The following is a 55,397-nucleotide window of genomic DNA, read 5'->3' on the forward strand; positions in this document are numbered from 1 at the left end:
GTCGATTTCGCGACCTCGCGCGCGACGCTCGCGGCGGTGCGCGCCCACGCCGCCTCCGGCGCCGCGCTCCCGTCGAGCGTCGCGCTCGACGCGGCGGGTCTGCCGACGACCGATCCCGGCGCCGTATCCGCGCTGCTCGCGGAGGGGCGGATCGCCTCGCTCGCCGGGCTCCTGGTCGAGGTCCTCGCCGGAGCAGCCGCAGGCGGCCGGGGGACCGGTGCGCACCCGGTCGACGGCCGTGGAGCGCTGCTGCTCGCGCTGGACCCGGCGTCCGCCGGCGGGCTGCACGCCTCCGATGTCGGAGCCGAGCTCTCGGCGGAGTGGATCGCCTCGGGCGGCCACCTGCCCGCCCGTTTCGACGCGCTGCCGCTCGATCCCGCCGACGAGACCGGCGCGGTCCGGGTGAGCGCCGCGGGCCTGCGCGAACTGGAGTCCGCTTCCGCGGGCGGAGCCGTCGCGTGAGCGCTCCGTTCGAGATCCGCGTCGAGCCCGCGCGAGCACTGCTCTCGGAGCGCCGCCGCATCGAGGTGCTCGGAGCCGCTCCGGGCGCGCTCGTCACCCTGCGCGCCGAGACGCTCCGCGGCGACGAGCTCTGGGCCGCCCAGGCGACCTTCCTCGCGGGCGCGGACGGCGGGATCGACCTCGATCACGATGCACCGGTCTCGGGCGACTACCGCGTCGCCGATGCGATGGGGCTCTTCTGGGCGCAGCATCGCGAGACCGCTCGGGGCGGGGGAGTCGAGCCCGTCGACCCCCGTGTTCCCGTGGTCACCCGGATCATCGCGACGCAGGAGGCGGGGACGGGCTTCCTCGATCTTCCCGGCGACGGCGCCCGTGCGGTCAGCGTGGAGACGGAGGTCCGGCAGGACCTGCTCGCCGACGGGGTGCGTCGGGAGGAGATCCGGCACGACGGCCTGGTGGGCACGCTCTTCACCCCGCCCGGCACGGGACCGTTCCCGACCCTCATCGTCATGAACGGCTCCGGCGGCGGCATCAACGAGGCGCGCGCCGCCCTGTACGCCGCGTACGGCATCCGCGCGTTCGCGCTCGGCTACTTCCGAGCACCCGGCCTGTCCCACTACATCTCGCGGACTCCGCTCGAGTACTTCGAGCGGGCGCTCGACTACGCGGCCTCGGAGCTGGATCCGCTGGGCGGGCTCCCGCTCGTCAGCGGGCAGTCGCGCGGCGGCGAGCTCACGCTGCTGCTCGCGGCGCGATTCCCCGAGCGGGTCGCGGGAGCGGTCGCGTTCGTCCCCGGCGCATTCGCGTTCGGGGCGCAGGGAGCGGCGGACCCGGCCGAGGGCTGGGACGGGCCCACGTGGACCTGGCGCGGCGAGCCCGTCGAGCACCTGTGGCACGGGAACCGGGGCGTGGACTGGCAGCCCTGGAACGATGCGCCGCCGCCCACCCGGCACGCCGACGTCTACGTGGACGGACTGCGCGACCGGGACCTCGCCGCCGCGTCCCGGATCCCCATCGAGCGCTTCGCGGGGCCCGTGCTCTGCGTATCCGGTCTCGACGATCGGGCCTGGCCCTCGAGCTTCGCCTCCCGACTGGCACTGGGAGCCCTCGAGCGGCACGGCCATCGCGCCGAGCGGCTGCACCTCGACTACGAGGAGGCGGGCCACGGCATCTCGGTGCCGCACCTGCCGAGCACCGAGATCGCGCGCGTGCATCCGGTGTCCGGGGTCCACTACTCGAACGGCGGCACGCCGTTGGGCAATGCGCGGGCGAGCGAGGATTCGTTCCGCGCCGTCCGGGCGTTCGTGCATCGCACCGCGGCTGCGCGTGCGGAGCGGGCCTCCGGTGCCGCCCCTGACTCTCAGAACGACTGAATCGAACCGAAGGAGATCCGATGCCGGTACCCGAGCATCTCGCAGGACAGTGGCGCGAGTGGCGCCACCGCCATGTCGCGGAACTGACCCGTCCGTACGGCTGGACAGCGCTCGTCGCGCAGTACTGGCTGCACGAGGGCAGCTCGGGCGTGGAACTCGACCTGCTTCCGGGCACCTGGGGGGTTCAGGACGGACGGGTGATCTTCACTCCGCCCGCTGACGGGCCGACCCTGTCGGTGAACGGGGAGCACCCCGCGCGCCCCGTGGAGATCGTCACCGGACGCAACCAGACCTACGGCCACGGCGCGAGCGTGCCCGTCTACTTCGGCGTGCGCGAGGTGGAGACGGTCCCGCGCACCAACGACGCCGGCGACCGGATCTTCGGGGTGCGCGTGCGCGATCCGCGACTGGCGGCGAGCGCCGCCGACATCGGGCTCACCGCGTTCGACTACGATCCGGCCTGGAGGATTCCCGCGGTGTTCTCTCCCGCCGAGCGCGACGACGTCGAGCAGGAGACGGTCGAGCGCGGCGTGCGCGAGACGACGACGCGGATCGGTACCCTGCGCTTCGAGCACGAGGGCCGCCCGTACGAGCTGGCGCTGATCGGGAAGGACGCCGGCGACCGGGTGCAGCCCGTCGCGCACATCCGCGATCGCAGCAGCGGGCCGGTCACCTACGGTGCGGGGCGTGTGATCGAGCTCCGGTTCTCAGAGGACGGCGCGGGGCGGATCGATTGGATCGACTTCAACTACGCGACGGCCCTGCCCTGCGCGGTGACGAACTTCGTCACCTGCCCGCTGCCGCCCGCGCAGAACCATCTCGACTTCGAGGTCCTGGCCGGTGAGAAGAAGCCCGCGAACGACGTCGCTCGTGTGCTGACCTACGAGCCGCCGGCGGACTGAGCCGGTCGGCGGATCCCGATCCATGAGACCAGCGCACCGATGGCGAACAGCGCCGCGGTCACGACCGCGGCGCTGTGGAACCCGGCGAGGTCGAGTCGGCCCCCGACGATGGTCGAGAGCAGGGCGATGACGAGGAGGCCGGCGACGCGGGAGACCGCGTTGTTGACGGCCGAGGCGATGCCGCTGCGCTCGGCGCCGATGGATCCCAGCACCGCCGAGGTGAGCGGGGCCACGGTCAGCGAGAGTCCGAGTCCGAGCACGAGCATCGACGGCAGCACCTGCCACCAGTAGTCGAAGTCCGAACCGACGGTGAGCAGCAGCAGCGCACCGACCGCCATGAGCGCGGGACCGAGCGTCATGAAGATCCGCGGGCCGTGCTTTCCCGCCCAGGATCCTGCCCGGGAGCTCAGCAGGACCATGAGGATCGTGATGGGCAGGCTGGCGAGTCCGGCCTGGGTGGCGCCGAGGCCCGCGCCCTGCTGCAGGTAGACGCCGATGACCATGCCGTTGAGCGAGAGCGCGGCGTAGACGAAGAGCGTCGAGAGGTTGCCCCAGGCGAAGTTGCGGACCCGGAACAGCTGGAGCGGCATCATCGGTTCGGCGATGCGCCGCTGCCGCGCCACGAATCCGAACAGCAGTGCGATGCCCGCGAGTCCAGACAGCCAGATGGCGGGAGCGGTCCAGCCGAGCCGGGGCTGCTCGATGAGCGCGAAGACGAGCGCGGCGAGGCCGATGGCGCAGAGCGCGCCGCCCCACCAGTCGACCTTCGCGCCGCGCTGGTGCTCGGGCAGCTGCACCCGGCGGAGCAGCAGCAGCGTGACCGCGATGGGGAGCACGTTGATGAGGAACACGAGGCGCCAGGAGAGGAAGTCGACGAAGAGCCCGCCGAGCAGCGGCCCGACGAGCTGGGCGGCGGTGGTGCACGCGGTCCAGACGCCGATGGCGCGGGCCTGCACCTCGTCGCGCATCGTCGCGGTGATGAGGGCGAGCGAACTCGGGACGAGCAGCGCGCCCGCCGCTCCCTGGAGTGCGCGCGCGACGACGAGGAACAGCGGATCGGGCGCGGCGGCGACCGCGACGGAGGCGATGCCGAAGGCGATGAGTCCGACCCGCATGATCGTGACGCGTCCGAAGGCGTCCGAGAGCGAGCCCGCGAGCAGGATCAGTGAGCTCAACGTCACTAGGTAGGCGTCGACGGCCCACTGCTGCGTGGTCAGCCCGCCGCCGAGCTCGCGGCTGATCGCGGGCAGCGCGACCGTGACGACCGTGCCGTCGAGGAACGCCACGAAGGAGGCGAGGACCGCGACGGCGACGATCAGCCGTTGCGCCGGAGTGAGTCGCTGCACACGGCCGATCGTACCCCCGGAACGGTCAGGAGAGGCGGAAGCCCTGCCCCTCGATGATCAGGGTGAGCACTGCGCGGTCCTCCCGGTGCATGACGCCCTCGACGAAGCGCCGCAGCGCGTGCTCGAGCGTGACGGTGCCGGCGCTGCCCGCGACCTTCTCGAGGATCGCGACCAGCGTGCGCGGTGCGAGCACCGACTCCTCGAGCCCGGGGCGCCCGTCGACCTCCCGCTCCGTGCTCACGTAGCGCTCGAAGCCGCCGTCGGTGCGGCCCGAGAAGACCTGCTGGCTGATGAACGCGGCGCGCGCGACCGCTTCGAGCTGCGCGAGCGGCAGCGCATCGGGCAGGCGGCCGTCCTCGTCGCACACCGCGGCCGCGGCGAGCAGCAGGTTCTCGCGCGGCGTCGTCGCGTGCTCGGATCCGGCCGCGGCCGCGGAGTCCGGGTAGTGCACCCGGTACGCGTTCGCGCCGAAGCGGTTGACGAGCTCGGCGCTGAGCCGGTCGATCCCGCGGTACCGGTGCCCGCTCTGCTCGTTGGCCGTGGCGATGATCGCGAAGCCCGGGCTGATCTCGATCGTGTCGCCCGCGTGCTCCTGCACGGCGTAGCGGGCGCCGGGGCGCAGCTGGAGGATCCGGTTGAGGCGCTTGAGGAACTCGGGCGGCATGGCGTTCACCTCGTCGAGGATCAGCACCCGACCCTCGGTCATCGCGCGCAGCAGGGGACCCGGCACGAACACGCTGACCGTGGCTCCGCCCTCGGCACGGAGCTCGTGGGCGCCGATGAGCTGGGCGCTCGAGATGTCGCCGTAGCCGGAAACGAGCTCGGGCTCGCGTCCGAGCTCGTCCCGGGCGATCGCCTCGGCGAGCGCGGTCTTGGCGCCGCCGGTCTCGCCGATCAGCAGCATCGGTGCGCCGCGGCGGAGCGCGGGCAGGGCCTCTTCGATGATCGAGCGCATCTGCTCCGTGCGGAGCAGACCGCCGCGCAGCTGGGCCCGCGCGGTGCGCAGCCGCAGCCGGCCGAGTTCGGCGAGCACGGCGTCGCGCATCGCGGGGCTCCCGAGGCGCTGCTCCCATGATCGGTCGGGGGCGGCGGCGTCCAGCTCCGCGACGCGTTCGCGCTCGTGCGGTGCGAGCTCGCGCCCGCTCGAGACGGCCCGCGCGATGATCGCAGCCCGCTCGTCGGAGCGTCGCGCATCGAGCCGCTCGGCGCGCCCGGCATGGACCACCGTGCGCAGGACCGCGGCACGACGGTCGAGCGCCTCGTCGGCGAGGGGGCGGATCGCCGGATCCGCGAGCAGGGCGTCCCGTGCAGCCCGCAGGGCATCGCAGGCGGCCGCGGCCGAACGGAGTTCGTCGGGGAGGGCTGTCGACCGGTCGGCACCGGGCGTCGTGGCGCCGAGCCGGCGCAGATCCGCGCGCAGCGCACGTCGGGTGCGCACCAGATCGTCGTGCGCGGCAGCGAGCTCAAGAAGTGCGGGATCAGCATCAAGAGGCAACATTCAGCCACGATATCAGTCGAGTTCTGGGCTTCGCTACGACAAGGTCGATAGTCTGTGCGCATGAGCTCCGTCCCCGCACTGACGCCGTCGCTGGCCGCGAGGCTGCAGGCCGTCGCGCGCGTGCTCGGCGTCGAGATCCTGCTCGGCGAGGGGACCGACTGGCGGTTCGAGTACGGAGCGCTGCAGGTGAGCCCGTCCTTCTTCGCCGAGCGCGGGCACCCCGAGGACGAAGCGATCGCGCTGACCATGCTCGAGCTCTGGGGCCCGGCGCGCTGGGCGACCCTCGCTCCAGCCCGGCAGCGCCGGAGGCGCTCGCTCGCGAACGCCTCCGGCGCGCTCGAACCCCTGCTCGCCGCGGTCGATCGTCTCCAGGCCTCGGGAGAGCTGCTCGGGTCCTTCCCGGCGTTCCGCGAGCAGCTCGCCGCCGCGACGCTCCGGAGCCTGCCGACGGGTGCGGGCGGGGTGGACCTGATCGGTATGCCGAGGCATCTCCAGTGGATCGCCGCAATACTGTGCCTCTCGCTGGCGCCCGGGGCCGCGATCCACGCGGAGGCCGAGGTCGCCGTCGAGCTGGAGCACCTCGAGACGCTCGGAGCGGGTGGCGCGCACCCGCTCCGCCGGGTCTCGGCACCGGATCCCGCGCGCCCGGCGCTCCGCCGGTTCGAGCGCGCGCTCGCACTGCTGCAACCGCCGTACGAGCGGCTGCTCGCGACCGATCGCGCGCAACGCGGGCTCGCGAGCGCGGGGGAGGACCCGGGAGCCGACGACGGGCCGGGCGTCGACGGCTTCGACTCCGGCGCGGGCGGTGAGGACGCGTCCGGCACCGCGGAGGGAGCGGACGCCGCCGACGGGGACACGGTCGCGGCACCGCCCGAGGACGACCGGCGCGCCCGGGCCGGCGAACGGCGCGCCGAATCGGAGGGCGCGGACCTGTTCGCGGCGGAGCAGGCGGGGTTCCTCACTCAGGTGCTCGCCACGCCGCTCCCCGCAACCGGAGCGATCGTGGACGAGCTGCTGGAGCTCCCGAGCGAGCTCGAAGCGACCTCGTCCGCGAACGACGATCCCGCCGCGTCCGGCGCCGCGGGACGGTCGGCCGCCGTGCCGGCCGACCTCGCCGACTACCGGGACCGCGCGGAGCGGCTGAGCGGAACGATCGAGCGGATGCGCGAGACCTGGCACCGGGTGATCGCGGACCGCCTCGCCGAGCGCCGCGCCTTCGCGCGGCGGGCCTCGGCAGACGGCGAACTGCTCGACGAGAACCGGCTGGTCGCGACCGTGACCGCGGTGCGCGCGGGAATCCGCAGGCCCGAGGCGTTCCTGCCCCGCGAGTCCCGTCGGCGCCCGGACCGCGAGACCGGGAGCACCGACTACGTCCTGCTCATCGACCGATCCGGCTCGATGCGCGGCCGCCCTGCGTCGTTCGCGGCCGACGCCGCCCTCGTGCTGCTCGAGGGCCTGGCCGGGGTCGAACGGGATCTCGCCGCCGCCGAACGGGCGAGCGGCACGGAGCTGGACCTCGCGATCCGCACCTCCCTGATCCTGTACGACGCCGAGGCCGTGGTCGTCAAACCGCTCGCTGGATCGCTGGACGATCGTTCGCGCAGACGGTTGCGGGCCGAAGTCCGCACGCTCGGCGGCGCGACCAACGACGCCGCCGCGCTCCGTGCGGCGGGCGAGGAGCTCGGCGTGCTCGATGGGTCCGCGTCGCGGGAGCGCGGCGCCGACGGCACACCCCGGCGACGCATCGTCCTGCTGATCAGCGACGGCGGCAGCAACGATCCGGCGGAGGCCCGTTCGGAGCTGCTGCGGCTACGAGCGCGCGGCGTCGAGGTGCTCGGGATCGGGATCGGCGACGACGAGCTGGTCCGCAGGTATGCGCCCGACGGCAGCCGGGTGGACGACCCGAGGCAGCTCCCCGAGCGGGTGCTCGCGCTCGTCGAGGCTTCGGTACCCGATGCCTGACTCGAAGATCGCGGTGCCGCGCATCGCGGATGCATGGAAGGATCTCAGCATGGACGCAGATGCCCGGACGAGCGGCGACGAGCTCAGGCTCGCACGACTGCTGCTGCCCGAACTCGCCGAGCGGCTCGATACGGTTGTCGGTGCGAGCGATGCCGCCCGTGCGGAACGGGATTTCGATGCCTGGCTCGATGCCGAGAGCGATCGGCTCGGCGGGCGTTTCTCGGCCGCGGCGTTCGCCGGGCTGGATGCGGAGGCGGGCGCGCAGTTCTCGGCCGCGTTCCGGCGGGCCCGAGCACTCGCGGAGCACGTCGGGATCGAGGCTCCGGAGCCGGAGGCGCTGATCGAGGCCGGGCTCGACCCGGCCGCGCTGGCCGACGCGATCGCGGAGGATCCGACGCTCGAACCGGTGCTCGCGCCGCACGGGCTCGGCGATCTCGTATGGCGCGAGCTGTTCCGCTCGACGGGCGCGTCGGGCGCGGCGGGCGGCCTGGTGCTCGCCACCGAGGTCGTGCGCGAGTTCGGGCGCCTCGATGCGGTTCCCGATCCGTCGACGCCGCGGGTCGCCGTGGCCGGGCCGGACGGCGGCCGCATCGAGTGGACGTTCCGCGCGATCCCGGCCGGCGAACGGCCCTCCGTACTCGGCCTCGGCTACGCGCACGGGCCGCACGTGTCGCTGCCCGAGATGCTCGCGCTGCAGCTCGGCCGCCTCGTCGCGGGAGCGGATCCCGTCGACACCCAGACCTTCACCTGGCTCGCGGGGACGCTCGCCGACGGCGGCCTGGCGGCGCGCCACGTCTTCGACCGGAGCGATGACGTGGTGCGGATCGCCGCCCGCGAGATCGGCAACCAGGGACCGCACCTCTGCGCGCGTCCGCCGATCGGCTGAGGCGCTGACGTGACGCATCCCTACTTCGCCGACGCGGGCCGCCCGCGGATCCTCGCGCACCGGGGCTTCGCGCACGGAACCGAGTTCGGTGCGGCCGCCGAGAACACCGTGGCCGCCTTCGCCGCCGCCGATCAGGTCGGCGCCGACTGCTTCGAGACCGATTGCCGGCTGACCGCGGACGGCGAGGTCGTGCTGATCCACGACCCCGACCTGCGTCGGCTCGCTGCGGATCCGCGCCGGATCTCCGAGGTGCGGCACGCGGAGCTGGCGGAGCTCTTCGCCGAGCGGGGCGGCCTGCTGACGCTCGCCGAGGCGCTCGAGCGATTCCCCGCGGGGCGATTCAACGTCGACGTGAAGGATCCCGCCGCGGCGGAACAGGTCGGCCGGGTCGTCGCCGGGCACGCGCACCGCGTCCTGATCACCGGCTTCTCGGACCCCACGCGCCGTGCGGCGCTGGCGTCCGCGGTCGCCCACGGGGGAGCCGTTCCCGCGACCTCCCCGGGGCGATCGGTGCTCGCCGCGCTGCTCCTCGCGCTGGCGACCGGCGCGCGCGGCAGGGCCGCCCGGCTCCTCTCCGACGTGGACGCGCTGCAGATCCCCGAGCGCAGTGGCCCGGTGCCGGTGCTGACCCGGCGGCTCCTCGACGCCGCCCACGCGCACGGCACCGAGGTGCACGTCTGGACCGTCGACGATCCCGAACGGATGCGCGCGCTCGTCGCGCGGGGCGTCGACGGGATCGTCACCGACCGCAGCGACCTCGCGGCGGCGGCGTTCGATCGGGGGCGCTGAGCCGGGGGAGCGGTCCCTTGACTCGCGTGCCGAAGCCGCTCACCAGGCGTTCGGCGCGGGCTCCCGCGTCGACTGCAGCCGGCTCAGCCGGCCCCAGGCGAGCAGGTCGTCGGAGACGTGGAACTCGGCCGGGTCTGCGCCGAGCCGCTCGATGATCTCGTCGACGGGCACCACGCCGCCCGAGCGGCGCAGGATCCGGGAGCGCACGAACGCGCGGGCGTAGATCTCGTCCGATCCGGACCGGTCGGGGCGCAGGAACCGCTGCTCCATGTAGACGGCCTGCTCGTCGAAGCCGAGCACCTTCGACTCGATGGCGAAGCGCTTCCACGGGTTGAGCGACTTGCGGTAGGTGATGGTCTGGGCCACGACGACCGGGTACCAGCCCTCGCGGTCGAATGCCGCGAGCACGCCGTTGCGCTGCATGAGCTCGAAGCGGGCGACGTCCATGATCGACAGGTACTTGCCGTTGTTCATGTGCCGCAGCACGTCGATGTCGGTCGGCGAGACCCGGAACTCGGCGCGCGCCACATCCGTGAGGCCGAGGCGCGACGCCCGCTTCGCGCGGCGCAGGTGCATGAGGGTGCGGGGGAGCATATGCATGGCCGACAGCCTAGGGGCGAAGCCCCAGCCGAGCGCGAAGCTTGGAGGCTCTATACTGGATCGGCGCGATCTCGCGCTCGAACTTTCACGAACCGGAGACACACGAGCATATGGCAACCTCGAACGACATCAAGAACGGCACCGTCATCAAGGAGAACGGTCAGCTCTGGAGCGTGGTCGAGTTCCAGCACGTGAAGCCGGGCAAGGGCGGCGCGTTCGTCCGCACCAAGCAGAAGAACGTCGTGTCGGGCAAGATCATCGACAAGACCTACAACGCCGGCGCGAAGATCGAGACCGCCAACGTCGACCGTCGCGACTTCCAGTACCTCTACCAGGACGGCGCCGACTTCGTCTTCATGGACCAGGCCGACTACGACCAGCTGACCGTCTCGGGCGCCGTCGTGGGCGATTCCGCCAAGTTCATGCTCGAGAACCTCCAGGTGCAGATCGCGCTGCACGAGGGCGAGCCCCTCTACATCGAGCTCCCCGCTTCGGTCGTGCTCGAGGTCACCTACACCGAGCCCGGCCTGCAGGGCGACCGCTCCACCGGCGGCACCAAGCCCGCCACCGTCGAGACCGGCGCGGAGATCCAGGTCCCGCTGTTCCTCGAGACCGGCACCAAGGTCAAGGTCGACACCCGCACGGGCGACTACCTCGGCCGCGTCAACGACTAGTCGGCGCCCGCTACATGAGTGCACGGAGCAAGGCCCGCAAGCGGGCCCTCGACATGCTGTTCCAAGCGGACGTGCGCGGTGAGGAGCTGCGCTCGGTCGTCCTGGCCGAATCCGGTCGCGCCTCGGCCGAGCCGGATCGCATGGAGTCCTGGCTGTACGCCCGCGAGATCGTCGACGGCGTCGAGGATCATCGCGAGCAGATCGACGAGCTGATCTCGAGCTACGCGCAGGGCTGGTCGCTCGACCGCATGCCGAACGTCGACCGCGCCCTGCTGCGCGTCGCCGCGTGGGAGATCCTCTTCAACGACGAGGTCCCCGCGCCCGTCGCGATCGACGAGGCCGTCGAACTGGCCAAGGAGTACTCGACCGAGGACTCGAGCCGGTTCGTGAACGGCGTGCTCGGCAAGATCGCGGAGCACGCGCGCAACGTCTAGGCGAGTGCGCAGCGATGAGCGGGCGGGTCCTTCGGGGCCCGCCCGTTCGCGTTCCCCGTCCGGCGCCGGCCACTCTTCCATCCGCATGGAATACCACCTTGGCTCGCCGGTTTCGGCTAGGCTGACCCCGTTAGCAGTCCTTTAACCCCGTCCAGAGAGGCGGAGAAGGGAGGCGAAGCGTGACCACGCGAACGGTACTCGAAAGTGCTGAAATCTCGCGGGCGCTGACCCGAATCTCCCACGAGATCATCGAAGCGAACAAGGGCGCAGAGGGCCTGGTTCTCCTCGGGATCCCGACGCGCGGTGTCGTACTGGCGCAGCGCATCGCCGCGATCATTTCGCGCATCGAAGGCATCGACGTTCCGGTCGGCCAGATCGACATCACGATGTACCGTGACGATCTCGCGCACCACCCGACCCGGGCGCCTCAGCCGACCGAGATCCCCGAGTCCGGAATCGACGGCGCGACCGTCATCCTCGTCGACGACGTGCTCTACTCGGGCCGTACGGTGCGCGCCGCGCTGGACGCGCTCAACGACTACGGCCGCCCGCGCGCGGTCCGGCTCGCCGCGCTCATCGACCGCGGCCACCGCGAGCTCCCGATCCGCGCGGACTACATCGGCAAGAACCTCCCCAGCTCGAAGGAGGAGCGCATCAAGGTGCGGCTCGTCGAGCACGACGGCGAGGACTCGGTGAGCATCGCATGAGGCACCTGCTCGATACGCGGACGCTGAACCGCGAAGACGCCCTGCTGATCCTCGACACCGCCGAGGACATGGCGGCGATCCAGCAGCGCGAGGTCAAGAAACTCCCCGCGCTGCGCGGCAAGACCGTCGTCAACCTCTTCTACGAAGACAGCACGCGCACCCGCATCTCGTTCGAGGCTGCAGCGAAGCGCCTGAGCGCCGATGTGATCAACTTCAGCGCGAAGGGCTCCTCGGTATCCAAGGGCGAATCGCTCAAGGACACGGCGCAGACGCTCCAGGCGATCGGCGCGGACGGCGTCGTGATCCGCCACCCGGCATCCGGCGCCCCCGCGCGGCTCGCCTCGAGCGGCTGGATCGACGCCGGCGTGCTGAACGCGGGCGACGGCACGCACGAGCACCCGACGCAGGCGCTGCTCGACGCGTTCACCATGCGCCGGCGCCTGTTCGGCGAGGCGAGCCGGGGCCGCGATCTCGACGGCGTCTCGGTCGTGATCGTCGGCGACCTCGCGCACTCCCGCGTCGCGCGCTCCAACCTGTGGCTGCTGAACGCGCTCGGCGCGAACGTCACCTTCGTGGCGCCCGAGACCCTGCAGCCCTACGGCGCCCGCGACTGGCCGGTCACCGTCGAGCATTCCCTCGACGCCGCTCTGCGCGCGAAGCCCGACGTGGTCATGATGCTGCGCATCCAGAGCGAGCGCATGCACGCGGCCTACTTCCCGAACGAGCGCGAGTACGCCCGCAACTGGGGCCTCGACGACCTGCGTCTGGCGCGCCTCAGCGACCGCGCGATCGTCATGCACCCCGGTCCCATGAACCGCGGCCTCGAGATCTCGTCGGCCGCGGCGGATTCCCCGCGCTCGACGGTGCTCGAGCAGGTCGCCAACGGCGTCTCCGTGCGCATGGCCGCCCTCTACCTGCTGCTCTCCGGTGAGCGGCGCCAGACCCCGAAGGACTCCGAATGAGCAGCAATCCCGGCATCCTGGTCCGAGGCGCCCGCCTCGCGGCCCAGCTCACCGAGCGCGGCGCCGACCACCTGAGCGCCGAGCCCGTCGATCTGCGGATCGACAACGGCGTCATCGTCGAGCGTGCGGCGCAGTCCGCGGGCGGGCTCGAGCCGCGCGACGGCGAGCGCGTCGTCGAGGCCGACGGACTGGTCGCGCTGACCGGCCTCGTCGACCTGCACACCCACTTGCGCGAGCCCGGTTTCGAGCAGTCCGAGACGGTGCTCACGGGCACGCGCGCCGCGGCCGCCGGCGGCTTCACCACGGTGTTCGCCATGGCCAACACCAGCCCGGTGCAGGACACCGCGGGCGTGGTCGAGCAGGTGCAGGCCCTCGGCGACGACGCGGGCTACGCGACCGTGCGCCCCATCGGCGCGGTGACCGCGGGTCTCGCGGGGGAGCGCCTCAGCGAGATCGGCGCCATGGCCCAGTCGCGCGCCGGGGTGCGCGTGTTCTCCGACGACGGCAAGTGCGTGCACGATCCGCTGCTCATGCGGCGCGCCCTCGAGTACGTGAAGACCTTCGACGGCGTCATCGCGCAGCACGCACAGGATCCTCGCCTGACCGAGGGTGCGCAGATGAACGAGGGGCAGCTCTCGAGCGAGCTCGGGCTCGCCGGCTGGCCGGCCGTCGCCGAGGAATCGATCATCGCCCGCGACGCGCTGCTGGCCGGGCACATCGGTGCTCGCCTGCACGTCTGCCACCTGTCGACCGCCGGCTCCGTCGAGGTCGTGCGCTGGGCCAAGGCGAGCGGAGTGCAGATCACCGCCGAGGTCACGCCGCACCACCTGATCCTCACCGAGGAGCTGGCCCGCAGCTACGACCCCCGCTACAAGGTCAACCCGCCGCTGCGCCGCGAGGACGACGTGCGCGCCCTGCGCCAGGCGGTCGCCGACGGCGTCATCGACATCATCGCGACCGACCACGCACCGCACCCGACCGAGGCGAAGGAGAGCGAGTGGGACGTCGCCGCGTTCGGCATGGTCGGCCTCGAGTCCGCCCTGCCCATCGCGCTGCTCACCCTGATCCGCGAGGGGCACGCCAGCTGGGCGGAGCTCGAGCGGATGCTCTCGCAGAAGCCCGCCGAGATCGGCCGCCTCGAGGGGCATCCCGCGGAACTCGCGGTGGGGCAGCCCGCCGACCTCGTGCTGGTCGACCCCACCGGCAGCAGCGCCTTCGGCGTCGACGATCTGCGGGGCCGCAGCACGAACTCGCCGTTCCTCGGCATGGAGCTGCCCGGCCGCGTGCACACCACGATCCGGCGCGGTTACCTGACGCTCGACGACGGCCGCCTGGTCGACACCGAGACGGTCGCCGCCGCGGGGGCCGCCGCATGATGGACCGCACCACCTTCACGATCATCGTCGCGGCGTTCGCCGTGCTCGTGCTGCTGGCCATGTGGCTCGGCTGGCGACGACGAAGCCGGCGCGACGCCGACGTGATCGGCGGCGTCGCGCCGACCGGAGAACTCCTCGCCGAGTTCCCGAACGCCGCGTACGTGTCGACCACCCCGGCCGGCGCCCCCATGGATCGCGTAGCCGCACCCGGCCTGCGCTACCGGGGCCCCGCCGTCGTCGAGGTCCGCACCGACGGCGTCACGATCACGGTGGCGGGCGAGCAGCCCGTCCACCTGCCGGCCGCTCGCGTGCTCGGCTCGGGCGCCTCCGGCCCCCGCGTCGGCAAGTTCGTGGAGCGCGACGGCATCACCCTGCTGCGCTGGCTCTCCGAGGGCCGCCAGCTCGAGTCCGGCTTCCGCTTCGTCGAGGCCGACGACCACCACCGATTCACCGCCGCGATCGACCGGATCGCCGCGGCACCGAAGGATTCACCGGCTCCGGCCGACGAACAGACCAGCACCACCCAGGAGGACGCGTGACCACCAACAGCCCAGAAGTGACGGCACCGCCGGCGAGCGCCGTGCCCGGCGGAGCCGCAGTGCTCGTGCTCGAGGACGGATCGCGATACACCGGCCGCGCCTACGGCGCGCCGGGCGAGACCCTCGGCGAGGTCGTCTTCTCGACCGGCATGACCGGGTACCAGGAGACCCTGACCGACCCGTCGTACGCCGGTCAGATCGTGCTGATGACGGCCCCGCACATCGGCAACACCGGCGCCAACGACACCGACATGGAGTCGCGCAAGATCTGGGTCGCCGGTTTCATCGTGCGCGATCCCGCACGCCGCGTCTCGAACTTCCGCGCCGAGCGCTCGCTCGACGAGGACCTTGTGAACGACGGCGTCGTCGGCATCTCGGGGATCGACACCCGCGCCGTGACCCGCCACATCCGCTCGGCGGGCGCCATGCGCGCCGGCGTGTTCTCGGGCGCCGCCCTCGAACTCTCCGACGACGAGCAGCTCGCTCGAGTGCGCGAGCAGGCGTCGATGGCCGGCAAGAACCTCTCGGAGGCCGTCACCACGCCCGAGCGCTACGACGTGCCCGCGGCCGAGGGAGTCGAGCGCGTCGGATCGATCGCGGTGCTCGACCTCGGCATCAAGCGCGCCACCGTGCAGTACCTCTCGGAGCACGGCTTCGACGTGATCGTGCTGCCCGCCTCCACCACCATCGAGCAGATCCGCGAGATCGCGCCCGACGCGCTGTTCTACTCGAACGGCCCCGGCGACCCCGCCGCCTCCGACGCGCAGGTGCTCGTGCTGCGCGAGCTGCTGCGCGACGGACTGCCGTACTTCGGCATCTGCTTCGGCAACCAGCTGCTCGGCCGCGCGCTCGGCTTCGGCACCTACAAGCTGCCCTTCGGCCACCGCGGCATCAACCAGCCCGTGCTCGACAAGCGCACCGGTCGGGTCGAGATCACCGCGCAGAACCACGGCTTCGCGGTGGACGCGCCCATCGAGGGCGAGCTCGATTCGCCCGCGGGCCTCGGCCGGGTCCAGGTCAGCCACTACAGCCTGAACGACCAGGTCGTCGAGGGGCTCGAATGCCTCGACCTTCCGGCGTTCTCGGTGCAGTACCACCCCGAGGCCGCGGCCGGTCCGCACGACGCCTTCTACCTCTTCGATCGATTCCGCGCTTTGGTCAAGGAGCGCAAGACCACCGCCTCGGAGGCCTAAGCACATGCCCAAGCGTTCAGACATCAACTCCGTCCTCGTCATCGGCTCCGGCCCGATCGTCATCGGTCAGGCCTGCGAGTTCGACTACTCGGGCACCCAGGCCTGCCGCGTGCTCCGCGAGGAGGGCGTGCGCGTCATCCTCGTGAACTCGAACCCGGCCACGATCATGACCGACCCGGACTTCGCCGACGCGACCTACGTCGAGCCGATCACCCCCGAGGTCATCGAGTCGATCATCATCAAGGAGCGCCCCGACGCGATCCTGCCGACCCTCGGCGGCCAGACCGCGCTCAACGCGGCCATGTCGCTGCACGAGCTCGGGATCCTCGAGAAGCACGGCGTCGAGCTCATCGGCGCGAAGGTCGACGCGATCCAGCGCGGTGAGGACCGCCAGATCTTCAAGGACCTCGTGATCGAGTCGGGCGCCGACGTCGCTCGATCGCACGTCGCCCACACGATCGAGGAGGCGAAGGAGTTCGCCAAGGACCTCGGCTACCCCCTCGTCGTGCGCCCGTCCTTCACCATGGGCGGCCTCGGATCGGGCTTCGCTTACACCGAGGAGGACCTCGTCCGCATCGCGGGCGACGGCCTGCACTACAGCCCGACCACCGAGGTGCTCCTCGAGGAGTCGATCCTCGGCTGGAAGGAGTACGAGCTCGAGCTCATGCGCGACACCGCCGACAACACGGTGGTCGTCTGCTCGATCGAGAACGTCGACGCCGTCGGCGTGCACACGGGCGATTCGATCACCGTCGCGCCCGCGCTGACGCTGACCGACCGCGAGTTCCAGAAGCTCCGCGACATCGGCATCGACATCATCCGTCGCGTGGGCGTCGACACGGGCGGCTGCAACATCCAGTACGCGATCGACCCCAAGACCGGCCGCGTGATCGTCATCGAGATGAACCCGCGCGTCTCGCGTTCGTCGGCGCTCGCGTCGAAGGCCACCGGCTTCCCGATCGCCAAGATCGCCGCGAAGCTGGCCCTCGGCTACCGCCTCGACGAGATCCCGAACGACATCACGCAGAAGACGCCCGCGAGCTTCGAGCCGACCATCGACTACGTCGTGGTGAAGGCCCCCCGCTTCGCGTTCGAGAAGTTCCCGGCCGCCGACGACACTCTCACCACGACCATGAAGTCGGTGGGCGAGGCGATGGCGATCGGCCGCAACTTCACGACGGCGCTGCAGAAGTCGCTGCGCTCGCTCGAGAAGCGCGGCACCTCGTTCCACTGGGGCGAAGAGACGCGTCCCGTCGCCGAGATCCTCGAGACGATCAAGCGTCCGACCGACGGCCGGATCGTCGACGTGCAGCAGGCGCTGCGCCTCGGCGCGACGATCGAGCAGGTCTTCGAATCGACCGCGATCGACCCGTGGTTCCTCGACCAGATCCAGCTCATCAACGAGGTCGCGGAGTCCGTCAAGGCGGCCCCGCAGCTCACCCTCGATGTGCTCCGCGAGGCGAAGGACCACGGCTTCTCGGACGCGCAGATCGCCGCGATCCGCGGGGTCTCGGAGTCCGAGATCCGCGGCCTGCGCCACGGCCTGGGCCTCCGCCCCGTCTACAAGACGGTCGATACCTGCGCGGGCGAGTTCCCGGCGCTCACGCCGTACCACTACTCGTCCTACGACCTCGAGACCGAGGTCGCGCCGAGCGATCGCAAGAAGGTCGTGATCCTGGGATCGGGCCCCAACCGCATCGGCCAGGGCGTCGAGTTCGACTACTCCTGCGTGCACGCCTCGTTCGCGCTCTCGGAGGCGGGCTACGAGACGATCATGATCAACTGCAACCCCGAGACGGTCTCCACCGACTACGACACCTCGGACCGTCTGTACTTCGAGCCGCTCACGCTCGAGGACGTGCTCGAGGTCATCCACGCCGAGCAGGCGTCGGGCGAGCTGCTGGGCGTCGTCGTGCAGCTCGGCGGCCAGACCGCCCTGGGCCTCGCGCAGCCGCTCAAGGACGCGGGGGTCCCGATTCTCGGCACCACTCCCGAGGCGATCGACCTCGCCGAGGAGCGCGGTGCGTTCTCGAACATCCTCGAGCGCGCCGGCCTGCTGGCCCCGCGCAACGGTACGGCGATCGACGAGGAGGGCGCGGTCCGCGTCGCCGAGGAGATCGGCTACCCGGTGCTCGTGCGCCCGTCGTTCGTGCTCGGCGGCCGCGGCATGGAGATCGTCTACGACACGGCCTCGCTGCGCGGCTACTTCGAGCGCATCGAGGGCCACGCCCTCGTGGGCCCCGGCCATCCGCTGCTCGTCGACCGGTTCCTCGACGACGCGATCGAGATCGACGTCGACGCCCTCTACGACGGCGAGCAGCTCTACGTCGGCGGCGTGATGGAGCACATCGAGGAGGCGGGCGTGCACTCGGGCGACTCGAGCTGCACCCTGCCGCCCGTCACGCTCGGCCACGACCAGATCGCGGCGGTGCGCGAGGCGACGCTGGGCATCGCCGAAGGCATCGGCGTGCGCGGCCTGCTCAACGTGCAGTTCGCGATCGGCCAGGGCGTGCTCTACGTGCTCGAAGCGAACCCGCGCGCGTCGCGCACGGTGCCGTTCGTCTCGAAGGCGCTCGGGATCCCGCTGGCGAAGGCCGCGTCGCGCCTGATGGCCGGCGAGTCGATCCAGCAGCTCATCGACTCGGGCCTGCTGCCCGAGCGCGACGGTTCGCGCGCTCCGATCGACGCGCCGATCGCGGTCAAGGAGGCCGTGCTGCCGTTCAAACGCTTCCGCACGCACGAGGGCCTCGTGGTCGATTCGCTGCTCGGACCCGAGATGCGTTCGACGGGCGAGGTCATGGGCATGGACCGCACCTTCCCGGTCGCCTTCGCGAAGAGCCAGTCGGCCGCGGGGAGCGAGCTGCCCACGTCGGGCACCGTGTTCCTCTCGGTCGCCGACCGCGACAAGCGCGCGGTCGTGCTGCCCGCGCTCCGTCTGCAGGAGCTCGGCTACCGGATCCTCGCGACGCCCGGCACCCAGGTGGTGCTCGGCCGCAACGGCATCGAGAGCGAGACGGTGCGCAAGCACTCGGCCCAGGCCGAGGGCGACACCATCGTCGACCTGATCAACCGCGGCGAGATCGACATGATCATCAACACGCCCTCGGGCAGCTCGGCTCGCGCCGACGGCTACGAGATCCGTGCGGCGGCCGTCGCGGCCGACAAGCCGATCTTCACGACGATCTCCGAGCTCTCGGCGGCCGTGGGCGCGATCTCGGCCCAGCAGCGCGGCTTCGACGTGAAGTCGCTGCAGGAGTACGAGGCCGACCGCGTCGCCGCCCGCGCGGAGGCCGCTCGATGACCACGGTCACCTTCGGGAACCGGCTCGCCGCGGAGTTCGCGGCGGGCCGGCACCTGTGCGCGGGGATCGATCCCCACGCGCCGCTGCTGGCCGACTGGGGAGTCTCCGACGACGCGGCCGGAGCCGAGCGGATGGGCCGCGACGTCGTCGCGGCCGCCGCCGGCGTCGCGGCGTGCGTGAAGCCGCAGATCGCCTTCTTCGAGCGCTTCGGCTCGGCGGGATTCGTCGCTCTCGAGCGGGTGCTCGCCGACGCTCGCGCCGCAGGGCTCGCCGTGGTCGCCGACGTGAAGCGCGGCGACATCGGCTCGAGCTTCGCCGCGTACGCCGACGCCTGGCTCACGCCCGGCTCGCCGCTCGAGGTCGATGCCATGACCGTGGTGGCCTACCAGGGCTTCGGCACGCTCGACGGAGCCTTCGGCCACGTGCGCGAGCACGGCAAGGGCCTGTTCGTGCTCGCCGCGACCTCGAACCCCGAGGCGCGCCCGGTGCAGACCGCGGTGCGCACCGATGGATCGACCGTGGCGAACGCCATGGTCGGCGATTCGGCGGCGTGGAATCTGGCGCACGACGCGACGGCTCCGGTGGGCTCGATCGGCGTCGTTCTGGGGGCGACGCTCGTGCTCGACGAGTTCGGCATCGATCCCTCGGTGCGGCCGGCCGGGCCCGCGCTGCCGGTGCTGGCACCCGGCTTCGGGTTCCAGGGCGCGCAGATTGAACGCGCACGCGATATCTTTGGTGGTCTCGGCGACGCGATCCTCGCGAACGAATCGCGCAGCGTCCTCGCCGGGGGAGCCGACGGCCTCGCCGCGCGAGTGCGGGACCGGGCGAATGCGATCGCAGAAGCACTGAAGGGGTAGGGATGGCCGAGGAGCGGGCATCGGATCGGGCAATGCCCGACGTGGATCGGACGGCTGCGAGCCGGGCGGCGGTCGCCGCGCGGCGCGCGCGGGCCGAGGTGAAGCGCCGGCTGCGCAGCGGCGAGGCGTCGCCCCTGCGCGTGCTCGAGCAGGCACGGGTCCCCGAGACCCCGGCCGCGTCGCTCCGCGTCACCGACTTCCTGCTCTCGTTCCCCGCGATCGGCCAGGTGAAGCTCAGCCGGATCCTCGAGGAGCTCAGCATCTCGGAGCGCAAACGCCTCGGCGGCCTCGGCCGTCAGCAGCGCGAGCGGCTCGAGGGCTTCGTCCGCGAGCGCGTCGGCGCCGAAGCCGCGGGCACACGCCCGCCGCTCACCGTGCTGGCCGGCCCGACCGCGGTCGGCAAGGGCACCGTGGCGACCTACATCCGCGAGCACTACCCGGAGGTGAGCCTCTCGGTCTCGGCGACCACCCGGGCCCCGCGCCCGGGCGAGGTCGACGGCACGCACTACTTCTTCACGAGCGACGAGCAGTTCGACCGCATGCTCGCCGCGGGCGAGCTGCTCGAGTGGGCGACCGTGCACAACAAGTACCGCTACGGCACGCCGCGCGGTCCCGTGCAGGAGGCCTCCGAGCGCGGCGAGCTCGTGCTGCTCGAGATCGACCTGCAGGGCGCGCGCCAGGTGCGCGCCTCGATGCCCGACGCCCGCCTCGTGTTCCTCGCCCCGCCCAGCTGGGACGAACTGGTCAACCGCCTCGTGGGGCGCGGGACCGAGGACAGCGAGGAGCGCGCGCGCCGGCTCGAGACCGCCAAGGTCGAGCTCGCCGCCGCCGACGAGTTCGACGAGATCATCATCAACGACGAGGTGCCGCGGGCCGCTGCGCGACTCATCGACATCATGCGCGGCACACCCCGCTCCGCGAACGGGTAGGTTGGAGGAGTGATCTCGAGCCTCCTCTCCGTCGGCACCGCGCCGTTCCTGCTCGAGACCGCCGAGATCGCGAGCGAGGTCGAGTTCTCGCCCAAGCAGCTCCTCGGCATCTTCGCCGCGCTCGTCGGCGCGGCCCTGCTCGCGTTCGGCGCCCAGTACCAGTCGCGGGGCCTCAACAAGGTCGAGCGGATCACGGGCGAGAGCGCCGGCTCCGGGCTCTCCTTCCGGCATGTGCTCAGCCTGATGCGGCGGCCCTCCTGGGTCGTCGGCACGCTGTGCCTCGGCCTCGCGGTGGTGTTCCAGCTGCTGTCGCTGACGGTCGCCCCGATCATCGTCGTGCAGCCCATCGGTGTCGTCGGCCTGGTGATCACCTCGATCCTCAACTCCCGTCTCTCGGGGGTCCGACTCGGCAAGCGGGCGAAGACCGCGATCGCCATGTGCGTCGGCGGCATCGTCACCTACGTCACCGTCGCCGCCTTCGCGGCGGTCGAGCGGCCGATCGGCAACGACAAGCTGCTCGTGATCCTGATCACCTACGCGGTCGTGCTCGTGCTCGCGGTCATCGCGTTCCTCGCCCTGCGGCACAAGCGGATCGCGCTGCTCTACATCGTCGGCGCCGGCGTGCTCTACGGCTTCGTCGCGACGCTCGCGAAGACCATCATCGTCCGCTTCCAGCAGGGCGACGTGGAATGGCTCACCTGGGCCTGCGCGGCGCTGCTCGTGCTCGGCGCCCTGCTCGGCATGGTGTTCGTGCAGAACGCCTACTCCTCGGGCCCGCCCGACCTCGTGGTGGCCGGCCTCACGGTCATCGACCCGCTCGTCGCGGTGCTCATCGGCATCCTCGTGCTCGGTGAGGCGTCCGGCGCGAACGGACTCCAGATCCTCGGCTTCGTGATCGGCGGCCTCATCGCGGTCGCGGGTGTGATCATGCTGGCCCGGTTCCACCCGCAGAACGGTGCGAACGTGCTCGACGAGGCGGCGCCCGGCGTCGGCTCCCAGGCCGAGCCGGGCACCGCCCCGAGCCGCGACTAGCGCCGCACCTCGTGCAGGCGGCCGCCGTCGAGGCGGAGCCGCCGGTGCGCCCGCTTCGCGACCGCGGAGTCGTGGGTGACCGCGACGATGGTGAGGCCCTCGCGGTTCAGCCCCTCCAGCAGTTCGAGGATCTCGTCGCGCATCGACTCGTCGAGGTTGCCCGTCGGCTCGTCGGCGAGAAGCACCTTGGGTCCCGCGACGATGGCGCGCGCGATCGCGACGCGCTGCTGCTGCCCGCCCGACAGCTCGCTCGGGCGGTGGCCGCCGCGGTCCGCCAGCCCGACCTTCGCGAGCGCCTCGGCGACGCGCTCGGTCCGGGTGGACGCGGTCATGCCGCGTCCCTCGAGCGCCACGTTCACGTTCTCGTTGGCGGTGAGCGTGGGGATCAGGTTGAACGACTGGAACACGAAGCCGATCTGCGCGGCGCGCATCCGGGTGAGCACCCCGTCGCGCGCCGCGGCGAGGTCGATGCCGTCCAGCCGGAGCACCCCGCTGCTCGGCCGGTCGAGCGCGCCGAGCAGCTGCAGCAGCGTCGACTTGCCGCCGCCGGTGGGGCCCTGGATCGTCGCGAACTCGCCGGGCATGATGCTGATGTCCACTCCGGTGAGCGGGGTGAGGGTGCGCCCCTGCATGCGGTAGCTCTTGGTGACGCCCTCCAGCACGTAGATCGGTTCGATGCGCGACCGGTCAGCGGGCTCGGGTTCGGGGGAGACGGCGGCCTCGGGGACCGCCTGGGTCGTGGGGTTCATCTGCGTCTCGTTCCGTTCTGGATCGGTGGTGAGCTGGGGATCCGGCTGCGCCGCGTCGAGGGGGCTCATGCGACGGCCCTCAGCGCTTCGACCGGGCTGAGACGTGCGGCGCGCCAGGCCCCGAAGCTGCCGGCGACCAGACCGCCCAGCAGGGCGAGCAGGATCGCGGCCGCCACGACCCAGGGCGTCACGGGAGCGTGCAGCACGATCTCGGTCGCCTGCTGCGCAGCGCGTCCGAAGCCGCCGGGCATTCCGCTCCCGCTCCCGGGCATTTCGCCGCCCGCACCGCCGGGCATCGCGCCCTCGGCGGCCGCGCGACCCGCGGTGGCGGTGGAGCCGCCGCCGATCTTCGGGGCGATCAGGTTGATGATCCCGACCGTGCCCAGACCGAGCACGAGACCCACGACGCCACCGATCAGGGCCTGGACGCCGGATTCGCCGGCGAGCTGTCCGACCACGCGCCGGTTCGACCAGCCGATGGCCTTCAGCGTGCCGAACTCCCGGGTGCGCCGCGAGACGCCCGAGCTGGTCAGCAGCATGGCGATGACCAGGGCGACCGCGAGGACGATGATCGAGAGCCAGGTTCCGAGATTCGTGATCAGCGAGGAGGCGCTCGAGAGGGATCCCGAGACCTGCGCGGCGAGATCCGCCTGCGAGCTCACGGTGGCGTCCGGGACCTGCTTCTCGATCTTCTGCTGCAGGGCGTCGATGCCGCTCGCGGAGTCGGCGCTCACGTACACCGTCGAGACGACGTCCTTCACGCCCGCGAGGGTGCGCGCCGTGTCGATGGGCAGGAACACGTTCGCGGCGGTCTCCGCCTCGTCGCCGGTCGATGCCACGATGCCGACCACCTCGACCGCGCTGCCGCCGACCTCGACCGAGTCGCCGACCGCGATGCTCTCGGTCTTCGCGTAGCGGGAGTCGACCACGGCGACCTTCTGCCCGGCATCGGATGCGGCGAGCGCGCGGCCCGAGCTCACCTTCGTCGCCGACAGCGGGCCGACGCCCGTGGCCGAGGGATCGATGCCGAGCACGGTGAAGCTCTCGATACCGAAGGAGCTGCCGCCGGAGCCGCCCGCCCCTCCTGCGCCGCCCTCGGGCGGGCCGCTCATGCCGCCGCCCTGCGACTGCATCTGGGAGCGGTCGGGCATCTCGCCCGTGAAGGTGGTGTTGGTGAGGCTGAGCGCTCCGGTGGCCTTCGCGACGCCGTCGAGCTTGCCGACCGCGGTGACGGTGCTGGCATCGAGCGTGCCCTGGCGCGGGTTCGACATCAGGCGCGACTTCGCGAGCGTCGTGGTGCCGTCCTTGCTCTGGCCGTCGTTCTGGCCGAATTCGAAGCGCGGGCCGCCGCCCTGGCCGGGCTGGGTGGCGGCGCCGGTCACGGTGAGGTCGGTGCCGACGCCGTAGACGCCCTCGAGCGCGCGGGTCTGCGCCTGTTTGACGCCGGCGGAGAGCGCCGACACGACGATGACGAGCGCGATGGCGATCGCGAGTCCGGCTGCGACGATGATCGTCTGCCGTTTCCGTCCGAGCAGCTCGCGCCGCAGCATGGTCCAGTACATCGGGGGTCCTTTCGTCCTTCGATCGAGAACTGTTCCGAGTCTTCCGACTCGGCTCCGGAGGCGCGTCACCCCTGCGGGTACACCCCGTACCGCGATCGCGGTATCCCGGATGCCGCGCTCGGGCGACGCGCGTTCGGGCGAAGGCGGGCAGACTGGGGGCATGAGCGATGCACGGGCGACTGCGACGGAGCCGGAGGAACACGACCGCTGGCCCGGATGGGCGGCGGATCTGACCGCCGCGCTCGTCGTGCTGCTGGGCGGCGGGATCCTGGTGGGCAGCGGCCTGGGCATGGGGTTCGGGGGCATGCCCGGGGCCGGCGCCTGGGGGCGTCCGCCGGGGCCGCCCCTGGGGGAGCCGAGCGCGCTGCACCAGTTCTGGAGCGTGCTGCTGCTCGTGATCCCCGCCGGCCTCATGTTCGTCCGACGACGCTGGCCGCTCGCGGTTTTCGTCGCGACGTTCGCGGTGTTCTTCCTCGCCGCGCTCGGGTCCTCGCCGTCGATCGGACCGGGGATCGGGCTCACGATCGCGGCGTTCACGCTCGCGAACCGGGCGCCTCGGCGGCTCGCGCTGATCGCGGCGGCCGTCGCCACCGGGCTGATCCTGCTGCTCAGCATCGCGGTGACCGACTGGACCTCGTTCTCGCCCCGGGTGTTCCAGATCGGTGCGGCGCTGTCGATCGCGGCCGCCCTCGGCGACAGCGCCCGTTCGCGGCGCGAGTACCTGGCGGCGATGACCGAGCGGGCGGAGCGCGCGGAGGAGACGCGGGAGAGCGAGGCGCTGCAGCGGGTCGCCGAGGAGCGGCTGCGCATCGCGCGGGAGCTGCACGACACCGTGGCGCACCAGCTGGCGGTGATCAACCTGAACGCGGGCGTCGCGGCCGGCCTGCTCGAGGAGCGACCCGAGCGCGCCCGTGAGGCGCTCAGCACGATCCGGGAGGCCGCGCGCGGCGGCATCGGCGAGATCGGAGAGCTGCTGCACTACCTGCGCGCCGGCGAGACGAGCGATCCCGGGACCGCGCCGCAGCCCGGCCTGGACCGGCTCGAGGCGCTCCTGGCCGGGGTGCGCGAGGCGGGCCTCGCCGTCGAGCTCCGCGTCGACGGCGATCCCGCGCGGATCACGGGCGCGACCGACCGGGCGGCGTACCGCCTGGTGCAGGAGGGTCTGACCAACGCGCTCAAGCACGGTTCCGAGCGTCGAGCGGCGCTGCGGCTCGACGTCGACCTGCACGAGCTGCGCATCGAACTCTCCAACCCGGTCGGCGCGGGTGCCGAAGAGGATCCCGCGTCGTCCCCGGGCCTGGGGCTTGTCGGGATCCGGGAGCGCGTCGCCGCGCTCGGCGGCTCCGTGACCACGGGACGGATCGCCGGAGTGTTCCACCTGAGCGCCGTGCTCCCGATCCCCGAGGAGGGCGCCCGATGATCCGCGTGCTCGTGGTCGACGACCAACCGCTGATCCGGCAGGCGGTGGCCGACATCCTCGCGGTGCACGACGACCTCGACGTGATCGGCACCGCCGCCGACGGTCGGGAGGCGATCGCGGAGGCTTCCCGGCTGCGCCCCGATGTCGTGCTCATGGACATCCGCATGCCCGAGGTCGACGGGATCCGCGCGACCGAGGTGATCTGCGCCGACCCCGGATCGGGCGGGATGCGGGTCCTCGTGCTCACCACCTTCGAGGAGGAGGAGTACGTGGTGTCCGCGCTGCGCGCCGGTGCGAGCGGCTTCATCGGCAAAGGGGCGGAACCGGAGGACATCGCTCGGGCGGTGCGCGCGGTGCACGCCGGCGACACCCTGCTCTCGCCGGTCGCGACCCGGACGCTCATCAGTCGTTACGTGATGCCCGCGTCCGGCCCCCGCGCCACCGGGGTCCCCGCGGAGCTCTCCGGCCTCACCGAGCGGGAGGTCGAGGTGCTCCTCCTCGTCGCCCGAGGCCGATCCAACCAGGAGCTCGCCGAGCAGCTCTTCATCTCACCGCACACCGCGAAGACGCACGTCAACCGGATCATGAGCAAGGTCGGTGCGCACGATCGCGCGCAGCTCGTGATCCTCGCCTACGAGAGCGGGCTGCTCGCGCCGGGGGAGTAGGGCGCTGTTCGGTGGGTGCTGCGGGCCTGTCGGAGCTCAGCCGCGCGGCGCCCCGCGGCCGGGGCGGAACGCCGACACCGTCGGATCGCCCGGCACCCAGAACCGCCACGGGAACGCGGGACCTCCCGCTTCGCCCGCCACACCGACGCGCGGTCCCCGCGCGATCTCGGTGGCGAGCATCGGCGCCGGCTCGAACGCGAACGGAGCGGTGAAGAGGTCGTGGCCGTCGTGCGCCTCGCGGGTCACCCCGAGCGCGGCCGCGAGGTTGCCGGGGCCGCGGGCCAGGGCGCGGTGCGGGATCTCCGGTGCGCCCGGGGTGCCCGATGCGTCTGATCCGCCCGGGGCGGGGATGCCGCGCTTCCGCGCGCGGAAGGATCGCGCCAGCGCCTCGCCCGCGACGACCTCGCCCGCGCGGAGCAGGACGCCCGAGGCGGAACCCTCGGGCGAGCAGACCAGGTTCAGCGCGAAGTGCATGCCGTAGCTGAAGTAGACGTAGGCATGGCCTGGCGGGCCGAACATCGAGGCGTTGCGTTCGGTGCGGCGGTCCCTCGAGTGCGAGCCCGCGTCGTAGGGGCCGGGGACCCCGACGCCGTGGTAGGCCTCGACCTCGGTGATGCGGATCGTGACGGCGCCGTCCGGGTGCTGCACCGAGACGCGGGCGCCGAGCAGGCGCGGTGCGACCTCGAGCGCGGGGGCGTCGAACAGGGGGTGCGGCATCGCTCCAGTCTGGCAGGGAGGCCGGCTGCGCGCCGCCCGCAGCCGGCGGTCGTAGGATCGTCGGGTGACCGAGTCCCGCTTCCGTGTGCGCCCGCCGAGCTTCATGATGGCCCTCGTGCTGCCGCTCGTCGTCGGGGTCCTGCTCAACGCGGTGGTGCGACCGTGGCTCGGACAGCAGCTCGGCGGTACCCCGCGTTCGATGGGCGCTTCGGTGCGCGGCCAGGACCACTGGTGGGAGTTCGATGCGGCGACGCGCGCCGAGCATCCGATGCTCACGGGGTTCCTGTCGACCTCGGACGGGGCGATCGCCATGCTGCTGTTCGCCGTCATCGTGCTGCTCTTCGCGTGGCGCTTCCTGGATCCCAGAATCCGCGTGTTTCGCGCGCGCCGCGCGGCGGCCGCGGCCAGGAGATCCTCGGCGGGGTCATAGACTGGGGGAGTTGCCCAGGGGCGTTAGCTCAGCCGGTTAGAGCAGCGGACTCATAATCCGTCGGTCGCGGGTTCAAGCCCCGCACGCCCTACCAATCAAGCTTCGAATAGTGCCCGGTCAGGACTCGTTTCCTGGCCGGGCATCTTTGCGTGCACGGAAATCCGTCGGTCAGCGGCCCCGCGTCAGGCGCGCGACGCCGGCCGGAGCGATCCCCTCCTGGAGAAGGTCGAAGAAGACACCCGCCTCGCCGATCCCGGTCTGCGCGCCCAGATCGGTCCAGGAATCCGAGATGAGGATCGGGAATCGGGCGAGAAGATCCACGGTCTGTTCTCGAGCCGCTGCACGAATGCGAAAGTCGGGATCGACGAACGACTGCAGTTCGACCTGCACGTACCGCGCACCGGCGTCGACCAGCCGCTGCAGGTGGGACTCGTCGGCGAGCAGCGACAGATCATCGCGGGCGATCGTGAGGCCGGTGCAGACCAACGGGATACCGAGCGGTTCGACCGCCGCCAGCTGTTCCGCGAGCCGGCCCGGCTTCTCAGGATCCGCAGGAGTGAACTCGAGGAAGTCGGGAGCGAGTCGGGCGATCTGCGCCGGATCGAACCGCAGCGGATCCACGCGCACCGAGATCAGCGCGTCCGAGGCTTCGCGGATCTCCGCATACGTGGCCTCCGAGATGGCACGCGGTCGGTCGGTTTCACCGACGAGCTGCACATCGAGGATGTCCGCGCTCCGGAACGCTCCCGCTTCGCGGACGGATCGGACCGGTCCAACCTTCCACATCATGACTCCTCGTTCGATCGCATCGGATTCTGAATCAGCGTAGTCATCCCCGAGTCGAACGACGGGCGAGCACCACGTCCGCAACGGGCAAGAGCTACTGTGGGGATCGTGATCATCTGGCTCAACGGCACGCACGGGGCAGGGAAGACGACGACCAGTCGCCTCCTGCGGCCCCTGGTGCCGCAGTCGCGGATCTTCGACGCGGAGAAGGTCGGCGAGGTGCTCATGGATATCGAGCCCGCCCTGCCCGAGACGGGCAACTTCCAGCACTGGCCGCCCTGGAGACCGCTCGTCGCTGAAACCGCCAGGCGGGTGCTCGACTACGTGGGCGGAACCCTCATCATCCCGATGACCGTGCTCACCGAACAGTACTGGCAGGAGATCACTGCCGATCTCCGGCGGCACGAGATCACCGTCCACCACTTCGTCCTGCACACGGACGAGACCACGCTGCGACGCCGCATCGATGACGACGCCGACATGGGACCGTCGAGCTTCCGGCACGATCACGTCCGTCCCTACATCGCCGCGGCACACTCCTGGCTGCACGACCAGGCGACCGTCATCGACACGACCGCGAAACCCGCGGCCGCCGTCGCACGCGAGATCGCAGAGCGCCTCCCGCAGCCGGGTTCAGCCGAGGCATAGGCCGTCGGCGAATGCCGATCCAACCGCGGGTGAGGCACGCGGACGCCGGCATCCCGGCCGCAATCGCCACAGCGTACCGGGATACTGCATACTGAGGGCATGGACTGGTCTCTGCAGCGCAATTTCGGGATCGCGGCCGGGGCCATCCTCGGCGCGCTGTTCGGACTGATGATCGCGCAGTCGATCGTGCTCGCGGCCGAGGGATTCCACCCGAGGGGCATCACGCCGCAACTGATCGTGCTGCCGACGCTCCTCGTCGTGATCTTCGTGAACCTCGGTATCGGTCTGCGCATGATCGACCGCCTGGTGACCCTCATCGCGCAGCGCTCGCAACTCCTCGCCACCGGCGCGGCTCCGGGGGAGACGGCCCCCGCGCGGATCGGACAGGTGTTCGGCCGTGAGCAGCGCCTCGCAGCGACGATGCGTTTCCCGGCGTCCCCGGAGTCCGCTCGCCTCGCGCTCGTGAAGGTCCTGCCGAACAGCGGCCCGCCGCGCACGGCCTACGTGCTGCTCCCCACCCGCTACGGGATTCAGCGGAACGCTCCCGCGTCGGTCGTGCTCGACCCCGCGAACCCGGATGTCGCCGTGCTCGACGATCGCGTCGACGCGGCGGTGCTGGGCGCGATCGCCGCCGATCCCCGGTGGGCGACGGTGCGCGTGCCGGGCCGCTTCCTGCGGCAGGGCGGCCTCGCGGTCATCATCGCGTTCGTCGCCGGGCTGATCGTCAGCCTGCCGCTCTGGATCCTGTTCCTGCGCTGAACGGTTCGGCTGCCCGCCGCCGCCGAGTTGAAGAACCCGCCCGGCCACCGCTCTGCAGGGACTGCTAGCGTGACCCGGGTGAGCAGGCGGTATGAGCGGGCGCTGCGGGGGAGCCTCGGCAGGTTCCTCGCCGTCGGCGCGATCCTCCTCGGGCTCATCGGAATGCACTCCCTGCTGCTCGCCGACCCGGCGAACCACGGATCCGCGCCCGCAGCTGCGACTGCGGCAAGCGACGTCCTCGGATCGTCCGCAGTGGCACCGGCGCCGGCCTCCGCAGCGGACGTCCCCGTTGCGGCCCCGAGAGCCCTGCTCTCGCCGCAGGGCGGCGAGCATGCCGACCTGATCGCGGCGTGCGTCCTCGCCCTGCTGTTGACCGCCGTCCTACTGCTCGCATCGGGCCGCCGACTTCTCGCACGGTTCACCGCCGGCAGCGCCCGGCCGCATGCTCGCCGCCGGCCGTCCTGGCCGCCCGCACTCCGCACCTCGCCGGCGGTCCTCGCCATCAGTCGAACCTGATTCCTCTCGGTTCCCCGCCGCTGCTCGCCCGACGCGTGCAGCGCGCTGCGCACCGCGCCCCCTCGACGACCTCCGATGCGCCGGAGCAGGGGAGCACGGACGCGCGCCCCGAGACGCATCGACCGAGGAGCAGCTATGCCCGCCCGCCCAGTCACCAGCCCGATCGAACCCGGGCCGTTCGGCCTCGCCGACCTGTTCGTATTCGACCCGCTTCGCGCCTCGCCGCTCGCCTGGGTCGCGCTGATCATCTGCGCGGCCTACTTGACCGGCGCGATCTCCCTGTGGCGCAGGGGGAGGCGCTGGTCGCCGGTCCGCGCGCTGTCCTTCGTGCTCGGCTGCGCGCTCTGGTTCGGCGCCACCGGGCTCGGCGTCAACGCGCAGGCCGAGGCGCTCGTGTCCGCGCTGCTGTTCCAGCAGATCACCCTGATGGTCGTCGTGCCACCCCTGCTGCTCATGGGCAGCCCCGGCAGACTGCTGCTGCGCGCGGTTCCGCACCGCGGGATCGGCCGGCCGATCCTGCGCGGGGCGATCGGAGGCGCCCGTTCGTCCTTCGCGAGGATCCTCCTGCACCCCGCGGCCGCCATCCTCATCGCCGCCCTCGCGTTCCCGGCGCTCTACTTCACCGATGCGGTGAGTGCGATCCTCGCGGTCCCGGGTGGTCACGGGGTGCTGCTCGCCCTGTTCCTCCTGCTCGGCATCATCGCCGCGGCGCCCCTCTGGTCGCTCGACCCGCTGCCGCGCGCGCCCTCGTACGGGGCTCGACTCGCCGACGTCGTGATCGAGATCCAGATCCACGCCGTGTTCGGGCTCGTGATGCTGCTGAGCACCGCACCGCTGTTCCGCGCCTACGCCGACGATCCGGCCGGCTGGGGGATCCCGCGCCCGCTCGACCAGGCGATCGCCGGCGGGCTCGCGTGGTCGTACGGAGAACTCCCGCTGCTCATCGTGCTGATCGCGACCCTGTCGAAGTGGCGCAGGAGCGAGATGCGTTCGGCTCGGCACCGGGAGGCGGAGGAGGACGCGGAGCTCGAACGCTACAACGCGCAGCTCGCAGCGCGGAACCGCAGCGAGCCTCCCCAGGTTTCCTGACCGGAGGCAGGGTGGCCATACGACTCTTACTGCAAACTTGCACTCTCAGGCGAATGGTGCATAATTGCACTCCGTGACCAAGAGTGCAGAATCCTCGCGCGAACGGCGCATGCGCCACACGCGCCTGAGCCTCACCGAGAACGCCCGACGCCTCACCGCGAAGCACGGAATGAACGGCTTCACGGTCGAGGAGCTGTGCGAGATCGTCGGCATCTCACGTCGCACCTTCTTCAACTACTTCCACACGAAGGAGGACGCGATCATCGGGCGCCCCAGTGACGCCATCAGCGCCGAGCTCGCCGAGTGGTTCGTCGCCCGCGGCACCGGCGACGCCGAGCTCGGGCCCGCCCTGCTGAACGATCTGGTCGAGGTCGCCTGGCGCAGCTTCGACGAGATGCTGCAGATCACGGGCAGCCTCACCGACATGCACGCCCTGCTCGAGAAGGAACCCGAGTTCATGACGCGCCTGATCCGCGAGAACAAGGCGCAGCACGAGATGGTCCGCGCCCTCATCGCGCAGCGCGAGGGACTCGAACCCGAGGATCCGCGGGTGCAGCTCGCACTGATGTCGCTCATGCCGATCGCGCACGCCGCGATCAGCCACTACTTCGCGACCGTCGGCTCGGGCGCCGAGCCCGTGAGCATGCGCGGGGTGATGGAGGAGACGCTGGCCCAGGCCCGCAGGCTCTTCCGGGATCCCGACGCTCCGGCGGGTGCGGCCTCCGCGAGTTCCTGACCGCGCCAGCGCGCACCCGACACCCTTCCCACGGACACCCCGCTCCGCCCAGCGACGACGCCTCGCTCCACCGGTGCGCTCCGGCGTGCCCGCAGACTTTCCCCCCCCCTCACCGATGCCACACCCCACAGTAAGGATCCGCATGAGTTCCCCCGCTCGCGCAGCCTCCGGCCGTTCGGCCACCGCTGACGCGCCGCTCCTCCTGACCCAGAAGCGCATCTGGATCATCTTCTCGGCGCTCATCGCCGGCATGATGCTGTCCAGCCTCGACCAGACCATCGTCTCGACGGCGATGCCCACGATCGTCGGCAAGCTCGGCGGCGTCGAGCACCAGGCGTGGATCACGACCGCCTACCTGCTCGCCACGACCATCGTGATGCCGATCTACGGCAAGTTCGGCGATGTGCTGGGCCGCCGCAACCTCTTCCTCATCGCGATCGCGCTCTTCACGCTCGCGTCCGTCGGCGCCGCATTCGCGACCGACTTCTGGGTGTTCGTCGTCTTCCGCGCCATCCAGGGTCTCGGCGGCGGCGGGTTGATGATCCTCTCGCAGGCGATCATCGCCGACATCGTGCCCGCGTCCGAGCGCGGCAAGTACATGGGCCCGCTCGGCGCCATCTTCGGCATCTCCGCGGTGGCCGGCCCGCTGCTCGGCGGGTACTTCGTCGACCACCTCACCTGGGAGTGGGCGTTCTACATCAACATCCCGGTCGGCATCGCGGCGTTCGCGATCGCCTGGTTCACGCTCACGCTGCCCAACAAGAAGGCGGAGAAGAAGATCGACGTGCTCGGCGTCATGCTGCTCTCGGCGGCGACCGTCTGCCTCATCTTCTTCACCGACTTCGGCGGCAACGCCAAGCTGCACGGCTGGGACGCCCCCGAGACCTGGATGTGGGGCGCCGGCCTGCTGGTCGCCGTGTGCCTGTTCGTGTGGGTCGAGTCGAAGGCCGAGGATCCGATCATCCCGCTCTCGCTCTTCCGCAACCCGATCTTCATCAACACCACGGCGATCGGGCTGACGCTCGGCATCGGCATGTTCTCGGCGATCGGGCTGACGCTCGGCATCGGCATGTTCTCGGCGATCGCGTTCGTGCCGACCTTCCTCCAGATGTCGTCGGGCACGTCGGCCGCGGCGTCCGGCCTGCTCATGATCCCGATGATGGTGGGCATGATGGGCACCTCGATCGCCTCGGGCATCGTGATCACCAAGACCGGCAAGTACAAGATCTACCCGATCGTCGGCACGCTCGTGACGGCGGCGGCGATGGTCGCGATGACGTCGCTCTCGGCGGACACCCCCATCTGGCTGATCTGCATCTACCTGTTCTTCTTCGGTGCGGGTCTCGGCCTGATCATGCAGGTGATCGTGCTGGTGGCGCAGAACTCGGTTCCGCCCGAGGTGATCGGCACGGCGACGAGCACGAACAACTACTTCCGCGAGGTCGGTGCGTCGCTCGGCGTCGCGATCTTCGGTGCGCTGTTCACCTCGCGGCTCAGCGAGCAGCTGGGCAAGGTGTTCGCGGGCGCCGGGGTCGCCGATCCCGGCCAGGCCACCGCGACGCTGGATCCGCAGCGCATGAGCGAGCTGCCCGGGCCGATCCGCGACGGGATCGTGAATGCCTACGCGGATTCGCTCGCGCCGGTGTTCTGGTACGTGCTGCCGTTCATCCTGGCCTCGTTCGTGCTGGCGCTGTTCCTCAAGCAGATCCCGCTGTCGGATCAGTCGGGCATGGTCGCGCGCGGTGAGGCCGTCGGCGGCGCCGAGGCCGAGGCGCTCGAGGCGGAGCTGCGCGAGCTGACCGCGTCGGAGGCCGCGGGCAGCGGCGCCGCGAACGGGTCCGGCGGATCCGGTGGCTCCGCCGGATCGGGGCCGCGCTCCGACGGCGGTCCCGCCGATGCGCGGGACTGATCGCGCTATTTCCGCTCGCTGAGGGGGCGAAGCGACCGAGGGGTCGTTTCGCCCCCTCGGCGTCCGTGGGCGCTCTGGCAGACTGTCGGCATGGACTCCGTCTCCCACCTCGTCATCGGCGCGGGCATCGCCGGGGCTTCGACCGCCTGGCACCTCGCACGCCGAGGGCACGAGGTTCTGATGCTCGAACGGGATCGCCCGGCCTCCGCTCGGGGGAGTTCGCACGGCTCGGCGCGCATCTTCCGCTACCCCTACGCGAACCCGCTCTACACCGGTCTCGTGCAGCGCGCCGCACCGCTCTGGGAGGAGCTCTCGGCGGTCTGCGGCGAACCGCTCATCACTCGCACCGGCGGGCTCGACCACGGAGACCTCGTGCCGGCCGCCGCGCTCGCGCGCGTGCTCGAGCAGCGGGGGATCCCGCACGAGGTGCTCGAAGCCGAAGCCGCCCGGGAGCGCTGGCCGCAGTTCCGCTTCGACACCCGGGTGCTGCATCAGCCGGACGCCGGTGTGCTGGACGCGGAAGGCACCGTGCGGGCTATGGTCCGTGCGGCGCAGAGCCATGGGGCGGAGCTCCGCACCGACTGGACCGTCGACGCGGTCGAGCGCGTCGGCGACGGGTATCTGGTGCACGACGGGGCGGGGGAGCCGGTGCACGCCGCCCGGATCGTGATCGCCGCCGGCGGGTGGCTGCCCGAGCTGCTGCCGAAGCTGCCGCTGAGCGATGCGTTCCGCGCAGCCCTGCCGGCGTTCGAGGTCACGCAGGAGGAGGCCTTCCACTTCCCATACGCGAGCGCGTTCGCCGGCGCGAACTGGCCGACGGTGATCCGGCAGGATCGATCCTCGCGCAGCTACGCGCTGCCGGGCGGACGAGACGCCGGCTTCCGCGGGCTCAAGATCGCCGAATACCACGCGGGCCGGCCGCTGGCGTCGGCGGCCGAGCAGGACGGTCGGATCTCCGAGGCCTCCCGCCGCGCCATGATCGAACGGATCGTGTCTGGCTACCCCGGCCTCGATCCCGAGCCCTACGCCGAGACGACTTGCCTCTTCACCATGACGCCGAGCGAGGACTTCGTGATCGACGGTGACGACGGCATCACGATCCTCTCGGCGTGCTCGGGGCACGGCGCGAAGTTCGCGCCGCTGCTGGGTGCGCTCGTCGCCGACGAACTCGACGGCGGGCCGCGCGTACCCGATGAGTTCCGCCTCGGGGGACGGGGCGTCCGCCGCTAGCGATCCGCGTCGAGCACGCCGAGCGTCGCGGCCGCGACCCGCTCGGGGAACCGGTACGGGATGTGGTGCTTGGCGCCGGCCACCACCTCGACCGCGGCGCCCGGAATGAGCTCCGGCAGGCGGTCGGCGGACTCCCGGACGATCCGGCGCTCGAGGGATCCGGCGAGCGCGACCGCGGGTCCGTGGTACCGATCGATGGTGACGGGCGCGCGGAAGCGCTGATTCTCATCGACGCTGCGGCGCACGGAGTCGACGCGCATGGATCGCAGGTCCGAGAGGTACTCCGAGCGCAGCGGGACGGGCACCCCGGCCTGCGTCGCCTGACGGCTCGCCAGCGCCGGCACCCGGCCGAGGGCGGCCGCAGCGCCCGCGCCGACACCGGTGGCCCAGGGGAACGGCGTCGGACGCGTCTCGCCGCTGATCCAGACGAGTCCGCGCACGAGATCAGGAGCGAGCGATGCGAGGCGCAGCGCGAGCTGCGATCCGAGCGAGAAGCCCACCACCACGGCGGGACCCCGATCGCGGATCAGCTCGGTGAGCTCGGCGACCGTCGCGTCAGCGCCCGGGTACGTCGATTCCGCCGAGCGGCCGAACCCCGGTAGATCCACCGCGATCGTCTGCAGGCCGTCGCGCGCGTCGCGCACCTCGGAGGCCGCCTGCCGCCAGATCCACCCGGCGACGCCCGCACCGTGCAGGAACAGCACCGGAGTGCCCTCGCCGTGGACCTCGGCGTGCACGATCAACGATTCGAGACGAGTCGCGGTGCGTCGGCCGCGGCGATGCCGGGCGCGGGGAAGTCGACGACCGTCGCCTCGGCGAGGTCCGCCGAGCCCGCATCGTCGGTCGGCTCGACGAAATCGGGGAGCGCCCGGGCGTACTCCTCGACGAAGCGGCCGAGCACGAGCTGCGACGCGCGGACGTCGGCGTTCTCGACGCGCTCGACGACCGCGTCGAGCTCGACCGGGTCGAAGTAGCCGTGGTCGGCGTAGATGCGGATGCGCGACGCGAAGGTCGCTGCGTCGAGCTCGGGGTGGAACTGGGTCGCGTAGACGTTGCGTCCGACGCGGAACGCCTGCACGGGGCACCCGGGGGAGCTCGCCAGCACCGCGATGTGCTCGGGCAGGCGGCTGATCCCTTCTTTGTGGCCGACGAACGCGTCGAACTCGTTCGGGAGCTCCCGCATGAGCGGATCGGTGCGGCCGGCCTCCGTGAGCGAGACGCGCACCGCTTCGACGGGTTCGCCGTAGGCTCGGTCCACGATCGCGCCCTGGTGCGCTCCGATGGTGCCGACGCCGTAGCAGATGCCGAGGAACGGCACATCGCGGCGGATCACCTCGTCGAGCAGCGCGGAGAGCTCCCGCTCGACCCGCAGTTCGGTCTCCGACTTGGACTCGACGGGCTCGCTCACCGTGAACGGACTGCCCGCGAGGATGATGCCCGAGTAGTGGTCGAGATCGATCGGCCCGAGGGGTTCGCGCTCCACCCGACGCCACTCCAGATCCTCGGGCAGCAGCCCGGTCAGGTGGCAGTACGAGGCGTGCTCCTGCGCGGCGAGCTCGTCTTCGCCTCGGGTGCTGATCAGCAGGAACGGTTTCATACCCTCAACGGTACTCCGCCCGGATGGGAATGCGCGCCAGCGCGTTATGCGGCGTCACGCGACCGCGCCCTTCCACGCCCCGTTCCGGCCCTTGCGGCTGCGTCTCCGGACCGGGTAGAACAGGGACATGGCTCTGCACTGGAAGCTCGTCATCGACTGCCGTGATCCGCACACCCTGGCCGAGTTCTGGGCCGGAGCGCTGGAGTACGCGGTCGAGGATCCCGGTGCGCTCGTCGCGCACCTGCTCGCGGCGGGGCAACTGCCGGAAGCGGCCACCACCGAGCACGGAGGCTCCCGGCGCTTCGCGACCCTCGCGGCGATCCGGCACCCCGACGACGCGTTCGATCCGTTCAGCGGCACCGGGCAGGGTCGCCGGATCCTGTTCCAGCGGGTGCCCGAGGAGAAGCAGGGTAAGAACCGCCTGCACCTCGACGTGCACGCGGGGGAGCCGGGACTCGACGTGCTGCTGGCCCGCCTGGAGGCGCTCGGCGTCGTACGCGTCACCGAGGTCGACCAGGGACCCGCCGGCCACTGGTGGGTCATGCGCGACCCCGAGGGCAACGAGTTCTGCGCAGCCGGCTGAGCCCTCGCGGCCGGGCGCCGGGGCCGGGCAACCGCTGAGAGGTCGTTGCGCGAGCTGAAATCGTATGGCAGGATCGCCAGTGACGGATCCGATCCGCACCGAATCGACGTTGGGGAAGACGTTTCGAGTCGGAGGAGGAGATCGCGATGTCGTCTGAAACCACGTCGGCAACCGCCACGGGGGTGCTTTTCGTGCACTCCTGCCCGAAGGCGCTGGCTCCGCATGTCGAGTGGGCGCTCGCCCGCGAGATCGGGCGGACGGTCAAACTCGAGTGGACCCCGCAGCCGCTCATGCCCGGCTTCGTGCGCGCCACGGCGAACTGGCGCGGGCCGGTGGGAACGGCGCCCGCGGTGGCGTCCTCGCTGTTCGGCTGGCAGCAGCTGCGCTTCGAGATCACCGAGAACGCCAGCCGCATCGGCGACGGAGGCCGCTGGATGCACACCCCGTCGCTCGGGATCTTCCACATGCAGACCGACCGCGCCGGCAACGGGGTGCTCACCGAGCACGCGATCCACGCCGCCATCATCGGTGCCGCCGGTGATTCCGATGTCCTCGCGCGCGAGCTGCGGCTCGCGCTGGGGCAGTCCTGGGACGAGGAACTCGAGCCGTTCCGCGGTGCGGAACCGGGCGACGCGATCGTGGTGCCGCTGCACCGGGTCGGATAGAGCTGGGCGGCGGCCGGGGCGCACTGCGCGCCGGAACCGCCGCCCGACAAACTGTGCCGACGGAGCCATCGGAGTACCGGGGTCGGTCGGCACGCCAACGAGAGAGGCCCGGATCCTGAAGGGATCCGGGCCTCTGCTGCGTACTGGCGCTGCGGCTTCGCCGTCTCGACTAGGCGTCGTACGAGCGGATCGCCACGACCGCGTTGTGCCCGCCGAACCCGAAGGAGTTCGAGATGGCGAGCTGGGGGCCGTCGCCGAGCGGCTGCGGCTGCACCGAGACGTTGACCGGGATCTCGGGATCCTGATCGACCAGGTTGATGGTCGGGGGAGCGACGCGATTCTGCACCGCGAACACCGAGAACATCGCCTCGAGCGCGCCGGTGCCGCCGAGCAGGTGACCCGTCGCGGCCTTGGTGCCCGACACCGGGATGGTGTCCGCACGCTCGCCGAAGACGGCCTGCAGGGCACGGTACTCGTTGATGTCGCCGACCGGGGTCGAGGTGGCGTGCGCGTTGATGTGCGTCACGTCCTCGGGGGTCGCGCCGGCCTGCTCGAGCGCCATGCGCATCGCGCGGATCGCGCCCTTGCCCTCGGGATCGTTGGCGGTGATGTGGTACGAGTCGGCGGTCACGCCGCCGCCCGCGATCTCGGCGTAGATCTTCGCGCCGCGGGCGAGCGCGTGCTCCTCCGTCTCGAGCACGAGCGCCGCGGCGCCCTCGCCCATGACGAAGCCGTCGCGGTCGGTGTTGTAGGGGCGCGATGCGCTCGCCGGATCGTCGTTGCGCTTCGAGAGCGCCTGCATCGAGGCGAACGAGGCGACGGTGACCGGGTGGATCGCGGCTTCGGACCCGCCCGCGATCACGACGTCCGCGAGACCCGCCTGGAGGTGCTCGTAGGCGTTCACGATCGACTCGGTGCTGGACGCGCAGGCCGAGGCGACGGTGCGCGCGTAGGCGCGGGCCTCGAAGTGCATCGACACCGCCGCGGAGGGAGCGTTGGGCATGAGCATCGGCACGGTGAGCGGCATGACCCGTCGCGGGCCCTTCTCGCGCAGCGTGTCCCAGGCGTCGAGCAGCGACCAGACGCCGCCGATGCCGGTCGCCCAATCGACGCCGAGGCGCTCGGAGGGGACCTCGGGGCTGCCGGCGTCGGCGAACGCCTCCATGGCCGCGACGAGCGCGAACTGGCTCGAGGGGTCGAGACGCTTGGCGACCGGACGGTCGAGCACCTCGGAGGGGGAGACGCGCGCCTGACCCGCGAAGGTGACGGGCAGCTCGTACTTCGCGACCCACTCATGCTCGAGCGTGCGAATGCCGGACTCGCCGGCGAGGAGCGCTTCCCAGCTCTCGGAGGCCGTGCCGCCGAGGGGTGAGGAGGCGCCGATGCCGGTGACGACGATCTTCTTACTCATGTTGGGTGCTCCGCGAGTCCAATCGTGGCTGGCCGGGCTGATCCGCCCGGCGGGTGAAAACTGTGGGGAAGGCCTCGCGGGAGGGCACCCGAAGGGGTGCCCGCCCGCGGCGGCTCCGTTGCGGTCCCCGTCGTGCGGGGACCGCCGTCTCAGGCCTGAGCCTTGACGATGAAGTCGACGGCGTCGCCGACGGTCTTGAGGTTCTTGACTTCCTCGTCGGGGATCTTGACGTCGAACTTCTCCTCGGCGTTGACCACGATGGTCATCATCGAGATCGAGTCGATGTCGAGGTCGTCGGTGAACGACTTGTCGAGCGCGACGACGTCGGCCGCGATCCCGGTCTCGTCGTTGATGAGCTCGGCGAGACCTGCGAGGACCTCTTCGTTGCTGAATGCCATGTGCGGATTCTCCTTGTATCGGTGGGTATGGACGGTCGGTAAAGCGTGTGGGTCGAGACTAGGGCAGCTCGACGACCTGCGCACCGTAGACGAGGCCTGCGCCGAAGCCGATCTGCAGGGCGAGACCGCCCGACAGCTCCGGACGCTCCTCGAGCAGGGCGTGCATGGCGAGGGGGATCGAGGCGGCGGACGTGTTGCCCTGCAGCTCGATGTCGCGGGCGATCGCGACGGACTCCGGCAGCTTCAGCTGCTTCGCGAACTCGTCGACGATGCGCATGTTGGCCTGGTGCGGAATGAACGCGGCGAGGTCGCCGGGCTCGATGCCCGAGGCCTCGAGGGTCTGCCGTGCGACCTTCGCCATCTCCCAGACGGCCCAGCGGAACACGGTCTGGCCGTCCTGGCGCAGGGTCGGCCAGGGGACCTCGGTCGGGTTCGCGCGGTACTCCTCGAAGGTGGAGGTGACGCGGATCGTGTCCCACTTCTCGCCGTCGGAGCCCCAGTTGGTCGGGCCGATGCCGGGGTGGTCGCTCGCGCCGATGACCACGGCGCCGGCGCCGTCGGCGAGCAGGAACGAGATCGAGCGGTCGGTGGGATCGATGATGTCGGACAGCTTCTCGGCACCGATCACGAGCACGTTCCTGCAGATGCCGGCGCGCACGAGCGCGTCGCCCTGGCCCACGCCGTAGGTGTAGCCGGCGCACGCGGCCGAGATGTCGAACGCGGCCGCGGGGGTGAGGCCCAGGCGGTGCGCCGCGAGGGACGCCATCGAGGGGGTCACCGCGACGTTCGAGATGGTCGAGATGATCACGCCGTCGATCTCGGACCGGTCGAGGCCCGAGCGGAGGATCGCCTCTTCGCCGGCCTGCACCGCGAGGTCGACCGCGCCGATCTCGGCGCTGGCGCGGCGGCGCTGCACGATGCCGGTGCGCTGGCGGATCCACTCGTCGGAGGAATCGATCGGGCCGACGATGTCGTCGTTCGGCACGTCGAGGTCGCCGCGGGCGGCGCCGACCGAGAGGATGCGGGTGTGAGCGGGTCCGGTGGGCTGGACGAGCTGTGCCATCGGTGGGTCCTTCCGGATCAGGCGGCGTCGGCGATCAGCGCGATCGCTTCGTCGAGGTCGGCGGGGGTCTTCACGGCCACGGTCGGCACACCCTTGAGCGCGCGCTTCGCGATGCCGGTGAGCGCCCCGGCCGGGGTGAGCTCGATGAGGCCGGTGATGCCGGCATCCTGGAACGAGGTCATGCAGGCGTCCCAGCGGACGGGGTTCGCGATCTGCGAGACGAGCAGCTCGAGGTACCGGGCACCGCTCTCGACGCGGCTGCCGTCGGCATTGGTCCAGAGGGGGCGCACCGGATCGCTCGGGGTGATCGCCGCTGCGGCCTCGGAGAGCACGGGCACCGCCTCGGCCATGAACTCGGTGTGGAACGCGCCGGCGACCTGGAGCGGGATGACGCGTGCTGCTCGCGGAGCGTTCTCGCCGAGCGCGGCGAGCGCCTCGCGGGTGCCCGCGGCGACGATCTGGCCGCCGCCGTTGCGGTTGGCGGGGGTCAGGCCCTGCGCCTCGATCGCGGCGAGCACGTCGGCTTCGACGCCGCCGACGACCGCGGCCATGCCGGTCTCGGCGCGGGTGGCCGCGGCGGCCATCGCGCGACCGCGGGTGCCGACGAGTGCGAGGGCGTCTCCGGCGTCGAGCACGCCGGCCGCTGCCGCTGCGGCGAACTCGCCGACCGAGTGGCCGGCCACGCCGACGCCGTCGAGCGAGGTGCGCGCCTCGAGCGCGCGCCAGGCGAGCACGGAAGCGGCGACGATGAGCGGCTGGGCGATCGCGGTGTCGCGGATCGTGTCGGCGTCGCTCTCGGTGCCGTGCGCGATCAGATCGACGCCGCTGCGCTCGGAGGCGGCGGTGAGGAACTCGCGGGCGCCGGGTGCCTCGAGCCATTCGGAGAGGAAGCCGGGGGTCTGGGAGCCCTGTCCGGGGCAGGCGATGATGATCACGGGTCCTAGTTTCTCAGATCGGGCATGCAGGGAGTGCATGTATTCAACCAGTGTTTCGCGGTTCCGTTGTGGAAGTCCGCTATTTTTTGGAGCGCCCGGCGCGCCTTCCGCCGTGCTGGGCGATCGAACCGACGATGAGCGCCGACTGCAGGATCAGCGCCTCACGGGCTCCCGTGGCGTTCCAGCCGATCAGCTCGGTCACCTTCTTGAGCCGGTAGCGCACCGTGTTGGGGTGCACGAAGAGCTCGCGGGCGGTCGCCTCGAGCGAGCGGCCGTTGTCGAGGTAGCACCAGAGCGTTTCGAGCAGTTCACCGGACTGCGCGACGAGGGGCTCGTAGATCTGCTCGATGAGCGTGCGACGCGCGAGGCCGTCGCCGGCCAGCGCGCGTTCGGGGAGCAGATCGTCGGCCGAGACCGGTCGGCTCGCACCGCGCCAGGAGCGCGCCACGGCGACGCCGGCGAGGGCGGCGCGGGCGCTGCGGGACGCTTCGACGAGGTTCTCGACGGGCGGACCGAGCACGATCGGGCCGTCGGAGAAACCGTCGGCGAGCCGCGCGGCGATGTCGATGAAGGGTAGGGGAGCGGGGGAGGCGCGCCCCTCCTTGACCTCGGGGTTCATGCGTCCGAGCACGAGCACCAGGCGGGTGCCCTGCAGGCCGATGAGCACGTCGGCGCCGGCGTGCCGGGCGGTGCGGCGGATCTGGTCGACGTCGACGACGCGGTCGGACGTGCCGACCAGCACCGCGGCCTCGCCGTCGCCGTGCCAGCCGAGGGCCGCGATGCGGCTCGGCAGCTCGTCGTCGCTCTCACCGGTGAGGATCGAGTCAACGACGAGCGCCTCGAGGCGGGCGTCCCAGAGTCCGCGGGCCTCGGCGGCACGCGCATACACGTCGGCGGCCGCGAAGGCGACGTCGCGCGAGTAGTGCAGGATCGACTCCCGCAGCGCCTCGCTGCGACTCGCCACGCGCTCCTCGACCACCGAGACGACCACGCGGATCAGCTGCAGGGTCTCCTGCAGGCTGATCGAGCGCAGCAGCTCGCGCGGCGCGGAGCCGAACACGTCGGACGCGATCCACGGCGTCGAGGAGGGGTCCTCGTACCACTGGATGAACGAGCTGATGCCCGTCTGCGCCACGAGCCCGACGGCGCTGCGCCTGGACGGCGGCATATCGCCGTACCAGGGCAGCGTCTCCTCGAGCCGCGTGATCGTCTGGGTTGCGAGCTCGCCTGCGATGGTGCGCAGCCAGGCGAGCTCCTGTTCCTTCGATCGATCCATCGGGATTCGGCCGCTTACGCCTCGCCGCCGGCGCCGCCCGTCGTGCCCGCGTTGACATCGAGCAGACGGTACTGCTCGGCCGCGCGGAGGGGGATGGAGGCGTCGATCTTGCCCTGCGCGGCCAGACGCTGCAGCACCTTGACCACGACCGCCTCGCGGTCGATGGCGAAGTAGCGGCGCGCGGCGGCGCGGGTGTCGGAGAAGCCGAAGCCGTCGGCCCCGAGCACCGAGTAGTCGCCCGGCACGAACTGGCGGATGAGGTCGGGGACCTCGGTCGCCCAGTCGCTGACCGCGACCACGGGACCCTCGGCGCCCTGCAGCTTCTGCTCCAGGTAGGACGTGCGGGGGGTCTCTTCCGGGTGCAGGAAGTTGTGGCGGTCCGCATCGATGCCGTCGCGGCGGAGCTCGCCCCAGCTGGTGACGCTCCACACGTCGGCGGCGACGCCCCAGTCCTTCGCGAGCAGCTCCTGAGCCTCGATGGCCCACGGCACCGCCACGCCGGAGGCGAGGATCTGCGCGGGGATCCCGGCGCCTGCCGCGGGGCTGACGCGGTGGATACCGCGGATGATGCCGTCGACGTCCACGTTCTCGGGCTCGGCCGGGTGCTTGAACGGCTCGTTGTAGACCGTGAGGTAGTACGTGACGTTCGGGTCCGGGTGGGTGCCGCCGTACATCCGCTCGATGCCGGAGCGCACGATGTGGCCGATCTCGTAGCCGTACGCCGGGTCGTAGGACACGACGGCCGGGTTGGTCGAGGCGAGCACGAGCGAGTGGCCGTCGGCGTGCTGCAGGCCCTCGCCGGTCAGCGTGGTGCGGCCGGCGGTAGCACCGATCATGAAGCCGCGCGCCATCTGGTCGCCGGCGGCCCAGATCGCGTCGCCGGTGCGCTGGAAGCCGAACATCGAGTAGAAGATGTAGATCGGAATCATCGGCTCGCCGTGCGTCGAGTACGACGTGCCCACCGCGGTATACGCGGCGGTCGCGCCGGCCTCGTTGATGCCGACGTGGATCAGAACGCCCTGCGGGCTCTCCTTGTAGGCGAGCAGCAGCTCGCGATCCACCGAGACGTAGTTCTGCCCGTTCGGGTTGTAGATCTTCGACGTGGGGAAGTAGGAGTCCATGCCGAAGGTGCGCGCCTCGTCGGGGATGATCGGCACGAGGCGCGATCCGAAGCCCTTGTCGCGCATGAGGTCCTTGAGCATGCGCACGAACACCATAGTGGTCGCCGCCTCCTGCTGACCGGTGCCCTTCGCGGCGATCGCGTAGCTCTTGTCCTCCGGGAGGGTGACCGCGGTGTGCTTCGTGCGGCGCTCCGGCAGGTACCCGCCGAGCGAACGACGGCGCTCGTGGATGTACTGGATCGCCTCGTCCTGCTCGCCCGGGTGGTAGTAGGGCGCGTTGTAGACGTCGGCCTCGAGTTCGCGGTCCGAGATCGGGATGTGCATGGTGTCGCGGAAGAGCTTCAGGTCCTCCAGCGTCAGCTTCTTCATCTGGTGGGTCGCGTTGCGGCCCTCGAAGTGCGGACCGAGGCCGTAGCCCTTGATCGTCTTCGCGAGGATGACGGTCGGGCGGCCCTTGTGCTCGGTCGCGGCCTTGAACGCGGCGTAAACCTTGCGGTAGTCGTGGCCGCCGCGGCGGAGGCCCCAGACCTCCTCGTCGGTGTAGCCGTCGACCAGGTGCAGTGCGCGCTCGTCGCGACCGAAGAAGTGCTCGCGCACGTAGGCGCCGTTCTCGGCCTTGTAGGTCTGGAAGTCGCCGTCGGGTGTGACGTTCATGAGGTTGAGCAGGGCACCGTCGGTGTCGTTCTCGAGGAGCGAGTCCCACTCGCGGCCCCAGACGACCTTGATGACGTTCCAGCCCGCACCGCGGAAGTAGCTCTCGAGCTCCTGGATGATCTTGCCGTTGCCGCGCACCGGGCCGTCGAGACGCTGCAGGTTGCAGTTGATCACGAAGGTCAGGTTGTCGAGGCCCTCGTTCGCCGCGACCTGGAGCTGGCCGCGGCTCTCGACCTCGTCCATCTCGCCGTCGCCGAGGAACGCCCAGACGTGCTGGTCGGAGGCGTCCTTGATGCCACGGTTGGTCAGGTACTTGTTGAACTGTGCCTGGTAGATCGCGTTGATCGGGCCGATGCCCATCGAGACCGTGGGGAACTGCCAGAAGTCGGGCATGAGGCGCGGATGCGGGTAGCTCGGCAGCCCGCCGCCGCGGTGCGAGTGCTCCTGGCGGAAGCCGTCGAGCTGATCCGCGGTGAGGCGGCCCTCGAGGAACGCGCGGGAGTACATGCCGGGGGAGGCGTGGCCCTGCACGAAGATCTGGTCGCCGCCGCCCGGGTGGTCCTGGCCGCGGAAGAAGTGGTTGAAGCCGACCTCGTACAGCGAGGCGGCCGACGCGTAGGTCGAGATGTGCCCGCCGACGCCGATGCCCGGCTTCTGCGCGCGCTGCACGGTCATGGCCGCGTTCCAGCGGATCCACGAGCGGTACTTGCGCTCGAGCTCCTCATCGCCGGGGAACTCGGGCTCGTCCTCGGACGCGATCGTGTTCACGTAGTCGGTCGTGGGGACCTGGGGCACGTTGAGGTGCAGCTGGCGCGAACGTGCCAGCAGGCTCGTCATGATCTCGCGACCGCGGCCGGCGCCTCGCGCCTCGACCACCGCGTCCAGGGATTCGCGCCATTCGGCGGTCTCCTGGGGGTCCAGATCATCCTGATCCGGTGCGTACGGATCCTCAGTGTTCACGGCCAAGATATTGCTCCTTCACCAAGCGTCGCGCTCCACCCAGGTGCGGGGGAGGCGAGGAGGGTTCCGCGGATGCGCGGACCACCGTCCAGACTAGCGGCATCCTCCGACGGTTCCCGCGTATTTCGGTGGGTGCCGTGTCCGATCCGCACAAAATTCGGCGTCTTCGCGGGGTTCTGAGCGGCTCCGCCGCGTGTCGCCCGATGACATCCGGCGGTGCTCCGCTCGCTAGCATTGAGACGTTTCCCATCATGGTGGCGCGTCCGCGCCGAGAGAGGAGTTCGCAATGGTGCTCGAGGTCGGAGCGATCGCGCCTGATTTCACCCTGTCGGATCAGCACGGCGAGGAGCTGAACCTCACGGAGCTCGTCGCGGAGGGGCCCGTCGCACTGGTCTTCTTCCCGCTCGCGTTCTCCGGCATCTGCACGGGGGAGCTGTGCGAGCTCCGCGACAACCTGTCGATCTTCGCCGACTCGCGCGTGCGCCTCGTCGGCATCTCGGTCGACTCCGTCTACGCGCTCAAGGCGTGGGCCGAGCAGGAGAAGTACGAGTTCTCGATCCTGTCGGACTTCTGGCCGCACGGCGCCGTCGCGCAGCAGTTCGGTGCGTTCGTCGAGGAGGCTGGCATCGCGACCCGCGCCACGATCGTGATCGGGGAGGGCCGTAAGGTGCTCGCCTCGTTCGAGACCTCGCCGGGCGAGGCCCGCAACTTCGGTGCGTACCGCGAAGCAATCGAGGGGCTCGCCGCGTAACTCCGCGAGATTCGTGCCCGCGAGCGGGTTCCCCTAAGCTTGGGGGGAGCCCGCTCGCGGGCGAGAGGGCCTGTAGCTCAGCTGGTAGAGCGCCACGTTTACACCGTGGATGTCGTCGGTTCGATCCCGGCCGGGCCCACCGTATTCGTCCTTCCTCGGGGCTCCGCTCCGCGGGATCCTCCAAGCGCGGCGGCGCACTCTTCCGCATGTCGGTGGCTGCACGTACGCTGTGGGCAAGCGGGACGGACCCGCGCTGGAGGTGCGGCATGACCTGGAAAATCGAGCTGATCTTCGTCCCCGTCACGGACGTGGATCGCGCGAAGGACTTCTACGAGAAGATCGGCTTCAACCCCGATCACGATCAGACGCCCACCGAGGGGCTCCGCTTCGTGCAGATGACCCCGCCGGGCTCGGCCTGCTCGATCGCGTTCGGTACCGGACTCGACATTCCGCTCGAACCGGGTCAGCAGAAGACGATCCAGGTGGTCGTGCCGAACGCGGATGAGGCGAAGGCCATGCTTGAGGCGCAGGGCGTCGCCACCCGTGGCATCGAGGATCTCGGTTGGGGGAGATTCGTCTGGTTCGACGACCCTGACGGCAACACCTGGACCCTGCAGGAGCTGCCCGACTACGCGGCGGCGAAGCAGGCGGGCTGAACCCGGAGAGCCCGGGTTCTGTGCGGCGTCATCTGGGCGCTGTGTGATTTCGGTGCGCTCAGCCGGACTTGAGCATTCAGTCGGATCGTTCGGCGGAGTTCGATCTGGCTGAGCGTTCAGGTCTGGCTGAGCGTTCAGATCCGGCTGAATGCGCATGGCGCGGCGAGTAGGCAAGCGAGCAGGCGAGTGCCCTCGGCACACGTGCGCGATCGTCGACGCGTTCCCGCAGCGTTTGTGGAGCACAGCGTGGCGCACTCGGGCAGTACTAGAGCGCCGCCGGGGACCCGCGCCAAACATAAACTGACATAATATAGATTATCGACACACGGCACGATGATGGATCCGGACCGATCCAACCAGGTCCGTTCGACCTGAACGCGCGTAGCGAGGTACGCCAGGCGTACGCCGACTGCGCGACTGCGCGCCGATCGCGCGGAAGGGCTCCTGCACGGTTCCGTCGGCGGCACCATTGGTGAGCTGCCTCAGAATTGCCGCACACGAGGGCCGGTCGAGCTGCGACCACTACTGTCGGGGCTGCGCGCTGCATCAAAGCTGACATAACAACGCGCCGCCATTCGCCGCACCGAACCCGGGCGTTACGCGCGCTCCAGGATCGCGCCCACCAGCTCGGCTTCGCCGGGAACTCCCCTGAACCCGTCCGTCGTAGCGCACACCCGGCAGGCCATCGTGCGGGCCCGCCGAACTTGGGCAGTCGTCTACGCAGAGCACCTAGATCCTCATGGGGTCGATTCCCGCGCTTCTCCCCCGAGGCCCATCGGCAGGCTCGCACGTGAGCTCCATTGGTCAACACTTACTGTACAGTTCAGTATATGCTGACAACTTCTCCGCGCTTGGACGTGATGAACCGGCTCGGTCGGGCGATGGCCGATCCGACGCGGTCGCGCATTCTCATGACGCTGCTCGACGGGCCCGCGTATCCGGGTGCGCTGTCCCGGGACCTGTCGCTCACTCGGTCGAACGTCTCGAACCACCTCACCTGCCTGCGCGACTGCGGCATCGTCACCGCCGAGCTCGAGGGCCGTCGGACGCGCTACGAGATCGCCGATCCGCACTTAGCCCGAGCACTGAACGCGCTTGTCGACACGACCCTTTCCGTCGACACGGACGCGCCCTGCATCGATCCGGGATGTCCGGTTCCGGGATGCTGCGAGACTGGGCGCGAGCAGTGACGACGGCGTTCACATCCGAACGGAGAGACGTCCTTCGTCGACGCATCAGGATCATCGTTGCGATCACGATCACCTGGAATGTGATCGAGGCCGCCGTCGCCCTCATCGCCGGAGGCGCGGCCTCATCCGCCGCACTGATCGGGTTCGGTCTCGATTCCATCGTCGAAGTCCTCTCCGCCGCAGCCATCGCCTGGCAATTCGCCGGCCCCGCTCCCGAGACACGGGAGAAGACCGCGCTCCGCGTGATCGCGATCTCGTTCTTCGGGCTGGCTGCGTACGTCAGCGTCGACGCGACGCTCTCACTCCTCGGGTTCAGGGAGGCCGAGCATTCGCCCGTCGGCATCGCCATCGCCGCTTTGAGCCTGGCCGTGATGCCCGTTCTCAGCTGGTTCGAACGCAGGACAGGCCGGGAACTCGGATCCGCGTCAGCGATCGCCGACTCCAAGCAGACCCTCATCTGCACCTACCTGTCGGCGGCGCTGCTCCTCGGGCTGCTGCTCAACAGCCTCCTCGGGTGGTCCTGGGCGGACTCCGTGGCGGCTCTCGTGATCGCCGTCTTCGCGATCCGCGAGGGCATCGAAGCGTGGAAGGGCGACGCATGCTGCGCCGCGCCGATCTCGGCGCTCACCGACGAACGGGCGGTCGACGAATGCGCGGACGGCTGCTGCTCGAACTGATCCGCCGGAGCTCCGATCTCGAACATGAACCGGGCGTCGGGCGATGAGCACCGTCGGGGCACGCAGGGCCGACTCTGCGCCGAGCTAGCCGGCCAGCGCGAGCAGGCAGCGGGTGGTGAGCAGCCCGGTGCCGAGCACGCCCAGCTCCCCCGCGATGAGCAGCAGGGAACTCGCCGAGTCGAGGGCCGCGAACGCCGCGATCGCGAGCGCGACGAGCACGGCGATCACGCCGAGCACGGTCAGGATCACGCGCGCGGTCGCGCCGAGCGCCGCCGGTGCGCCGAGACGCGGCGGATGGAACACGGTCAGCAGCGCGAAGATGAGGAGCACGAGCGCCTGCGCACCGAGCACGTCGCTCGGGCGGTGCCAGCCGAAGGCGAGCAGCTGCCAGGCGGCGGCGCCGATCACGAGGGCGCCGACCAGACCCACCACCGCGCGGACTCGCGGGGGCACGGCCCAGATGACCGCCGCGAGGAGGGCCGTGAAGACGGTCATGTGACCGCTCGGGAAGGTGTTCGGCGCGTCGAACTCGAACAGGCCCGGCCGGGTCAGCAACTGCTGCTTGAGCAGTTGCGACGCGAGGATCGCGAAGCCCGCCGTGAAGACGATGACGAACGCGCGGCGGAAGCCGTGGGCCGCGATCGTCAGGCCGCCGATCAGCGCCAGGGCGAGCGCGACGGACGATACCGAGACGAGATTGAGCGGCGCCGGCGGGTCCATCGTGAAGGTCGCCGCGTCCAGCACGCTGGCCTCGGCCTGCTGCCCCGTCGTGCTGCCGACGCCGAGCACGTACGACAGCACGCCGATCACGGCCGCGCAGATCGCGATCGCGATCGCCCGGCCCCGGCTCACCCTCGCGACGTCGGTCACTGCGCGAGCTCCCCCGCACCCGTCGCGCGGTCGGCGGTGCGCACGGCCCACAGCGCGAGCGCCGCGGCCGTGGAGACGTTCAGGGAGTCGACGCCGTGCTCCATCGGGATCGTCACCACGCGGGTCGACGAGGCGAGGGCTCGGCGGGTGAGCCCGTCACCCTCGGTGCCGAACATGAGCGCGAGACGATCCGGCAGCGCACCGACGTAGTCGGCGAGGTCGACCGCGTCGTCGCTGAGGGCGAAGGCCGCCAGCTCGTAGCCCGCGTCGCGGATCAGCGGGCCTGCGTCGCGCCAATCGGGCAGGCGCGCCCACGGTACCTGCAGCACGGCGCCCATGCTCACGCGGACGGCCCGACGGTAGAGCGGATCCGCGCACGCGGGGGTCAGCAGCACCGCATCGGCGCCGAGTGCGGCGACCGAGCGGAAGATCGCGCCGACGTTGGTGTGGTCGGCGAGATCCTCGAGCACGACGACGCGGCGGGAGGAGCGGAGCAGCTCCCCCGGGTCGCGCGGTGCCGGGCGGTGCATCGACGCGAGCGCGCCGCGGTGCATGTGGAAGCCGGTCAGCTGCGCCAGCTGCTCGGAGGAACCGACGTAGACCGGCACATCGGGGTGCTCTGCGAGCACGGCCTCGAGCTTCGGGATCCACTCCTCCAGGAGCAGCACCGAGCGCGGTCGATGACCTGCGCGCAGCGCCCGATCGATCACCTTCGGCGACTCGGCGAGGTAGAGCCCCTCCTCGGGCTCCCGGACCCGGCGCAGCGCGACATCGGTCAGCTGCGTGTAATCGGCGAGTTCGGGAGCGGAGAGATCGTCAATGCGGTGGATCCTCACGCGACCTGCTCCCCCGCGTGCTCCCGCAGGAATGCCGTGATCATCGCCGCGGCGTCCTCGACCGCCTCGTAGTGCACGAGGTGCCCGACGCCCGGCAGGATCCGAAGCTCCGAGCCCTCGATCTTGCGGTGCAGCGACAGCTGCTCGGTGATCGGAGTGATGTCGTCGACGTCGCCGGCGATGATGAGCGTCGGCATCGAGTAGTCGGGGGCCGATGCGGTGACGGTGTGCGACACGGATGCGCGGAACGCCTGCAGCAGCGTGGTCGTGTCGGAGAACCGGCTGAAGTAGCGATCATGCTGACCGTGGATCCAGGCGCGTTCCTCGGGGTCGGGAGTCTTCGCCATGACGATGCTCATGGTGCGCACGATCGCCGGATGCCCGAGCAGTCCGCGGGCCGCGCGCTCCGGCAGCACGTCGGCCGCGCGGTAGTACGCGATCGCCAGCTGCGTGAGCAGCGCCTGCGGGCCCTCGAGCGCTGGCGCCGAGATCGGGTTGATGAGGATCGCGAGGCGCGGATCGAGGCCCGTGGAGACGGCGTTCGAGACGACGAGGGTGCCGAACGAGTGCCCGAGGATCGCGTGGCCCTCGGGTGCCGCCTCCGCGGCGAAGGCACGCAGCCACTCGCCGTAGAGCGCGATGCCGTGCTCGCGGTCGGGCACCGCCGGGCTCTCGCCGAAGCCGGGCAGGTCGGGAACGAGAACGCGCAGATCGGGCTGCAGCTCGGCGATGCGCAGAGCGAGCCCCTCGAGCCCGTGGTGGTCGCCGCGGAACCCGTGCACGAGGATCAGCGCGGCGCCGTCAGGGTTGCCGTACTGCCAGGTGCGCGTGCCGATCCCGAGGGTCGGCACGATGAGGTCGGGAGGTGCGTCGTTCACAGTCCGAGTGTATCCGGGCGGCCCTGTGCGAACGCGGAGCCGCCAGTGTGCAGAACCCCGGGAAGGCCTGGGCATCCGATCCGAACACGGTGCCGCTGCCGTTGTCGGCGGTCGCCGATAGCATCGAGCCGAAGGAAGGATCAGCGAATGACCGAACGACTCCCCCTCTGGGCCGAGCACCTCGCGGTGTTCGATACCGAGACCACCGGCGTGGAGACCGCGAGCGCACGCATCGTGACCTCGACCATCGCGCTCGTCGGCCCCGGCGGCGAGGTGACCGAGCGCTACGACTGGCTGATCGACCCGGGCGTCGAGATCCCCGAGCCCGCCGTGCGCGTGCACGGCATCAGCACCGAGGTAGCCCGTGCGAGCGGCGTCGACCCGGCGGTGGGCGTCGCGCAGATCATCGAGCAGCTCGCCGCCATGATCGAGCGCGGATTCCCCATCGTGGCATACAACGCGCCGTTCGATCTCTCGCTGCTGCGTGCCGAAGCCGCGCGCCACGGCGTGACCTGGCTCGAGCCCCTCTCCCCCGTGCTCGACCCGCTCATCCTCGACAAGCAGTTCGACCGGTACCGCAAGGGCAAGCGCACGCTCGTCGCGGTGGCCGAGCACTACGGCGTCGAGCTGGGCACCGCGGCGCACGACGCCGGCGAGGACGCGATCGCGACGGGCCGGGTGCTGCAGGCGATCGCCCGCAAGTACGCCGCTTCGCTGCCGGGCGAACTCCCCGAGCTCCACCAGGCGCAGATCGGCTGGGCTGCCGCACAGGCGGCGAGCTTCCAGGACTACATGCGCCGCGCTCGCGACCCGCAGTTCGTCGCCGATGGCGGCTGGCCGCTACGAACGAACGGCTGATCTGCAAGGCTGAGCTGCCCGGCTGTACCACGCGAGCGGCGGCGGCGCACGACGAACGCGACCTGACCGCGCGTGCTCGATCGAGCACGCGCGGTTCTGCGTGTCACCGGGCGGGGTGGCGCCGCAGCATCGTTGCTGCTGCGCTGCCGCCGCCGTGGTGAGCCAGCGGACGGGACATTGACGAGTGGACGGGGTTCCGACGAGTGGATGCCCAATTGATGCGTGAAAAGGCGTCCATTCGTCGGAAACCCGTCCACTCGTCGGAGTCGGGCTCGCATCCGAGACCGCACGCGTCAGAGCTGGCGTGCTCAGTCCCCTCGCACACCGAGCACGCCAGGAACTTCCCCCGGAAAACGACGGCGGGGCGGCGATCCGAAGATCGCCGCCCCGCCGGGAGCCAGTCTGGCTGTAGCTGCTTAGGCGCCGAAGCCCTTGAAGCGCTGGTTGAACTTCTCGACGCGGCCGGCCGAGTCCATGATGCGCTGCTTGCCCGTGTAGAACGGGTGCGAGGCGCTCGAGATCTCGACGTCGATGACCGGGTAGGTCGCGCCGTCGAGCTCGATGGTCTTCTCGCTGGTCAGCGTCGAACGGGTGAGGAAGGTCTCGCCCGAGGCCAGGTCGCGGAACACGATGGCGTTGTACTCGGGGTGGATGTCGTTCTTCATGGAGTGGTCCTTAAGATGTGCGCCTGGAAAGAGCGTGTAACAGCACGCCCAGAGGTCTTGGGAGCGGCACGGTTACCCGCACCGAGGATCGATTCTATCACGAGCGAAGCCGCGGGCACCGGGTCGCGACGAGGCGTTTCGCTACGGACGCGCGATCGCGGCGTATCGGCCGTCGCGCACCGAGAGCTCGAACGGCAGGCCGAACGTCGCCTCGAGGTTCTGCTCGGTCAGGGTCTCGGCCAGCGGGCCCGCGGCCTGCACGCGCCCGTCGCGGAGCATCAGGAGGTGGGTGAACCCCGGCGGGATCTCTTCGACGTGGTGGGTCACCATGACCATCGCGGGCGAGCTGGGCGACTGCGCGAAGCCCGACAGCATCTGCAGCAGGCGCTCGCGCGCACCGAGGTCGAGGCTCGCGCTCGGCTCGTCGAGCAGCAGCAGCTCCGGATCCGTCATGACCGACCGGGCGATCATCGCGCGCTTGCGCTCACCGTCGCTCAGCGTGCCGAAGGCGTTGTCGGCGAGTGCGAGCAGGTCCCACTCGGCGAGCACACGGTCGGTGCGCCGCAGGTCGTAGTCGTCGTATTCCTCGTTCCAGCGGCCCTCGACCGAGTACGCGGCGGTCAGCACCAGATTGCGCACCGTCTCATCGTTCGGGATCCGGCGGGCGGTCGCCGAGGACGCGAAGCCGAGCCGGTTGCGCAGCTCGAAGATGTCGACACGACCGAGCGTCTCGTCGAGCACCTCGACGGTGCCGCTCGTTGGGTAGTCGTTCGCAGTCGCGAGCTTCAGCAGGGTGGTCTTGCCCGCGCCGTTGGGTCCGAGCACCACCCAGCGCTGATCGCTCTCCACGGCCCAGTCGACCCCGTCGAGGATCGGCCGGCGGTCGCGCACGTAGGACACATCGGAGAGTCGGAGCACATTCACCATGCGGTCAAGCCTAGCCCCGCCCGCGTGCCAGACTGGTGCGTATGACCGCCGATTCTCGTGTTCGCCCGCTCGTCGTCCTCGACTGCGACTCCACCACCATCCAGGACGAGGTGATCGAGCTGCTCGCCGAGGTCGCCGGCACGCGCGAACTCGTCGCCGAGGTGACGGAGCGCGCCATGCGCGGCGAGCTCGACTTCGCCGAGAGCCTGCGCGAGCGGGTGGCGACGCTCGCGGGCACGCCGGAGTCGGTGTTCGCCGACGCGTACGCCCGGGTGCGTCCGAGCCGCGGCATCCACGAGCTCGTCGCCGAGGTGCACGCGCGCGGCGGCGTGGTCGGCGTGGTCTCGGGCGGCTTCCACGAGGTGCTCGATCCCCTCGCTGCCGACCTGCGCCTCGACCGCTGGCGCGCCAATCGGCTCGAGGTCGCGGACGGTGCGCTCACCGGACGCGTCACCGGCCCGATCATCGATGCCGCGGCCAAGGCCGAGGCGCTGCGCGAGTGGGCCGAGGAAGCGGAGATTCCACTCTCGGCGACCGTCGCCATCGGCGACGGCGCCAACGATCTCGAGATGATGGCCGTCGCGGCGGTCTCCGTCGGGTTCAACGCCAAGCCCGTGGTGCGCGAGCGCGCCGATGTGACCATCGAGGACGACCTCGCGCTGACGATCCCGCTGCTCGACCGGCTCTCCTGAGCGGCTGATCGGCTGAGCAGCCGACCGCCTGGACGGACGAGGGGCCGCCGCCGATCCGATCGGCGGCGGCCCCTCGTGCTCGCCCGAACGCTCAGAAGTTGTTGAGCTGTTCCACGCCCGCCGGCAGCACGCCGTCGGCGAGCAGGTCCGCTCCGAGCGCTTTCAGCGCGCCCAGCGCGACGTTCTGCGGCATCGGACCGTACGAGATGCGGGCGACGCCGAGCGCCTCGTACTCCGCGGCGCGGAGCGCGCCGGGTAGGCCGATGACGCTGACCCGCTGCTCGCCGATGCCCGCGACCAGCTGCGCGGTCTCCTCGGTGTTCAGGATCGCCGGGACGAACACGGCGGTGGCGCCGGCGTCCAGGTAGGCGCGGCCGCGCTCGATCGCATCGGCGATGCTCTCGCTCCGGGGGCGGTCGCCGCCGCGGATCAGCGCGTCGGTGCGCGCGTTCAGCGCGAACGGCACGCCCTCGCGTTCGCCGGCCTCGACCGCCGCGCGCATGAGCGCGACCGATTCGTCGAACGGCCGCAGCCGATCCTCGATGTTCGCGCCGGAGGCTCCGGCGCCGATCGCGTGCCGCACGGTCTCCCCCGCATCCGCGAAGCCGCCGTCGAGGTCGGCGGTCACCGGCAGGTCGACGGCGCGCACGATCCGCTCGATCGCCGAGATCATCAGGTCGAGCGGGATCTGCTCCC

General features: G+C 71.0%; 56 protein-coding genes and 2 tRNA genes (1 of these 58 running past the window's edge). 37 read left to right on the forward strand and 21 right to left on the reverse strand.

Going from position 1 to position 55,397, the window contains the following annotated elements; translation table 11 throughout:
• From XM48_RS14800 to XM48_RS14810, 3 genes are all read left to right on the forward strand, one after another.
• Positions 1–462, forward strand: a 462-nt coding sequence (locus tag XM48_RS14800) for an Ldh family oxidoreductase (RefSeq protein ID WP_197074229.1), incomplete at its 5' end; no start/stop codon positions are given.
• A complete protein-coding gene (locus XM48_RS14805; protein ID WP_046456624.1) occupies positions 459–1,835 on the forward strand; it encodes an acyl-CoA thioester hydrolase/BAAT C-terminal domain-containing protein in 1,377 nt (458 codons plus the stop codon). The genes XM48_RS14800 and XM48_RS14805, both read left to right, overlap by 4 nt.
• Before the next feature lie 20 nt (positions 1,836–1,855).
• Positions 1,856–2,737, forward strand: coding sequence for a DUF1684 domain-containing protein (locus XM48_RS14810; RefSeq protein WP_046456625.1), 882 nt, complete (start codon positions 1,856–1,858; stop codon positions 2,735–2,737).
• On the opposite strand, the gene XM48_RS14815 is transcribed toward XM48_RS14810, so the two are convergent.
• Entirely contained in the window at positions 2,716–4,083 is a 1,368-nt protein-coding gene (locus XM48_RS14815) for an MFS transporter (protein ID WP_046456626.1), read from the reverse strand. The two genes, XM48_RS14810 and XM48_RS14815, sit on opposite strands and share 22 nt — an antisense overlap.
• 25 nt (positions 4,084–4,108) lie before the next feature.
• Positions 4,109–5,581 (reverse strand): AAA family ATPase, encoded by a 1,473-nt coding sequence (locus tag XM48_RS14820; protein WP_046456627.1) that lies wholly within the window; start codon positions 5,579–5,581, stop codon positions 4,109–4,111.
• 60 nt (positions 5,582–5,641) lie between these two features.
• Between XM48_RS14820 and XM48_RS14825 the strand changes: the two genes are divergently transcribed.
• From XM48_RS14825 to XM48_RS14835, 3 genes are read left to right on the forward strand one after another with little or no spacing between them, the layout of a single operon-like run.
• Positions 5,642–7,543: a vWA domain-containing protein gene (locus XM48_RS14825; protein ID WP_046456628.1), complete on the forward strand. Its 1,902-nt coding sequence runs from the start codon at positions 5,642–5,644 to the stop codon at positions 7,541–7,543.
• 49 nt (positions 7,544–7,592) lie between these two features.
• Positions 7,593–8,429, forward strand: coding sequence for a hypothetical protein (locus tag XM48_RS14830; protein WP_046456752.1), 837 nt, complete (start codon positions 7,593–7,595; stop codon positions 8,427–8,429).
• A gap of 9 nt (positions 8,430–8,438) precedes the next feature.
• Entirely contained in the window at positions 8,439–9,218 is a 780-nt protein-coding gene (locus XM48_RS14835) for a glycerophosphodiester phosphodiesterase family protein (protein ID WP_046456629.1), read from the forward strand.
• A 39-nt stretch (positions 9,219–9,257) separates the two neighbouring features.
• Here XM48_RS14835 and XM48_RS14840 read toward each other — a convergent pair whose 3' ends face one another.
• On the reverse strand, positions 9,258–9,818 hold the full coding sequence (locus XM48_RS14840; RefSeq protein WP_046456630.1) for a thioesterase family protein: 561 nt from the start codon (positions 9,816–9,818) through the stop codon (positions 9,258–9,260).
• A gap of 110 nt (positions 9,819–9,928) precedes the next feature.
• Here XM48_RS14840 and efp point away from each other — a divergent pair, with 110 nt between their 5' ends.
• The 11 genes from efp to XM48_RS14895 all read left to right on the forward strand — a co-directional run bounded on the left by efp (position 9,929) and on the right by XM48_RS14895 (position 21,822).
• Positions 9,929–10,492, forward strand: coding sequence for an elongation factor P (gene efp / locus XM48_RS14845; protein ID WP_046456631.1), 564 nt, complete (start codon positions 9,929–9,931; stop codon positions 10,490–10,492).
• Between the two features lie 14 nt (positions 10,493–10,506).
• The gene (nusB, locus tag XM48_RS14850; protein WP_046456632.1) at positions 10,507–10,926 is read left to right on the forward strand and encodes a transcription antitermination factor NusB; all 420 of its coding nucleotides are present in this window, start codon (positions 10,507–10,509) and stop codon (positions 10,924–10,926) included.
• A gap of 179 nt (positions 10,927–11,105) precedes the next feature.
• The gene (pyrR, locus tag XM48_RS14855) at positions 11,106–11,633 is read left to right on the forward strand and encodes a bifunctional pyr operon transcriptional regulator/uracil phosphoribosyltransferase PyrR (RefSeq protein WP_046456633.1); all 528 of its coding nucleotides are present in this window, start codon (positions 11,106–11,108) and stop codon (positions 11,631–11,633) included.
• Positions 11,630–12,595: an aspartate carbamoyltransferase catalytic subunit gene (locus tag XM48_RS14860; RefSeq protein WP_046456634.1), complete on the forward strand. Its 966-nt coding sequence runs from the start codon at positions 11,630–11,632 to the stop codon at positions 12,593–12,595. The genes pyrR and XM48_RS14860 overlap by 4 nt, the downstream gene beginning before the upstream one ends.
• Positions 12,592–13,971 carry a dihydroorotase gene (locus tag XM48_RS14865; protein WP_084821215.1) on the forward strand — a complete coding sequence of 460 codons (1,380 nt, stop codon included), beginning with the start codon at positions 12,592–12,594 and terminating at the stop codon, positions 13,969–13,971. Before XM48_RS14860 ends, XM48_RS14865 begins: the two co-directional genes overlap by 4 nt.
• Positions 13,968–14,510, forward strand: coding sequence for a hypothetical protein (locus XM48_RS14870; RefSeq protein WP_197074230.1), 543 nt, complete (start codon positions 13,968–13,970; stop codon positions 14,508–14,510). Before XM48_RS14865 ends, XM48_RS14870 begins: the two co-directional genes overlap by 4 nt.
• Positions 14,507–15,703 carry a glutamine-hydrolyzing carbamoyl-phosphate synthase small subunit gene (gene carA / locus XM48_RS14875; protein ID WP_231580909.1) on the forward strand — a complete coding sequence of 399 codons (1,197 nt, stop codon included), beginning with the start codon at positions 14,507–14,509 and terminating at the stop codon, positions 15,701–15,703. The genes XM48_RS14870 and carA overlap by 4 nt, the downstream gene beginning before the upstream one ends.
• 4 nt (positions 15,704–15,707) lie before the next feature.
• Complete coding sequence (gene carB / locus XM48_RS14880; protein ID WP_046456636.1) at positions 15,708–19,004, forward strand: carbamoyl-phosphate synthase large subunit; 3,297 nt, start codon at positions 15,708–15,710, stop codon at positions 19,002–19,004.
• On the forward strand, positions 19,001–19,861 hold the full coding sequence (gene pyrF, locus XM48_RS14885; protein ID WP_046456637.1) for an orotidine-5'-phosphate decarboxylase: 861 nt from the start codon (positions 19,001–19,003) through the stop codon (positions 19,859–19,861). The genes carB and pyrF overlap by 4 nt, the downstream gene beginning before the upstream one ends.
• A gap of 32 nt (positions 19,862–19,893) precedes the next feature.
• The gene (gene gmk / locus XM48_RS14890) at positions 19,894–20,790 is read left to right on the forward strand and encodes a guanylate kinase (protein WP_231580910.1); all 897 of its coding nucleotides are present in this window, start codon (positions 19,894–19,896) and stop codon (positions 20,788–20,790) included.
• 9 nt (positions 20,791–20,799) lie between these two features.
• Positions 20,800–21,822 carry a DMT family transporter gene (locus XM48_RS14895; protein ID WP_231580911.1) on the forward strand — a complete coding sequence of 341 codons (1,023 nt, stop codon included), beginning with the start codon at positions 20,800–20,802 and terminating at the stop codon, positions 21,820–21,822.
• Here XM48_RS14895 and XM48_RS14900 read toward each other — a convergent pair.
• Both XM48_RS14900 and XM48_RS14905 read right to left on the reverse strand, forming a co-directional pair.
• Positions 21,819–22,490, reverse strand: coding sequence for an ABC transporter ATP-binding protein (locus XM48_RS14900; protein ID WP_046456756.1), 672 nt, complete (start codon positions 22,488–22,490; stop codon positions 21,819–21,821). The two genes, XM48_RS14895 and XM48_RS14900, sit on opposite strands and share 4 nt — an antisense overlap.
• A 146-nt stretch (positions 22,491–22,636) precedes the next feature.
• Positions 22,637–24,133 (reverse strand): ABC transporter permease, encoded by a 1,497-nt coding sequence (locus XM48_RS14905; RefSeq protein ID WP_046456639.1) that lies wholly within the window; start codon positions 24,131–24,133, stop codon positions 22,637–22,639.
• A gap of 160 nt (positions 24,134–24,293) precedes the next feature.
• On the opposite strand from XM48_RS14905, the gene XM48_RS14910 reads away from it, so the two are divergent.
• Positions 24,294–25,553, forward strand: coding sequence for a sensor histidine kinase (locus XM48_RS14910; RefSeq protein ID WP_052961554.1), 1,260 nt, complete (start codon positions 24,294–24,296; stop codon positions 25,551–25,553).
• Positions 25,550–26,218, forward strand: coding sequence for a response regulator transcription factor (locus XM48_RS14915; protein ID WP_046456640.1), 669 nt, complete (start codon positions 25,550–25,552; stop codon positions 26,216–26,218). The genes XM48_RS14910 and XM48_RS14915 overlap by 4 nt, the downstream gene beginning before the upstream one ends.
• 36 nt (positions 26,219–26,254) lie before the next feature.
• Here XM48_RS14915 and XM48_RS14920 read toward each other — a convergent pair whose 3' ends face one another.
• The gene (locus XM48_RS14920; RefSeq protein WP_046456641.1) at positions 26,255–26,935 is read right to left on the reverse strand and encodes a DNA-3-methyladenine glycosylase; all 681 of its coding nucleotides are present in this window, start codon (positions 26,933–26,935) and stop codon (positions 26,255–26,257) included.
• Between the two features lie 64 nt (positions 26,936–26,999).
• Between XM48_RS14920 and XM48_RS14925 the strand changes: the two genes are divergently transcribed.
• A complete protein-coding gene (locus tag XM48_RS14925) occupies positions 27,000–27,365 on the forward strand; it encodes a hypothetical protein (protein ID WP_046456642.1) in 366 nt (121 codons plus the stop codon).
• Positions 27,366–27,382: 17 nt separating this feature from the next.
• A tRNA-Ile gene (locus XM48_RS14930) sits at positions 27,383–27,459 on the forward strand.
• Between the two features lie 74 nt (positions 27,460–27,533).
• Here XM48_RS14930 and XM48_RS17145 read toward each other — a convergent pair.
• Entirely contained in the window at positions 27,534–28,154 is a 621-nt protein-coding gene (locus tag XM48_RS17145) for a hypothetical protein (protein WP_052961555.1), read from the reverse strand.
• Positions 28,155–28,250: 96 nt separating this feature from the next.
• Here XM48_RS17145 and XM48_RS14940 point away from each other — a divergent pair, with 96 nt between their 5' ends.
• From XM48_RS14940 to XM48_RS14970, 7 genes are all read left to right on the forward strand, one after another.
• Positions 28,251–28,799, forward strand: coding sequence for an AAA family ATPase (locus XM48_RS14940; RefSeq protein WP_231580913.1), 549 nt, complete (start codon positions 28,251–28,253; stop codon positions 28,797–28,799).
• Between the two features lie 99 nt (positions 28,800–28,898).
• Positions 28,899–29,558, forward strand: a complete 660-nt coding sequence (locus XM48_RS14945) for a hypothetical protein (RefSeq protein ID WP_046456643.1) — start codon at positions 28,899–28,901, stop codon at positions 29,556–29,558.
• A gap of 78 nt (positions 29,559–29,636) precedes the next feature.
• Complete coding sequence (locus XM48_RS14950; RefSeq protein ID WP_156175087.1) at positions 29,637–30,074, forward strand: hypothetical protein; 438 nt, start codon at positions 29,637–29,639, stop codon at positions 30,072–30,074.
• A 135-nt stretch (positions 30,075–30,209) separates the two neighbouring features.
• Positions 30,210–31,163 (forward strand): cytochrome c oxidase assembly protein, encoded by a 954-nt coding sequence (locus XM48_RS14955; RefSeq protein ID WP_046456645.1) that lies wholly within the window; start codon positions 30,210–30,212, stop codon positions 31,161–31,163.
• Positions 31,164–31,236: 73 nt separating this feature from the next.
• Positions 31,237–31,899 carry a TetR/AcrR family transcriptional regulator gene (locus XM48_RS14960; RefSeq protein WP_156175088.1) on the forward strand — a complete coding sequence of 221 codons (663 nt, stop codon included), beginning with the start codon at positions 31,237–31,239 and terminating at the stop codon, positions 31,897–31,899.
• 142 nt (positions 31,900–32,041) lie between these two features.
• Positions 32,042–33,808 (forward strand): MDR family MFS transporter, encoded by a 1,767-nt coding sequence (locus XM48_RS14965; protein WP_084821217.1) that lies wholly within the window; start codon positions 32,042–32,044, stop codon positions 33,806–33,808.
• Positions 33,809–33,898: 90 nt separating this feature from the next.
• Positions 33,899–35,038, forward strand: a complete 1,140-nt coding sequence (locus tag XM48_RS14970; protein ID WP_046456646.1) for an FAD-dependent oxidoreductase — start codon at positions 33,899–33,901, stop codon at positions 35,036–35,038.
• Here the strand turns inward: XM48_RS14970 and XM48_RS14975 are convergent.
• Together XM48_RS14975 and XM48_RS14980 are read right to left on the reverse strand one after the other, a co-directional pair.
• Positions 35,035–35,775: an alpha/beta fold hydrolase gene (locus XM48_RS14975; RefSeq protein ID WP_046456647.1), complete on the reverse strand. Its 741-nt coding sequence runs from the start codon at positions 35,773–35,775 to the stop codon at positions 35,035–35,037. The genes XM48_RS14970 and XM48_RS14975 overlap by 4 nt on opposite strands.
• Before the next feature lie 2 nt (positions 35,776–35,777).
• A complete protein-coding gene (locus XM48_RS14980) occupies positions 35,778–36,635 on the reverse strand; it encodes a glutamine amidotransferase (RefSeq protein WP_084821219.1) in 858 nt (285 codons plus the stop codon).
• A 127-nt stretch (positions 36,636–36,762) separates the two neighbouring features.
• Here XM48_RS14980 and XM48_RS14985 point away from each other — a divergent pair, with 127 nt between their 5' ends.
• Both XM48_RS14985 and XM48_RS14990 read left to right on the forward strand, forming a co-directional pair.
• Positions 36,763–37,218, forward strand: coding sequence for a VOC family protein (locus XM48_RS14985; RefSeq protein WP_046456648.1), 456 nt, complete (start codon positions 36,763–36,765; stop codon positions 37,216–37,218).
• 146 nt (positions 37,219–37,364) lie between these two features.
• On the forward strand, positions 37,365–37,883 hold the full coding sequence (locus XM48_RS14990) for a DUF3145 family protein (protein ID WP_046456649.1): 519 nt from the start codon (positions 37,365–37,367) through the stop codon (positions 37,881–37,883).
• A gap of 169 nt (positions 37,884–38,052) precedes the next feature.
• On the opposite strand, the gene XM48_RS14995 is transcribed toward XM48_RS14990, so the two are convergent.
• The 6 genes from XM48_RS14995 to aceE form a co-directional block, all read right to left on the reverse strand.
• Positions 38,053–39,294, reverse strand: coding sequence for a beta-ketoacyl synthase (locus XM48_RS14995; protein ID WP_046456650.1), 1,242 nt, complete (start codon positions 39,292–39,294; stop codon positions 38,053–38,055).
• 149 nt (positions 39,295–39,443) lie between these two features.
• Positions 39,444–39,692, reverse strand: coding sequence for an acyl carrier protein (locus XM48_RS15000; RefSeq protein WP_017794148.1), 249 nt, complete (start codon positions 39,690–39,692; stop codon positions 39,444–39,446).
• A 58-nt stretch (positions 39,693–39,750) separates the two neighbouring features.
• The gene (locus XM48_RS15005; protein ID WP_046456651.1) at positions 39,751–40,755 is read right to left on the reverse strand and encodes a beta-ketoacyl-ACP synthase III; all 1,005 of its coding nucleotides are present in this window, start codon (positions 40,753–40,755) and stop codon (positions 39,751–39,753) included.
• Between the two features lie 17 nt (positions 40,756–40,772).
• Entirely contained in the window at positions 40,773–41,690 is a 918-nt protein-coding gene (locus XM48_RS15010; protein WP_046456652.1) for an ACP S-malonyltransferase, read from the reverse strand.
• Positions 41,691–41,769: 79 nt separating this feature from the next.
• Entirely contained in the window at positions 41,770–42,966 is a 1,197-nt protein-coding gene (locus tag XM48_RS15015; protein WP_046456653.1) for a CdaR family transcriptional regulator, read from the reverse strand.
• 14 nt (positions 42,967–42,980) lie between these two features.
• Positions 42,981–45,707 (reverse strand): pyruvate dehydrogenase (acetyl-transferring), homodimeric type, encoded by a 2,727-nt coding sequence (gene aceE / locus XM48_RS15020; RefSeq protein ID WP_046456654.1) that lies wholly within the window; start codon positions 45,705–45,707, stop codon positions 42,981–42,983.
• Between the two features lie 280 nt (positions 45,708–45,987).
• On the opposite strand from aceE, the gene XM48_RS15025 reads away from it, so the two are divergent.
• The 5 genes from XM48_RS15025 (at position 45,988) to XM48_RS15045 (ending at position 48,975) form a co-directional block, all read left to right on the forward strand.
• On the forward strand, positions 45,988–46,452 hold the full coding sequence (locus tag XM48_RS15025) for a peroxiredoxin (RefSeq protein ID WP_046456655.1): 465 nt from the start codon (positions 45,988–45,990) through the stop codon (positions 46,450–46,452).
• Positions 46,453–46,518: 66 nt separating this feature from the next.
• Positions 46,519–46,591: transfer RNA gene (locus XM48_RS15030), tRNA-Val, on the forward strand.
• A gap of 127 nt (positions 46,592–46,718) precedes the next feature.
• A complete protein-coding gene (locus XM48_RS15035) occupies positions 46,719–47,108 on the forward strand; it encodes a VOC family protein (RefSeq protein WP_046456656.1) in 390 nt (129 codons plus the stop codon).
• Between the two features lie 830 nt (positions 47,109–47,938).
• The gene (locus tag XM48_RS15040) at positions 47,939–48,298 is read left to right on the forward strand and encodes a helix-turn-helix transcriptional regulator (RefSeq protein ID WP_046456657.1); all 360 of its coding nucleotides are present in this window, start codon (positions 47,939–47,941) and stop codon (positions 48,296–48,298) included.
• Positions 48,271–48,975 carry a cation transporter gene (locus tag XM48_RS15045; protein WP_046456658.1) on the forward strand — a complete coding sequence of 235 codons (705 nt, stop codon included), beginning with the start codon at positions 48,271–48,273 and terminating at the stop codon, positions 48,973–48,975. The genes XM48_RS15040 and XM48_RS15045 overlap by 28 nt, the downstream gene beginning before the upstream one ends.
• Before the next feature lie 84 nt (positions 48,976–49,059).
• Here XM48_RS15045 and XM48_RS15050 read toward each other — a convergent pair whose 3' ends face one another.
• The 3 genes from XM48_RS15050 to XM48_RS15060 are packed head-to-tail and all read right to left on the reverse strand — an operon-like array spanning position 49,060 to position 51,559.
• Complete coding sequence (locus XM48_RS15050) at positions 49,060–49,845, reverse strand: phosphoesterase (protein WP_231580914.1); 786 nt, start codon at positions 49,843–49,845, stop codon at positions 49,060–49,062.
• A complete protein-coding gene (locus XM48_RS15055) occupies positions 49,842–50,681 on the reverse strand; it encodes an RNA methyltransferase (RefSeq protein WP_046456659.1) in 840 nt (279 codons plus the stop codon). The genes XM48_RS15050 and XM48_RS15055 overlap by 4 nt, the downstream gene beginning before the upstream one ends.
• A complete protein-coding gene (locus tag XM48_RS15060) occupies positions 50,678–51,559 on the reverse strand; it encodes an alpha/beta fold hydrolase (RefSeq protein ID WP_046456660.1) in 882 nt (293 codons plus the stop codon). The genes XM48_RS15055 and XM48_RS15060 overlap by 4 nt, the downstream gene beginning before the upstream one ends.
• A gap of 147 nt (positions 51,560–51,706) precedes the next feature.
• Between XM48_RS15060 and XM48_RS15065 the strand changes: the two genes are divergently transcribed.
• Positions 51,707–52,417 carry an exonuclease domain-containing protein gene (locus tag XM48_RS15065; protein WP_046456661.1) on the forward strand — a complete coding sequence of 237 codons (711 nt, stop codon included), beginning with the start codon at positions 51,707–51,709 and terminating at the stop codon, positions 52,415–52,417.
• 416 nt (positions 52,418–52,833) lie between these two features.
• Here the strand turns inward: XM48_RS15065 and XM48_RS15070 are convergent, their stop codons facing one another.
• Together XM48_RS15070 and XM48_RS15075 are read right to left on the reverse strand one after the other, a co-directional pair.
• On the reverse strand, positions 52,834–53,082 hold the full coding sequence (locus tag XM48_RS15070; protein WP_046456662.1) for a type B 50S ribosomal protein L31: 249 nt from the start codon (positions 53,080–53,082) through the stop codon (positions 52,834–52,836).
• A gap of 141 nt (positions 53,083–53,223) precedes the next feature.
• Entirely contained in the window at positions 53,224–54,009 is a 786-nt protein-coding gene (locus tag XM48_RS15075; RefSeq protein WP_046456663.1) for an ABC transporter ATP-binding protein, read from the reverse strand.
• Positions 54,010–54,050: 41 nt separating this feature from the next.
• On the opposite strand from XM48_RS15075, the gene serB reads away from it, so the two are divergent.
• Positions 54,051–54,701, forward strand: coding sequence for a phosphoserine phosphatase SerB (gene serB, locus XM48_RS15080; RefSeq protein ID WP_046456664.1), 651 nt, complete (start codon positions 54,051–54,053; stop codon positions 54,699–54,701).
• Between the two features lie 91 nt (positions 54,702–54,792).
• On the opposite strand, the gene XM48_RS15085 is transcribed toward serB, so the two are convergent.
• Positions 54,793–55,397 carry the 3' portion of an isocitrate lyase/phosphoenolpyruvate mutase family protein gene (locus XM48_RS15085; protein ID WP_046456665.1) on the reverse strand. The gene runs 205 nt beyond the window's last position, so only the last 605 of its 810 coding nucleotides appear in the window; the start codon falls outside the window, past its right edge — the gene reads right to left on this strand; its stop codon occupies positions 54,793–54,795.

The organism is Leucobacter sp. Ag1 (genome assembly GCF_000980875.1).
GTDB classification, from domain to species: domain Bacteria; phylum Actinomycetota; class Actinomycetes; order Actinomycetales; family Microbacteriaceae; genus Leucobacter; species Leucobacter iarius.

Excerpts from the sequence above, each read along its gene's own strand:
- XM48_RS14920 (WP_046456641.1), bottom strand. The coding sequence starts at position 26,935 with ATGCCGCACCCCCTGTTCGACGCCCCCGCGCTCGAGGTCGCACCGCGC.
- XM48_RS14865 (WP_084821215.1), top strand. The coding sequence starts at position 12,592 with ATGAGCAGCAATCCCGGCATCCTGGTCCGAGGCGCCCGCCTCGCGGCC.
- serB (WP_046456664.1), top strand. The coding sequence starts at position 54,051 with ATGACCGCCGATTCTCGTGTTCGCCCGCTCGTCGTCCTCGACTGCGAC.
- XM48_RS14965 (WP_084821217.1), top strand. The coding sequence starts at position 32,042 with ATGAGTTCCCCCGCTCGCGCAGCCTCCGGCCGTTCGGCCACCGCTGAC.
- XM48_RS15025 (WP_046456655.1), top strand. The coding sequence starts at position 45,988 with ATGGTGCTCGAGGTCGGAGCGATCGCGCCTGATTTCACCCTGTCGGAT.
- XM48_RS14955 (WP_046456645.1), top strand. The coding sequence starts at position 30,210 with ATGCCCGCCCGCCCAGTCACCAGCCCGATCGAACCCGGGCCGTTCGGC.
- XM48_RS15040 (WP_046456657.1), top strand. The coding sequence starts at position 47,939 with ATGCTGACAACTTCTCCGCGCTTGGACGTGATGAACCGGCTCGGTCGG.
- XM48_RS14985 (WP_046456648.1), top strand. The coding sequence starts at position 36,763 with ATGGCTCTGCACTGGAAGCTCGTCATCGACTGCCGTGATCCGCACACC.
- carB (WP_046456636.1), top strand. The coding sequence starts at position 15,708 with ATGCCCAAGCGTTCAGACATCAACTCCGTCCTCGTCATCGGCTCCGGC.
- XM48_RS14830 (WP_046456752.1), top strand. The coding sequence starts at position 7,593 with ATGGACGCAGATGCCCGGACGAGCGGCGACGAGCTCAGGCTCGCACGA.
- nusB (WP_046456632.1), top strand. The coding sequence starts at position 10,507 with ATGAGTGCACGGAGCAAGGCCCGCAAGCGGGCCCTCGACATGCTGTTC.
- XM48_RS14995 (WP_046456650.1), bottom strand. The coding sequence starts at position 39,294 with ATGAGTAAGAAGATCGTCGTCACCGGCATCGGCGCCTCCTCACCCCTC.
- XM48_RS17145 (WP_052961555.1), bottom strand. The coding sequence starts at position 28,154 with ATGATGTGGAAGGTTGGACCGGTCCGATCCGTCCGCGAAGCGGGAGCG.
- XM48_RS14905 (WP_046456639.1), bottom strand. The coding sequence starts at position 24,133 with ATGTACTGGACCATGCTGCGGCGCGAGCTGCTCGGACGGAAACGGCAG.
- XM48_RS14820 (WP_046456627.1), bottom strand. The coding sequence starts at position 5,581 with ATGTTGCCTCTTGATGCTGATCCCGCACTTCTTGAGCTCGCTGCCGCG.
- XM48_RS15070 (WP_046456662.1), bottom strand. The coding sequence starts at position 53,082 with ATGAAGAACGACATCCACCCCGAGTACAACGCCATCGTGTTCCGCGAC.
- XM48_RS14945 (WP_046456643.1), top strand. The coding sequence starts at position 28,899 with ATGGACTGGTCTCTGCAGCGCAATTTCGGGATCGCGGCCGGGGCCATC.
- XM48_RS15015 (WP_046456653.1), bottom strand. The coding sequence starts at position 42,966 with ATGGATCGATCGAAGGAACAGGAGCTCGCCTGGCTGCGCACCATCGCA.
- XM48_RS15000 (WP_017794148.1), bottom strand. The coding sequence starts at position 39,692 with ATGGCATTCAGCAACGAAGAGGTCCTCGCAGGTCTCGCCGAGCTCATC.
- XM48_RS14980 (WP_084821219.1), bottom strand. The coding sequence starts at position 36,635 with ATGAAACCGTTCCTGCTGATCAGCACCCGAGGCGAAGACGAGCTCGCC.
- XM48_RS14915 (WP_046456640.1), top strand. The coding sequence starts at position 25,550 with ATGATCCGCGTGCTCGTGGTCGACGACCAACCGCTGATCCGGCAGGCG.
- XM48_RS14990 (WP_046456649.1), top strand. The coding sequence starts at position 37,365 with ATGTCGTCTGAAACCACGTCGGCAACCGCCACGGGGGTGCTTTTCGTG.
- efp (WP_046456631.1), top strand. The coding sequence starts at position 9,929 with ATGGCAACCTCGAACGACATCAAGAACGGCACCGTCATCAAGGAGAAC.
- XM48_RS15065 (WP_046456661.1), top strand. The coding sequence starts at position 51,707 with ATGACCGAACGACTCCCCCTCTGGGCCGAGCACCTCGCGGTGTTCGAT.
- XM48_RS14825 (WP_046456628.1), top strand. The coding sequence starts at position 5,642 with ATGAGCTCCGTCCCCGCACTGACGCCGTCGCTGGCCGCGAGGCTGCAG.
- XM48_RS14870 (WP_197074230.1), top strand. The coding sequence starts at position 13,968 with ATGATGGACCGCACCACCTTCACGATCATCGTCGCGGCGTTCGCCGTG.
- XM48_RS14840 (WP_046456630.1), bottom strand. The coding sequence starts at position 9,818 with ATGCATATGCTCCCCCGCACCCTCATGCACCTGCGCCGCGCGAAGCGG.
- XM48_RS15075 (WP_046456663.1), bottom strand. The coding sequence starts at position 54,009 with ATGGTGAATGTGCTCCGACTCTCCGATGTGTCCTACGTGCGCGACCGC.
- XM48_RS14810 (WP_046456625.1), top strand. The coding sequence starts at position 1,856 with ATGCCGGTACCCGAGCATCTCGCAGGACAGTGGCGCGAGTGGCGCCAC.
- XM48_RS15045 (WP_046456658.1), top strand. The coding sequence starts at position 48,271 with ATGCTGCGAGACTGGGCGCGAGCAGTGACGACGGCGTTCACATCCGAA.
- XM48_RS14910 (WP_052961554.1), top strand. The coding sequence starts at position 24,294 with ATGAGCGATGCACGGGCGACTGCGACGGAGCCGGAGGAACACGACCGC.
- XM48_RS14860 (WP_046456634.1), top strand. The coding sequence starts at position 11,630 with ATGAGGCACCTGCTCGATACGCGGACGCTGAACCGCGAAGACGCCCTG.
- XM48_RS14970 (WP_046456646.1), top strand. The coding sequence starts at position 33,899 with ATGGACTCCGTCTCCCACCTCGTCATCGGCGCGGGCATCGCCGGGGCT.
- pyrF (WP_046456637.1), top strand. The coding sequence starts at position 19,001 with ATGACCACGGTCACCTTCGGGAACCGGCTCGCCGCGGAGTTCGCGGCG.
- gmk (WP_231580910.1), top strand. The coding sequence starts at position 19,894 with ATGCCCGACGTGGATCGGACGGCTGCGAGCCGGGCGGCGGTCGCCGCG.
- XM48_RS15035 (WP_046456656.1), top strand. The coding sequence starts at position 46,719 with ATGACCTGGAAAATCGAGCTGATCTTCGTCCCCGTCACGGACGTGGAT.
- XM48_RS15005 (WP_046456651.1), bottom strand. The coding sequence starts at position 40,755 with ATGGCACAGCTCGTCCAGCCCACCGGACCCGCTCACACCCGCATCCTC.